This window comes from Leptospira mtsangambouensis (genome assembly GCF_004770475.1).
GTDB lineage: Bacteria > Spirochaetota > Leptospiria > Leptospirales > Leptospiraceae > Leptospira_A > Leptospira_A mtsangambouensis.
The window spans coordinates 210,001-267,671 of the sequence record NZ_RQHK01000002.1 but is presented as its reverse complement, the minus strand read 5'-3'; the positions used below and the strand labels follow the sequence as shown (position 1 = coordinate 267,671).

At 37.5% G+C, this 57,671-nt stretch carries 52 protein-coding genes (2 of these 52 only partly in view); 29 read left to right on the top strand and 23 right to left on the bottom strand.

Annotated features, from left to right (window positions below; genetic code table 11):
* The 7 genes from rsmA to EHR01_RS01120 all read left to right on the top strand — a co-directional run.
* Positions 1-237: the final stretch of a 16S rRNA (adenine(1518)-N(6)/adenine(1519)-N(6))-dimethyltransferase RsmA gene (rsmA, locus tag EHR01_RS01150; protein WP_135692771.1), read on the top strand. The gene continues 639 nt to the left of window position 1, outside the view; only the last 237 of its 876 coding nucleotides appear in the window; the start codon falls outside the window, past its left edge; its stop codon occupies positions 235-237.
* Positions 238-256: 19 nt separating this feature from the next.
* Entirely contained in the window at positions 257-1,498 is a 1,242-nt protein-coding gene (locus EHR01_RS01145; protein WP_135692769.1) for a sterol desaturase family protein, read from the top strand.
* Between the two features lie 253 nt (positions 1,499-1,751).
* The gene (locus EHR01_RS01140; RefSeq protein ID WP_135692768.1) at positions 1,752-2,537 is read left to right on the top strand and encodes a M23 family metallopeptidase; all 786 of its coding nucleotides are present in this window, start codon (positions 1,752-1,754) and stop codon (positions 2,535-2,537) included.
* 6 nt (positions 2,538-2,543) lie between these two features.
* Positions 2,544-3,371, top strand: coding sequence for an HAD family hydrolase (locus EHR01_RS01135; RefSeq protein ID WP_135692766.1), 828 nt, complete (start codon positions 2,544-2,546; stop codon positions 3,369-3,371).
* Complete coding sequence (gene rsmI / locus EHR01_RS01130; protein ID WP_135692763.1) at positions 3,368-4,054, top strand: 16S rRNA (cytidine(1402)-2'-O)-methyltransferase; 687 nt, start codon at positions 3,368-3,370, stop codon at positions 4,052-4,054. The genes EHR01_RS01135 and rsmI overlap by 4 nt, the downstream gene beginning before the upstream one ends.
* Before the next feature lie 39 nt (positions 4,055-4,093).
* On the top strand, positions 4,094-4,717 hold the full coding sequence (locus EHR01_RS01125; protein WP_035983954.1) for a helix-turn-helix domain-containing protein: 624 nt from the start codon (positions 4,094-4,096) through the stop codon (positions 4,715-4,717).
* 2 nt (positions 4,718-4,719) lie between these two features.
* Positions 4,720-5,646: a 50S ribosomal protein L11 methyltransferase gene (locus EHR01_RS01120; RefSeq protein WP_135692762.1), complete on the top strand. Its 927-nt coding sequence runs from the start codon at positions 4,720-4,722 to the stop codon at positions 5,644-5,646.
* Here EHR01_RS01120 and EHR01_RS01115 read toward each other — a convergent pair.
* Positions 5,643-7,757 carry a 7TM diverse intracellular signaling domain-containing protein gene (locus tag EHR01_RS01115; protein ID WP_135692760.1) on the bottom strand — a complete coding sequence of 705 codons (2,115 nt, stop codon included), beginning with the start codon at positions 7,755-7,757 and terminating at the stop codon, positions 5,643-5,645. The genes EHR01_RS01120 and EHR01_RS01115 overlap by 4 nt on opposite strands.
* 105 nt (positions 7,758-7,862) lie before the next feature.
* Here EHR01_RS01115 and EHR01_RS01110 point away from each other — a divergent pair, with 105 nt between their 5' ends.
* Positions 7,863-9,239: a flavin monoamine oxidase family protein gene (locus EHR01_RS01110; protein ID WP_135692758.1), complete on the top strand. Its 1,377-nt coding sequence runs from the start codon at positions 7,863-7,865 to the stop codon at positions 9,237-9,239.
* 3 nt (positions 9,240-9,242) lie between these two features.
* Here EHR01_RS01110 and EHR01_RS01105 read toward each other — a convergent pair whose 3' ends face one another.
* Complete coding sequence (locus EHR01_RS01105) at positions 9,243-10,355, bottom strand: acyltransferase family protein (RefSeq protein WP_135692756.1); 1,113 nt, start codon at positions 10,353-10,355, stop codon at positions 9,243-9,245.
* A gap of 49 nt (positions 10,356-10,404) precedes the next feature.
* On the opposite strand from EHR01_RS01105, the gene EHR01_RS01100 reads away from it, so the two are divergent.
* Both EHR01_RS01100 and EHR01_RS01095 read left to right on the top strand, forming a co-directional pair.
* Complete coding sequence (locus tag EHR01_RS01100) at positions 10,405-10,698, top strand: HNH endonuclease (protein ID WP_135692754.1); 294 nt, start codon at positions 10,405-10,407, stop codon at positions 10,696-10,698.
* Positions 10,698-11,063: a DUF1292 domain-containing protein gene (locus EHR01_RS01095; RefSeq protein WP_135692752.1), complete on the top strand. Its 366-nt coding sequence runs from the start codon at positions 10,698-10,700 to the stop codon at positions 11,061-11,063. The genes EHR01_RS01100 and EHR01_RS01095 overlap by 1 nt, the downstream gene beginning before the upstream one ends.
* On the opposite strand, the gene EHR01_RS01090 is transcribed toward EHR01_RS01095, so the two are convergent.
* Genes EHR01_RS01090 through EHR01_RS01075 form a run of 4 tightly spaced genes read right to left on the bottom strand, consistent with a single transcriptional unit; the run spans position 11,047 to position 16,194 of the window.
* Complete coding sequence (locus tag EHR01_RS01090; protein WP_100721624.1) at positions 11,047-11,469, bottom strand: MaoC family dehydratase; 423 nt, start codon at positions 11,467-11,469, stop codon at positions 11,047-11,049. The two genes, EHR01_RS01095 and EHR01_RS01090, sit on opposite strands and share 17 nt — an antisense overlap.
* On the bottom strand, positions 11,453-12,718 hold the full coding sequence (locus EHR01_RS01085) for a sensor histidine kinase (RefSeq protein WP_135692750.1): 1,266 nt from the start codon (positions 12,716-12,718) through the stop codon (positions 11,453-11,455). The genes EHR01_RS01090 and EHR01_RS01085 overlap by 17 nt, the downstream gene beginning before the upstream one ends.
* Before the next feature lie 3 nt (positions 12,719-12,721).
* Positions 12,722-14,296, bottom strand: coding sequence for an acyl-CoA dehydrogenase family protein (locus EHR01_RS01080; RefSeq protein ID WP_135692748.1), 1,575 nt, complete (start codon positions 14,294-14,296; stop codon positions 12,722-12,724).
* The gene (locus EHR01_RS01075) at positions 14,293-16,194 is read right to left on the bottom strand and encodes an AMP-dependent synthetase/ligase (protein WP_135692746.1); all 1,902 of its coding nucleotides are present in this window, start codon (positions 16,192-16,194) and stop codon (positions 14,293-14,295) included. The genes EHR01_RS01080 and EHR01_RS01075 overlap by 4 nt, the downstream gene beginning before the upstream one ends.
* A gap of 118 nt (positions 16,195-16,312) precedes the next feature.
* On the opposite strand from EHR01_RS01075, the gene EHR01_RS01070 reads away from it, so the two are divergent.
* From EHR01_RS01070 to EHR01_RS01045, 6 genes are all read left to right on the top strand, one after another.
* On the top strand, positions 16,313-16,912 hold the full coding sequence (locus EHR01_RS01070) for a CBS domain-containing protein (RefSeq protein WP_135692744.1): 600 nt from the start codon (positions 16,313-16,315) through the stop codon (positions 16,910-16,912).
* Positions 16,913-16,921: 9 nt separating this feature from the next.
* A complete protein-coding gene (locus EHR01_RS01065) occupies positions 16,922-18,355 on the top strand; it encodes a sodium:solute symporter (RefSeq protein WP_135692742.1) in 1,434 nt (477 codons plus the stop codon).
* A 191-nt stretch (positions 18,356-18,546) separates the two neighbouring features.
* The gene (gene leuA2 / locus EHR01_RS01060; RefSeq protein WP_135692741.1) at positions 18,547-19,731 is read left to right on the top strand and encodes a 2-isopropylmalate synthase LeuA2; all 1,185 of its coding nucleotides are present in this window, start codon (positions 18,547-18,549) and stop codon (positions 19,729-19,731) included.
* A 105-nt stretch (positions 19,732-19,836) separates the two neighbouring features.
* Positions 19,837-21,585, top strand: a complete 1,749-nt coding sequence (locus EHR01_RS01055; protein WP_135692739.1) for an N-acyl-D-amino-acid deacylase family protein — start codon at positions 19,837-19,839, stop codon at positions 21,583-21,585.
* A gap of 47 nt (positions 21,586-21,632) precedes the next feature.
* Complete coding sequence (locus EHR01_RS01050) at positions 21,633-22,433, top strand: DUF4349 domain-containing protein (protein WP_135692737.1); 801 nt, start codon at positions 21,633-21,635, stop codon at positions 22,431-22,433.
* On the top strand, positions 22,430-24,187 hold the full coding sequence (locus tag EHR01_RS01045) for a TPM domain-containing protein (RefSeq protein WP_135692735.1): 1,758 nt from the start codon (positions 22,430-22,432) through the stop codon (positions 24,185-24,187). The genes EHR01_RS01050 and EHR01_RS01045 overlap by 4 nt, the downstream gene beginning before the upstream one ends.
* A gap of 3 nt (positions 24,188-24,190) precedes the next feature.
* Here the strand turns inward: EHR01_RS01045 and EHR01_RS01040 are convergent, their stop codons facing one another.
* From EHR01_RS01040 to EHR01_RS01005, 8 genes are all read right to left on the bottom strand, one after another.
* The gene (locus EHR01_RS01040) at positions 24,191-24,757 is read right to left on the bottom strand and encodes a TetR/AcrR family transcriptional regulator (RefSeq protein WP_135692733.1); all 567 of its coding nucleotides are present in this window, start codon (positions 24,755-24,757) and stop codon (positions 24,191-24,193) included.
* A gap of 33 nt (positions 24,758-24,790) precedes the next feature.
* Entirely contained in the window at positions 24,791-25,852 is a 1,062-nt protein-coding gene (locus tag EHR01_RS01035) for an alkaline phosphatase D family protein (RefSeq protein WP_135692731.1), read from the bottom strand.
* A 73-nt stretch (positions 25,853-25,925) separates the two neighbouring features.
* Entirely contained in the window at positions 25,926-26,438 is a 513-nt protein-coding gene (locus EHR01_RS01030; protein ID WP_135692729.1) for a hypothetical protein, read from the bottom strand.
* Between the two features lie 118 nt (positions 26,439-26,556).
* Positions 26,557-27,090: a hypothetical protein gene (locus EHR01_RS01025; protein ID WP_135692727.1), complete on the bottom strand. Its 534-nt coding sequence runs from the start codon at positions 27,088-27,090 to the stop codon at positions 26,557-26,559.
* Between the two features lie 107 nt (positions 27,091-27,197).
* The gene (locus EHR01_RS01020; RefSeq protein WP_135692724.1) at positions 27,198-28,067 is read right to left on the bottom strand and encodes a putative Ig domain-containing protein; all 870 of its coding nucleotides are present in this window, start codon (positions 28,065-28,067) and stop codon (positions 27,198-27,200) included.
* 71 nt (positions 28,068-28,138) lie between these two features.
* Positions 28,139-29,179: a DUF6242 domain-containing protein gene (locus EHR01_RS01015; RefSeq protein ID WP_135692722.1), complete on the bottom strand. Its 1,041-nt coding sequence runs from the start codon at positions 29,177-29,179 to the stop codon at positions 28,139-28,141.
* A 228-nt stretch (positions 29,180-29,407) separates the two neighbouring features.
* A complete protein-coding gene (locus EHR01_RS01010) occupies positions 29,408-30,520 on the bottom strand; it encodes an MBL fold metallo-hydrolase (protein ID WP_135692720.1) in 1,113 nt (370 codons plus the stop codon).
* Positions 30,521-30,590: 70 nt separating this feature from the next.
* Positions 30,591-31,346 (bottom strand): hypothetical protein, encoded by a 756-nt coding sequence (locus tag EHR01_RS01005; protein WP_135692718.1) that lies wholly within the window; start codon positions 31,344-31,346, stop codon positions 30,591-30,593.
* 209 nt (positions 31,347-31,555) lie between these two features.
* On the opposite strand from EHR01_RS01005, the gene EHR01_RS01000 reads away from it, so the two are divergent.
* From EHR01_RS01000 to EHR01_RS00980, 5 genes are all read left to right on the top strand, one after another.
* Complete coding sequence (locus EHR01_RS01000; protein ID WP_135692717.1) at positions 31,556-32,047, top strand: hypothetical protein; 492 nt, start codon at positions 31,556-31,558, stop codon at positions 32,045-32,047.
* A 194-nt stretch (positions 32,048-32,241) separates the two neighbouring features.
* A complete protein-coding gene (locus EHR01_RS00995) occupies positions 32,242-33,195 on the top strand; it encodes an efflux RND transporter periplasmic adaptor subunit (RefSeq protein ID WP_135692714.1) in 954 nt (317 codons plus the stop codon).
* Positions 33,195-36,314: an efflux RND transporter permease subunit gene (locus tag EHR01_RS00990; protein ID WP_135692712.1), complete on the top strand. Its 3,120-nt coding sequence runs from the start codon at positions 33,195-33,197 to the stop codon at positions 36,312-36,314. The genes EHR01_RS00995 and EHR01_RS00990 overlap by 1 nt, the downstream gene beginning before the upstream one ends.
* Positions 36,301-37,587, top strand: coding sequence for a TolC family protein (locus tag EHR01_RS00985; RefSeq protein ID WP_135692710.1), 1,287 nt, complete (start codon positions 36,301-36,303; stop codon positions 37,585-37,587). The genes EHR01_RS00990 and EHR01_RS00985 overlap by 14 nt, the downstream gene beginning before the upstream one ends.
* 174 nt (positions 37,588-37,761) lie before the next feature.
* On the top strand, positions 37,762-38,445 hold the full coding sequence (locus EHR01_RS00980) for an SH3 domain-containing protein (RefSeq protein WP_135692708.1): 684 nt from the start codon (positions 37,762-37,764) through the stop codon (positions 38,443-38,445).
* A gap of 47 nt (positions 38,446-38,492) precedes the next feature.
* Here EHR01_RS00980 and EHR01_RS00975 read toward each other — a convergent pair whose 3' ends face one another.
* The 7 genes from EHR01_RS00975 to EHR01_RS00945 form a co-directional block, all read right to left on the bottom strand.
* Positions 38,493-40,082 carry a hypothetical protein gene (locus EHR01_RS00975; RefSeq protein WP_135692706.1) on the bottom strand — a complete coding sequence of 530 codons (1,590 nt, stop codon included), beginning with the start codon at positions 40,080-40,082 and terminating at the stop codon, positions 38,493-38,495.
* 116 nt (positions 40,083-40,198) lie between these two features.
* Positions 40,199-40,759 (bottom strand): ClpP family protease, encoded by a 561-nt coding sequence (locus tag EHR01_RS00970; RefSeq protein WP_135692704.1) that lies wholly within the window; start codon positions 40,757-40,759, stop codon positions 40,199-40,201.
* A 10-nt stretch (positions 40,760-40,769) separates the two neighbouring features.
* Complete coding sequence (locus EHR01_RS00965) at positions 40,770-41,348, bottom strand: RNA polymerase sigma factor (RefSeq protein ID WP_135692701.1); 579 nt, start codon at positions 41,346-41,348, stop codon at positions 40,770-40,772.
* A 110-nt stretch (positions 41,349-41,458) separates the two neighbouring features.
* Positions 41,459-42,682: an RNA polymerase sigma factor gene (locus EHR01_RS00960; RefSeq protein ID WP_135692699.1), complete on the bottom strand. Its 1,224-nt coding sequence runs from the start codon at positions 42,680-42,682 to the stop codon at positions 41,459-41,461.
* Positions 42,683-42,706: 24 nt separating this feature from the next.
* Positions 42,707-43,063, bottom strand: coding sequence for a YciI family protein (locus EHR01_RS00955; protein WP_135692697.1), 357 nt, complete (start codon positions 43,061-43,063; stop codon positions 42,707-42,709).
* Between the two features lie 13 nt (positions 43,064-43,076).
* Positions 43,077-44,069, bottom strand: a complete 993-nt coding sequence (locus EHR01_RS00950) for an alpha/beta hydrolase (protein WP_244309937.1) — start codon at positions 44,067-44,069, stop codon at positions 43,077-43,079.
* Positions 44,070-44,380: 311 nt separating this feature from the next.
* The gene (locus tag EHR01_RS00945; RefSeq protein ID WP_135692695.1) at positions 44,381-44,887 is read right to left on the bottom strand and encodes a DUF2569 domain-containing protein; all 507 of its coding nucleotides are present in this window, start codon (positions 44,885-44,887) and stop codon (positions 44,381-44,383) included.
* Positions 44,888-45,092: 205 nt separating this feature from the next.
* Between EHR01_RS00945 and EHR01_RS00940 the strand changes: the two genes are divergently transcribed.
* From EHR01_RS00940 to EHR01_RS00920, 5 genes are read left to right on the top strand one after another with little or no spacing between them, the layout of a single operon-like run.
* Positions 45,093-47,879, top strand: coding sequence for a M16 family metallopeptidase (locus EHR01_RS00940; RefSeq protein WP_244309936.1), 2,787 nt, complete (start codon positions 45,093-45,095; stop codon positions 47,877-47,879).
* A gap of 9 nt (positions 47,880-47,888) precedes the next feature.
* Complete coding sequence (locus EHR01_RS00935) at positions 47,889-49,265, top strand: tetratricopeptide repeat protein (protein WP_135692691.1); 1,377 nt, start codon at positions 47,889-47,891, stop codon at positions 49,263-49,265.
* Positions 49,265-49,633, top strand: a complete 369-nt coding sequence (locus EHR01_RS00930; protein ID WP_135692689.1) for a hypothetical protein — start codon at positions 49,265-49,267, stop codon at positions 49,631-49,633. Before EHR01_RS00935 ends, EHR01_RS00930 begins: the two co-directional genes overlap by 1 nt.
* Complete coding sequence (locus tag EHR01_RS00925) at positions 49,630-50,532, top strand: DUF4436 family protein (RefSeq protein ID WP_135692686.1); 903 nt, start codon at positions 49,630-49,632, stop codon at positions 50,530-50,532. The genes EHR01_RS00930 and EHR01_RS00925 overlap by 4 nt, the downstream gene beginning before the upstream one ends.
* 8 nt (positions 50,533-50,540) lie before the next feature.
* Complete coding sequence (locus tag EHR01_RS00920) at positions 50,541-51,932, top strand: ankyrin repeat domain-containing protein (RefSeq protein WP_244309935.1); 1,392 nt, start codon at positions 50,541-50,543, stop codon at positions 51,930-51,932.
* 63 nt (positions 51,933-51,995) lie between these two features.
* On the opposite strand, the gene EHR01_RS00915 is transcribed toward EHR01_RS00920, so the two are convergent.
* Together EHR01_RS00915 and EHR01_RS00910 are read right to left on the bottom strand one after the other, a co-directional pair.
* Positions 51,996-53,972, bottom strand: a complete 1,977-nt coding sequence (locus EHR01_RS00915; RefSeq protein ID WP_135692682.1) for an AMP-dependent synthetase/ligase — start codon at positions 53,970-53,972, stop codon at positions 51,996-51,998.
* Between the two features lie 61 nt (positions 53,973-54,033).
* Entirely contained in the window at positions 54,034-54,792 is a 759-nt protein-coding gene (locus tag EHR01_RS00910; RefSeq protein WP_135692680.1) for a helix-turn-helix domain-containing protein, read from the bottom strand.
* Positions 54,793-55,176: 384 nt separating this feature from the next.
* Here EHR01_RS00910 and EHR01_RS00905 point away from each other — a divergent pair, with 384 nt between their 5' ends.
* The 3 genes from EHR01_RS00905 to EHR01_RS00895 all read left to right on the top strand — a co-directional run.
* Positions 55,177-56,091: an FG-GAP repeat protein gene (locus tag EHR01_RS00905; RefSeq protein ID WP_244309934.1), complete on the top strand. Its 915-nt coding sequence runs from the start codon at positions 55,177-55,179 to the stop codon at positions 56,089-56,091.
* A 31-nt stretch (positions 56,092-56,122) separates the two neighbouring features.
* Positions 56,123-56,587, top strand: a complete 465-nt coding sequence (locus EHR01_RS00900; protein ID WP_135692676.1) for an AgmX/PglI C-terminal domain-containing protein — start codon at positions 56,123-56,125, stop codon at positions 56,585-56,587.
* A 66-nt stretch (positions 56,588-56,653) separates the two neighbouring features.
* Positions 56,654-57,671, top strand: the 5' portion of a protein-coding gene (locus tag EHR01_RS00895; protein ID WP_135692674.1) for a hypothetical protein. The gene runs 161 nt beyond the window's last position; the window shows 1,018 of its 1,179 coding nt (coding positions 1-1,018); the start codon lies at positions 56,654-56,656; the stop codon falls past the right edge of the window.

Below are 57,671 nucleotides of genomic sequence, written 5' to 3'. Positions count from 1 at the left end.
TCGGAACGAGAAGTAGAACTCTGGTCCCAGATGTTACGCACTTTGTTTTGGGGGAAACGAAAACAAATTCAGGTAAGCCTCCGGGAATCCCCTTTTTCAGAAGACCCCGGCTTTCGAGAGGCTTTGGGAAAGGCCATCCAATCGGCAGAAATTCCACCCACCGCAAGGCCTGAAGAATTGAACCGAGAACAATTTCTGACCCTGGGTCAACATTTGCTTGACCATTTGTCAAAATGATGGCAAAATCATCACCGCCATGTTCGAGAATTTCACACCTCCGCCCATCGTTACCTATGCCATCCCCGTTTTCTTCCTTCTGATTGGAATTGAAGTCTACATTGGATACCGCAAAAACAAAGCCCTCTACCGGCTAAACGATTCCATCGCCGACTTAAGCACGGGAATCATCTCCCAAATCTGGGGCCTTTTCCAAAAAGGGATCGGACTCTTTGCTTATTTCTATATCTACGAACACTTCCGTTTTTTCGAATTTGCCATGACCAACCCCTGGGCTTGGATCCTTTGTATTGTCGGCCAAGACTTTTGTTACTACTGGTCCCACCGTTTGGCCCATGAGGTCAATATCCTTTGGGCAGGACATGTCATCCACCACCACAGCGAAGAATACAACTTAGTTGTGGCCCTCCGCCAAACAGGACTCGGTGGTATTGTCTCTTGGATTTTCTATGTTCCTTTGGCTCTGATTGGATTTCACCCTTGGATGTATCTTGCCAGCGGACAAATCAATCTCATCTACCAATTCTGGGTGCATACAAAAGCTGTGGATAAAATTGGAAAGGTTGGCGAATTCCTACTCTCCACTCCTTCTCACCACAGGGTACACCACGCCATCAATCCAATCTACATTGATAAAAACCATGGTGGGATCTTCATCATCTTTGATCGAATGTTTGGAACCTTTCAAGAAGAAACAGAACCTTGTGTGTATGGAACTGTGAAACCCCTTCGGAGTTTCAATCCGGTTTATGCAAACGTTCATTACTACTGGGAACTGATCAAACAAGCCGCAAGTGCTCCTTATTTCTTAGATAAAATTAAGGTCTTTTTCAAACCACCAGGTTGGTATCCAAGAGAAAGTTCAAAACCAGCTGGATTTTTACCGATTCCGGAAGTAAGTCCTGCGACTTTCCATAAGTATGATCCGAAACCACAATCGGAAGTGAGAACTTACACAACCACTTGGTTTGTTCTCGTCCTCCTTTTGTCCTTTGCTTTCCTTTTGTTTGTAGCTAAATTCTCCCTCATCTCACAAATCCTTGTGACTGTTTGGGTGACTCTTTCCTTACTTTCCATCAATGCCCTGATTGAAGGAAAATCTTGGGCTGGGGCCATGGAAATCACAAGGCTACTTTTTGGATTTCTTGTCCTTGGTTACTTTGGGGTGGGTTGGGCATACTATGCCATTGGGATTGTATGCCTTCTTGCCGCAGGAATCTATCTCTATCGCACAAGTGGACAAAAAGCCCAAGCAGCTTAGGTCCATTTTTTAAAAAAGGAACGAACAGTATCCAATCCTACCAGACTCTTTCTGGTGGGATTGGGAACGAATGCACTCTGAACACTGCTCTCTAATCTTTTTTCCCTCTGAAAAACGGATGACCTGAAAACCACTCTCAGTGTTATGTCACATAAATGCCATGAATAGGGCGGAATCCCCCGATCGTTCCCCTTGACCGGACGGGGCCCCGTGAGAATTTGGCATTGCACCAGAGTTTTTGAGGCGAAATGAGATGAAGCGAAACCGAAGTTACTATATCATTCTAGTCCTAATCCTGTTTGTAGTGACCTACTCCGCCTATGCGGCCTACCAGAAGCAAAAAAATGGTCCTGTTTTTTTGGACAACCATGTCTTCCAACGTTATAATGAGCAGTGGGGCCTTTGGGTAGACCTAAATGCCGAGAAAAAAAGCCTTCTCGAAAAGGCTTCTGAGTTTGGGATCCTGGCCCAAGAGGTAATGGAGATCAACAATTTAAAGGAATCAGACCTCAGCCGATTGAAACGATCCATTTTCTTTCCTTATTCCGCAGAATACATGCGGGGACTCCAAGAAAAAGAACTCTTCCGAGAAACTGTTGAATCTCCCATTGACCAATTCATTTGGCCAGTTCTCCCCAATCATAAATCCCGAATTTCTTCCCGGATTGGAAGGCGCTGGAACACCTGGCACACTGGCCTCGACATCGCCATTCCTAAAAATTCCGTGGTCCTTGCTGCCGCTGATGGTGTGGTAGAAGAAGCGGGTCGCAGTGGTGATTATGGTCTAGCTGTCAAAATTTACCACCATGACATGAACCATTTCCATACGGTGTATGGCCACAACCAAGAGTTACTCGTAAAACCTGGAGATGTGGTTCGCAAAGGACAGATCATTGCTTTTTCTGGAAATACAGGAAAGTCGACTGGTCCTCATGTCCATTTTGAAGTTCGATTTCACAATGTGTATCTCAATCCTGAAAACTTTCTCACTCCCTATGAAGAAGGAGTTGCCACAAGCATCGTTGGATTTGCAGACTAAGTATTAGTGACTAACCTGACAAAGAACAGTTGGACGGACGAAATTTTCGACCGTCTGACAACCATCATACCCCAAACACCAGGCATTGCCTGTTTTGATTTCGATAACACACTCATTCGCAACGATTTCGGTGAAAAGATCATGGATGAACTCCTCCATGGCGGACTTACATTTGTACCAAAAGATTTATCAGAATTTTTTCGAGACAAAGAACTTTGGCGTGACCATACAAAACTGAGTCATCCGGAAAAGGAACGATTGGTTTGGGAAGAATACACCTACCAATTAAAAGAATACGGAATCGAAAGAGGATACCGCTGGACTAGTTTTATTTTCCAAGGAATGGATAAAACAGAATACTACGAAGTGTCCAGAAGAGCCTGGGAGAGAGTCAATCACTACGACAAAGATTCTGGTGTGTTTCCCCAAGTGGAAATGAAAGACCTGATTGCTTATTTAAACCACCACAATTGGACAGTGTACATTGTGACCGCATCTCCTGAACCCGGAATTGCTGCCATCGCCCACCTATTCCCCGTGGAAGAATCCAAAGTCATTGGCATGAGACAAGAATTAGGTGAAAATGGAAAATTTTCTCACAAACTCATTGAACCTTATACATATGGAGAGGGAAAAGTAAAAGCAATAGAAGAAAGAATCGGTGTGTATCCCGACCTAGCTTTTGGAGATTCCTTTAACGACTATCCTATGCTTTGCCGTGCCAAACAAATGGCCGTGGGTATCAATCGTGACAACCCAGAGTTTGCCAAGGCTTGTGCGGCCCAAGGAATTTACATCCAACCTTACTTTACCTTTCCTCCAGTGCTGACATGAACCGACTTTATTTAGTATCCAATTCCATCGGAAATGATGAGGACCTTCCTCCCCGCACCAAAACCTTGTTAGAGGAAGCTGACTGGATCATTGGGGAAGAACAAAGGACCACTTCCACGTTTTTAAAGAAGTTGGGAGTATCCAAACCCTTTGACCTACTGAACGAACATACTTCCAGGCAGGAGATGGATGAGATCGCAATGAAACTTGCGACCACCAAAAGGACCTGCCTCATTTCTGATTCAGGAAGTCCCGGACTCGAAGACCCTGGAAAGTGGATTGTCCCTCTGGCTTGGGAGATGGGTGTGGAAGTTCGTTCGGCTCCCGGACCAACTGCCCTCATTGCCGCCCTAACCAGTTCTGGGTTTGCCACCTCCCCCTTTCTCTTTTTGGGATTTTTGCCTAGAGAGGAAAAGGAAAGAGAAAGAACCTTAAAACAATACTTGGGGCTTGGCATCACCCTTGCCTTTTATGAAACACCCTACCGGGCCAAACATTGTCTGGAAACCCTAGCAAAAATCCTACCTGGGGATCGGCAGATTTTCCTTGCCCTCGGAATCTCTATGGCCAACGAAACTAGCTTTCGAGGAACAGCCAAAGAGATTCATAAAAAGTTTCCACAAGGTCTGAAGCTCCCCCCAGTCTTTGTGGTGGAAGAGAAAAAAGAAAGGATCAAACGTTAGTTTCTTGACAGTACCTCTGTTATATTGAACGCTTGGACAATGGTAAGTAAAGTAGAGCAACCGAGTGACGGAATAGACCAATTGATTTCAGAGTCTGGCGATTATATAACAGATGTCGTCAAAGAAAATCTGAAACTCATCCGCCATACAAAAGGTTTTTCTTTGGATAAACTCGCAAATCGTTGTGGAGTGAGCCGTGCGATGTTATCGCAGATCGAACAAGGGAAATCGGTTCCTACGATTTCTGTGTTATGGAAAATTGCAAACGGACTCAATGTTCCTTTTTCTGAACTCCTCAAAGAAAAAAACCAAGACGGAATCCACATCCTCAAAGCGGAAAATTCCAAGGTTTTATATTCCAATTCCAAAGTCTTTGCTAGCCGTGCGCTTTTCCCATTTCTTGGAAATCGCAAAACAGAATTTTATGAACTCATTTTAAAACCCGGCGGGCATGAAGTTGCCGAACCACATAAAACAGGAACCACTGAAAACTTGGTTGTTGTTTCCGGCAAACTGCGGTTACGCGTTGGCGAAAAAGTTGTGGAACTAGAACCAAAAGATTCTGTATTTTTTAAAGCCGATGTTTCGCATGAGTATTCCAATCCAACAGACCAAGAAACTCTCATGTATCTTGTAATGGATTATACGGACGAAATAGGTTAAGATTGGAATACAGAGAACTCAAAGTCAATCTACCCAAAGAATTATCTGACAGTTTTTATGAACTGTTGGATACATTACAATGTGCTGGTTACTATGAAATATTATTTGATGGAGAGGCTCCCAAGGAAAAAGACCAGGGCCTGATCCGAGACAATACCAACATTCGGATTTATTTGCAAACGGATGAAATTGATAAAGAACTAAAGATTCTTATCTTTTTAAAAATCAACGCACCAGACAATTCAAATGCAGAATCACGAAACATCGAAACTCGTGATTACGAAGAAGCTTATAAAGAATATTACAAACCTTTCTCGATTGGAAAAAAACTTTGGGTCATTCCCACTTGGGAAAAAAACGAACCTGAGACTGTCAAACTTTGGAAACCAAGTGGTGGGATTCCACTCTTCATCAACCCTGGCGTTGCATTTGGAACTGGCCACCATGAAACCACCAAACTCATATTAGAGTATTTAGATGAATTGTATGACAAAGGTGAATTCCAATTTCAATCCGCATGTGATGTGGGAACAGGTTCTGGAATTTTATCCATAGGCCTTGCGAAATTCGGAGTTTCCAAAATTTTTGCCTTGGACATTGATCCCAATGCTGTCAAAGCAGCATGGTCTAACTGGACAGAAAATGAATACCCAAAAGGATTTCAATTCAGTGTGGAAGAATCAGGGATTGACAATCCGAAATTATCCAATACCAAATATGATTTAGCCATTGCGAACATTACTTTTGCTGTTCTTTCACAGAACATCCGGCATCTGGCAAAGATTGAAGCACCTAGGATTATTTTTTCAGGTATCATTACAGAAAAAAAAGATCAGTTTTTAAGTTTATTACAAAGCCATCTTCCAGGCAAACTACTCTACTCCAAAGAATGGAATGAGTGGTGGGTTTTGGATTGGGTTCGAAACTAATCTTTATTTAAATACTTAATCAAACTGACTTGGTTTCCCCGATCGTTATATTCAATCCGATCAAAAACAGATTTTGTCATTAGAATTCCACGTCCATGTTGCACATGTGCTTCGTTCATTTCTTCTAAAGATTTTTCCATATGTTTTTTATGATCAAAACCACGACCTTCATCTGTGATTCGATAGGCAACATATTCTCTATTAAAAGAATATTCGATTTTAATTCGTTTTTGACGATACCTTGGATCTTCTTGTCTTTTTTGTAAAAACTCCAAGTAATTGCCTTCCATAAGAGCCTTGGATTTTTCTTCAAAACTGATATTTAAATTTCCATGTTCCACAGCATTGATGATGATTTCACGAACCGATGATCTCACTTCTGTTTGTTCCACAGTAGTGAGATACTTTGCTAGTTGAGAAGTAATCTTTTGAGATACGATCTCCGCATTACGCAGATAATTGTTCATGGAGAGTTCAATTTTTTCCGAGTCAACGAGTTGGATAATAGTATCCTCAAATTGAGATGACATGGTTGCCAAAACTTCTCTTGTTTCGTCGAAGTCAATGTATTGCAATCTACAGTACATTTCCTTTGGTTCCTTTACATATTTTTGATCAAATTCTGTTTTAAAATTAATAATTGAACCTGTCATTTTTAAATCAGTTAATTTATCCGTGACATACATTACGTTGTAATCAGACTTTTGATCTTTGCCAGTATAAACTATGTCTGTAATCTTTTTACCACGTAAGTCATCCAACCGAAAACCCATATGTTTTGATAATGCTCTGTTTGCATTGATCACTTCGAAATTTTCATTCATCATAATGATAACTTCATCTGAACCTTGGAAAATTTCACGAAATCGTTTTTCAGATTCTTCAATTTTTAACTTTGCATGCGAAAGATCCTTAATATGATCCCTGAGACTTCTTGTTAAAAAATTGATTCGATCGGCTAGTCCAAGTGACAACAGAATGGTTTGTAAGGCTGTTCCAATTTGAATGGTCCATCTTGTGATCTGATTGTCTGGCAAAAACCCCAAACTCTTTAAAGAATACAAAAGGACACCCAAAAGAAAAAACGTCCACGATATCAAAAAATAACGGGCTGCCCTTACATTGGATAGATAAGTAGATGTTCCACTAAAAACCATTACAAGAGCAGTTGGTACGGTGAGTAGAATGGCCGTAACCATAGCAATTCGGTAACTCAAAAAAAATGTAAAACCTGAGAACAAAAAAAGAATCCCCGCCCATAACCTCATCAATTTGGAAATTTTAGGAAGGTGTTTTTTTAAATTTAAATAATTATCTGAAAAGATAAGCCCTGTGATACAAGAAACACAAATAAAAAACGGTAGAGAATAATTGGCCCAAAAAATCCAATTAGGCCATAGGTATTGAAAAGCAAATCCATTATTAATAAAATGAAAGAAAAAAATAGAACTAACAAAAAACATATAAAAAAGATAACTTTTTTCATAAGTGAAAATATAAATAAAAAAGTTATACGCAATCATCACGAATAAGATTCCGTAAAATAATCCGAAAATCATTTGTTCTTTGTTTAATTGATCATAAAACTCACGTTCGGTCCATATACTCATTGTTAGCGGAATAGTGGACTCTGAAATAATTTTTAAATAATAAACAGAAGATACTCCTGATTTAGTTTCCAGAGGAAAAACTGGATTTCGATAATCCAAATTTCTTTCTGAAAAAGGATGTACATCCCCCAAGGTTCGAACAAAAGACTTAGGAAACTCATTTCCAAAAATTTGAATTTCATCCAAAAGTGGGAAATCAAATACTAAATTCCAACGGATTGTATCTTCGGTTGGGTTTTTTACTAAAACTCGAATCCAGAAAGTAGATTTCGAAAAACCTAAATTAGGGGAACTTATTTTTTGAAATTTGGAATCCAAAGATCCATTGGTTATGGTTTCTTCCGAAATGGATTGGTCTTTGTCTTCCAAAACAAGAACATCCGACCAGATGGATTTGCCGGTAATTTCTGGTGAAAGGAGAACCGCGGGTTCCGATAACAAAATTCCAGGTAAAAACACCAGAAGACTTAAGGAAAAAAAATTTATATTCTGGAAAGACAAAGGCTCTAATCTCCCAATTCGCTTAAAAAGACAAAGTTACTAGATTGTATTTTTCTAATTTTTCTAGCCTTTTTTGTTTCCAATGTTAAAATAGGGGAAAGTTCTATGAATCGAAAAAGTTTCCTACAAAAGATGAGCGCTGTCACTTTAGGGGCAGGCTTCCTACTTCCCAAAAAATCATTCGGACAAACCACAACGATCACAACGGCCGAAACCAAACCGAAGTCTAGCAGTGGAAAAAAAGCAATTGTTCTGGGTGGAGGACTCTCGGGTCTTTATGCGGCTTACCTCTTAAAACAAACCGGCTATGATGTTACCGTCATTGAAAGAGGAGAAAAATTGGGTGGGAGGATTGCCACATATGAAAATCCAGAACTAGGAATCTTACAAGATTTAGGTGGTGAGTGGATTGGAGAAGGCCAAACAGACATTAAAAGTTTGGTAAAACAACTGAACTTAGATTTGGTTCCTGCGAGTATAACTGAACGATTTTCATTCCAAAAAACAAATTCGGATTTCTTAAAAATTTCTTCTGCATCAATCGAAACTTTAGAGAAAGTCATTGATCTGCATAAATCTTTGGGTACTACACAAAAACAAGGATTAGACAAAATTAATTTTTCTTCTTATGCTAGATACCAAGGATTAACAGAAGAGGAAATTCGTTCGATGAATGATCTTTATCGAGTGATCCTAGGTGCGGACCTCAACCAAATTTCCAGCGAATCCGTGCTAGATGATCTTTCTGCTTTACAATCAGCGCTCAAACCAAAGTTCCAAGTGAGAGGTGGTGCCGAACGTATCATCAAAGAACTTACTAACTCATTACGAAATCAGGAATTGATTTTAGGAGAAACTGTAACCAAAGTCTCACAACAAAAAAATCAAGTCACAGTAGAATTGTCTTCTGGTAGATCCGTAAAAGGAAGTTTAGTCATTTGCGCTTTACCGGCTGCTGCAGTTCTCGATATCAAATGGACCCCAGGACTACCAAAAGATTTAATTTACTCTGCATTGAGAATGCAAACTGGAAAAATTTCCAAAAACTTGAGTTTGGTTAAATCCAAAGAATCAATATCAAAGCTCTTTTTATCCACAAATACAGCTGCCGAAACTTTGTACGTATCGGAAGCTGCCATCGGAACCAATATAACAGCCGTTACTTCAATTTCAACGGGAGACAGAGCCGCTTTATTTGAAAAAGGGAGTGATCGCCAAAAAAAGAATCTGATGACTTCCTCATTGGAAGAAATTGAGAACTTAGAGTTAATTCTTGAATCTCCATTTATTTTCCATAGTTTTCAAAAAACAACAGGACGCCCAGGATTTGTATCTTTGTTTCCTCCAGGAAGTTTCGGAATCAAAGATGTTTGGGCCGAACCTTTTGAACGTGTTTATTTTGCCGGAGAACATTTGGCTTTCCATACAGGAAGTATGGATTCTGCCGTTGCCTCAGCAATCCAAGCCATAAGCAAAACATAAATTCTACTTAGTCTTTAATCCGAAAACAAAACGAAGGGGTTTTATTTTTCGGATTAAAACTTCGTATAAGAAAAAACTAACAAGTAAAACAAAAAGGATATGGGAAATAAATTTCACCCATATCCCCCATTCAATCTCTCTTACCCAATAAGCAAAAAATAAAGAAATTGGATGGTGGACTAAATAGATGGGAAGACTTGCCTCAATCAAATAAGATCCTAATTTTCCGTCTTTGTTACCAAAGGATTGAAACACAGAAACAAGAAAGTTTGTCCAAAGAAATGGAGAAAGAACCCATAAAAAAATATGGATAGGTCTCAACCAAACGTTTGCATAATGAAAATAAATCCAAAGTGGATCTTCAATCTCCAAATCTCGAAATACTAAAAATATGACAATCGCCCAAATGAAAACGGAGAGTGTTTTTAATCGAGAAACGGTTTTAGGTATCAAAATACTTTTCCAATGATAACAAAAAACTCCGGAAAGAAAAAACGAAAACTGAAAGATAAATGTAAGTTTGAAGATTCCGTAATATGATTCCCCTTTGGAAATTTGTATATGACTTAAAAACACGACAGAAAAACAAAAACCAATTAGAATCAAATACCTAAAATTTCCATGTGGAATTTGATCCCAAAGTTTTGATTTAAATATGGATTTTGGAATCAAACTATAAAGAATACTAAAACAAAACAAATCAACAAGGAACCAAATATGCGAATGCTGAAAATTTTCTTTTGTAAAAAAGAATTTTAGGAACGATAAAATTTCTATATTTGGATTTTTTATTTTTTCGGTTAAATAGTATTGGATGGGTGCAATCAAAATAAGTCCAAAAATTGTTGGAACTAATACACGTTTAAATCTTGCCTCTAAATAAAAACTCCTACCTTTTTTTTCCCAAACCATTGCTGAAAAAAAACCTGAAATCATATAGAACATTGGCATTCGATAACTATGAATCCAATAACAAAAATAAGAGAGAACATCACTCCGATCCTCAACTTGGATGGCATATTTGATCTCTGAAGCATACACGATAGCTGCATGAAACACAATTCCAAGTAAAAGTGCAAAGGACCTCAAATTATCTAGGTAAACCAATCTTCCCATTCCTCCATCTTTTTCTTGACGAAGAGAAAAAAACAGATTTTTTTAAACTATGACGGATACACCTTCCGATTCTTTTTTTTCCGACGTGAGCGATGAAGAAATTGCAAGGGAACGAAAGAAGGCAAAAGAACTAAAAACAACTGCATGGTGGAAGAACAAACGATCTTCCGGAGTTTGCCATTATTGTGGGAAAAAGTTCAAAGTGGAAGAGCTGACAATGGACCACCTAATCCCTCTTATCCGAGGTGGAAAATCGGTCAAAGCCAATTTAGTCCCCTCATGCAAAGAATGTAACTTCAAAAAAAAACATAGTCTTCCCTTTGAGAAGGAGTTTTTCTCCTAATGGATATGAAAGATTTTGGATTTCAAGGTGATGACTTTCTTCCGAGCAGAGTCACAGAAGAAATAGATCTTGTAGATGAAAAGGGAAACAGCTACCAATGGGAAGTCTTTTATTCTTTTTCGCAAATGGGAAATGATTATCTAGTTTTTCTACCAAGTACAGAACAAGAATTTCAATTTGTGAATGTGGAAATGGATGATCCTGATTCCGACGTGCCAGGATACATCGTCATGCGCATTGGGCAAGACGAATCAGGAGAGGAAATTTTAGAAGAAATTTTAGATGAAGACGAATTGGAAGAAATTCGAGAATATGTCGAAGATGAAATTGGACTCGTTGGACAATTCCTCAACCGGGAGGAATGACAAGAGTTTCTCCCTTACTCACCACTTCTGATTTTTGGTTGGTCCAAACAATTTTCATCTTCACCGCTTTTAGTCTTTCCACTTTTTCAACAACCTCCACAAAACATGTGATAGTGTCTCCAAAATACACAGGTTTTCTGAATTTGGTTGTCGTTTCCAATGCAACCGTTCCAAGACCTGGCAACTTCATTCCAAGCACAGGGGCAAGCAGTGAAGCAGCAAGTCCCCCATGAGCAATCCTTGTTCCGAAACTAGTTGATTTGGCGTATTCTTCATCAACATGGAGTGGATTAAAATCCCCACTGATTCCTGCAAAAAGATATACATCCGTTTCCGTAATTGTTTTGGTAAAGGAAGCAGAATCGCCAATTTGAATTTCTAAAAAACTTTTACCCTTTTGATACATTTACATTTTCCTCTGGAATTACCTTTTTTGGTGAAAAGGCAAAATGATAAAACACACCTTCGTTTGGTGCAGACGAACATTCCAATTCGCGACCGTTCATCTGACTGCATAACGAAAAAATCACAGACAATCCAATGGATTCTGCTTTTTTATAATTAAGACCGGGAGGGAAACCAATTCCATTGTCTCGATATTTTAATTCATAATTGAACTGATCCATCACAACAAAATCAATTTTAATCCAAGCATCCGATTGTCCCCCAACGAATGCATGTCGAAAACTATTGGTCAACATTTCCGTAATCATTAGTCCCATAGGGATAGCATCGACAATATTAAATTCTAATTTCTGGATATCGAGTTCGATGCGAATGTCCGTTCTCATATACATAAGTTTTATATTTTCCACAAGACTTGTAATATAATCAACCGAACTTAGACCTGATAAGTTTTTGCTACTATAAAGTTTTTCATGGACAAGTGCTATGGCTTTGATTCGAACAATACTTTGTTCCAAAATATCAGCAGTCTCTGGAGGAGAGGAATATACTTGAAGTTGTAAAAAAGAAATGATAACTGCTAAATTGTTTTTCACTCTATGATGAACTTCTGTCAGCAAAGTTTCATTTTCTCTCAGAGAACGTTCCAATTTGGATTGGTTTTCCATATAACTAGTCATATCTGAAATGACAGCTACTGCTTTATTTGCACTTCCATCTTTCGTTGGGATAAAAAGTCGATGTTCCAACGCCCATCTAATTTTTCCATCTAACATACAAATTCGATACAATAACCCTGTATGATTTTCTCGTAATTGATTCATCCAAATATTTGTCATCCGTGCTCGATCGCCTTCGTGAACACGTTCGATTAAAAGTTCAGGATGAATGAGAATTTCTTTTTTTGGGATATCAAATAAACGAGAAACCTGTTCACTTAAAAAATCTATTTTCCAAGTATCCAAATTGAAAACAATCACTGCATCTTCAATCCTTTCTACAATCACTTGGAAAAGTTGGTCAGATTCTACTTTTTCTAATAAAACATGTTTTTGTCTCCTCAACTCTCGAACCAAAAGTATATAAATGATGACTGCAGACACAGTCACAAATCCCCAACCTTTCAGACTTTGGACTTCCCTTAGTTCTTCAGGAGATTTGAATATAAGAGAAATCGCATAGTCTGAAAAATAAATCCAGACGTAGCCGAATAACAAATAAAAAAATGCAATTCGGCTAGCTGCTTTCATGGGTTACAAAAGTTCCTGAAGGGAGTGGAAACGCTCATGAACCGTTTCCTCAATTGATTTCCCCAGTTGAGAATAAGAATCCCAAAGTTGGGTCAATTTTTCGGGAACATAATGAGAAAGTCGAGTGAATGACATAAGATACTTGCCCACAAGATAATACGAAAGTAACTTTCGATCCATCAATTTTTCATCACGAGAATAGTATTCTGTCGATTTATGAGTGTCTATTTCCGAAAGAGAAAGGATCACAAAAATGGACAAAACGTCTGCAAATGCAAATTCGACTGATTGTTGTTTTTTTCGATTTGGTTCTGCATCCATAGAAAGTATGATTTCAAAAAGTACATTTTGAATTTTGTCTGCTAGACTAGACTCTACTTCTAATTTAGAAAAATCTTTTAAAAACTTTTCTTTTCCTGGATATAAAGATGAAATAATGGAACGTTGGATTTCACTGGTTCCACCGCCAATAGTGCCCAATTTTACATCTCTGTAAAATCGTTCTACTGAGTATTCCTTCATATAACCATAACCACCAAACAACTGCACAGAATCTTTTGCTACATCCTCTGCAATTTCCGAAGATATGAGTTTTCCCAAACTACTTTCTAATGGAGAGGCAACACCTCTATCCTTTCGTTCCGCCACCCAATATATCAATCTACGTGCAGCTTGGATATATACCCAGTTCCGAACTAGAATATCACGCATTCCATAAAAACTTGAAATTGGTTTTCCGAATTGTACCCTTTCGTTCGCATAACGAAGTCCTTTACGAAAACAAAACTCCATGGCACCTGAGAGTCCTGCCACAAAAACAGTCCTTTCCCATTCCAAAGTTTCTTTCCCGATCCGCATAAAACCTGTATTGATTGGGCCGAGTAAGTTTTCCTTTGGAATGATCATATCCTCAAACACAAGTTCAGCGGTCATAGAAGTATGATGACCTAACTTTTTTAAAACTTTACTGACCTTAAATCCAGGAGTATGACTTTCTACGATAAAAGCAGAAATCCCCATTGGTCCTCTACCTTTTTCAGAAGTTCGGGCCATCACAACAAATACTTGCCCAACGGGACCATTGGTGATGTACATTTTTGTGCCATTCAATTTCCAACCACCATCCACTTCTTCCGCTTTTGTTAAAAGAGAAGCTGCATCGGATCCGGAGGCTGGTTCAGTGAGAGCAAATCCTGCCATCCATTCTCCGGAAGCGAGTTTAGGAAGGTATTTAGATTTTTGTTCGTTTGTGCCTTGGAAAATAATCGGCATTGTTCCAATTACTAAGTGAGCAACCCAGGAAAGCCCCATTCCTCCATCTAACGAACCTGATGCGAATGCATCGGTTGCAATGGAACACTGTAAACAACTTGCGCCCTCCCCACCAAATTCCGATGGGATGGTAAGTCCTGTTAAACCTGCTTTACTAAATTCCTTCCATAAATCATCCGACCAGATTTCTTTTTCATCTCTTTCTTCTGCAGAGGGGAAAACTTTATCTTCCGAAAATTGGAAAACCGTATTGTAAAAACTTCTTTCCTCCTCATTTAGATAGGGATTCAGTTTTGGGTGTATCATTGGTAAATTCCTTCAATTTGTTTTGAGAATACATCCGAAATGACATTTCTCTTCATTTTTAAAGTACGTGTCATTTCGACATCGGGATCAAAGGGTCGAGGAACCACATAAAAATTGTTAGCTGGTATCATCTCGAATCCTTTGAATCCGTTTTCGCGAGAAATAATGCGTGAAATTTCTGATCGGTATAATTCCCGAACCTTAGGATTGGTATTCCATTCTCCTGCTTTTTCTTTAGAAATGCCGGGAATCTTTGTTTCTACTGCTTCAAAGTTAGGAACAATGAGGGCACCAAGAGTTTTTTTGTCATGACCTACAACCATTACTTGGTCGATGAAGGAAGAAGTTAATAATTTGTCTTCGATTGGGATGGGTTCTACGTTTTCTCCACCAATCAGAGCAATGGTATCTTTCGAACGACCAGCAAAAACCAATTCATTTCGATGAGAGATCATCATTAGGTCTCCAGTATCAAAAAAACCTTCTGCATCAAAAACTACTTGGTTGAGTTCTGGACGTTTATAGTAACCTTTTAAAATTTGTTTTGATTTGATCCAAAGAGTTCCTTTTGAACCAACATCTGATAGTATTTTGCCTGTATCATCCTTTAGTCGAATTTGATAACCGGCAATGGGAATCCCTACAGTGCCTTTGGTTGGTTTAGTATTGGACCGAATCGAAACGACAGCTGAAGTTTCTGTCATCCCATATCCTTCCAGAACCTTTAGCCCTATTGCAGATAAAAATCCGTCAACTACACTTGGTAGAGCAGAACCAGCAGATATACAGATCCGAATCCTTCCTCCCAAAGCTTTATGAATGGCAGAAAAAATTTTAATGCTAATGAGTTTTAAAGGAGAAAGAAAAATTAAAATCAAAAAAGCATAAGTTCTTTTTATGAACGACACAATGATGTTTGGTTTTTTAATTTCAAATTCGAAACCAAAACACATTGCATAATAATGCGCCCAAGTAGAACCAAACCTCAAAAAGAAATGAAATAACTTTTCTTTAAATCCACCTTCTTTTGCTACTTTGGCAATGATTCCGTTGTATACAGATTCCCAAATTCTTGGTACAGAAGGGAAAATTGTAGGACGAAAATCACGAAGATCATCTTTTAACGATGACATATTCGAAACTAAAAAGTCGATCCCAAGAAAGATACCTGCATATTCAATGGCTCTTTCAAATGCATGCCATGGAGGAAGTAAACTGACAGCATTGTCGTTGGAATTCATATCCAATCGAGAAATTGTATTTTGAATCGCAGTGATCCATCCTTTTTGTGATAACATCACACCCTTAGGATTCCCTGTGGTTCCAGAAGTATAAATCAAAGTGGCGAGTGCATCTGGATCAGTCTGATGAATCCTATTCTCTAACGTTTGTTTGCCGTTCCTTCCCCAGATCTCCTTTCCTTTTTCAGCGATCGATAGGATTGAATTTTCACCTTCATACAAATCACCTTGCTCAGTTTCCAAAATAAAAATTTGTTTTAGATGTGGAAGTTCACCTAACAAATCATCAATTCGTTTTTTATCCTTTGGTTTTTGAACCACTAGGAATTTTGCTTCCGAATGATTGAGAATATATAGAATCTCTTCTCTGACAATGTCTGTTCCCCTCGGCACAACTACTGCCCCAGAAGTTAAAATGGCAAAGTCTGTCCGAAGCCAATTGACAGTGGCATCACAGAAAAATCCAATTCGGTCTCCAACTTCCACTCCTAGTTCGATGAAACCCAAACTCAAGTGATCGACAAACTGTTTCAGATCTCTGAAGCTGATTCCTGGGAATTCCTTGGCCGATTTTCGTTTCCGAAAGGAAACTTTATTTGGCAGAGTTTCAGCGACGTGGGCAAGGGCTTGGTAGAGGTTGTCGTAGTTTTGGGTCATGGATTTTACCTTTTCGTATGGAACTTTTCGGAAATGTAGGATGCATAAAAAACCACTGTTCGTTTTTTGCAAGTTTTTTCTTATTTTTGACAAACTTTTCAGATAGGTAGGCACAATTATGTTCTTTTGGATTCACGATGGACGCATTTTACCCAATCCACCGGCTACTTACGCCGATCGGGTCCACAAAATCCATCCTGGAGGGAAGTCTTCCCCCGTTTCGGGAAAGGAAGAAGACAGCTCTCCTCCTCCCACCACTTCATTTTTGCATCGTTCCCCAGGAGATGTGTACAAGGAATCAGCGGGCCAAACGGAAAAACCTGTTTATTTCCTACATGAGATCATGTCAAAACCTGCCTACAGCCTTCCCTCTTCCGAAACCATCTCCAATTGTTTGGACTTTATGTTAGAAAAAGGAATCCGGCACCTCCCCATCACTGACGATTTGGGTGCACTAGTTGGTTTTGTTTCCGATCGGGACATTTTAGAAAAAAGTAAGTCTTACGAGAGGGATTGGCCCATTTCGGATATTATGGCCAAACGAGTATTAGTTGGTTTACCTGGATCAGAAATTAGAGAGGTAACCAAAGTGCTTTTAGAAGAAAGAATTGGATGTATTCCTGTGGTAGATGACGATAATCATCCTATTGGTATGATCACACGTTCGGATTTACTTCGATTGTTATTGAAATATCCAAATTTAAATATCATTGCTTAAAGGAATTCTATGATTTGGGATTTATTCGTTCTTGTTTTTTATTTTATCATCGTTTTTTATTTTGGATTTCATTTTGCAAAAAACAACCAAAAAGAAGAGGATTTTTATTTAGCTAAAAAAGAAATCCATTGGATTTTTCTTCTACTTTCTCTTGTTGCAACAGAAACTTCAAGTTTAACATTTTTAAGTATTCCTTCATTATCATTTAAAGGTGATTACCGGTTCCTAGAAATTGCCTTTGGTTATTTGATTGGAAGAACCATCGTTGCCTTATATCTTTTACCATCATATTTTTCAGGTAATACCATTTCTGTTTATGAGTATGTAGGAAATCGATTTGGCAAATCTCCGCAAAAAACCATATCCCTTGTGTTTACCGTTTCTCGACTTTTGGGAGACGGAATCAGATTGTATGTCAGTTCCTTACCAATCGCTTTTTTATTGGAAAGAATGGGTTTAAATTTTTCACCAGAACTTCTGGGGATTTTCGCCCTCACCATTCTTAGCATTGTTACCATCATTTACTCTGTAGTAGGCGGATTTCGTGCTATTGTGTTTACCGATGTTTTGCAATGGTTTATCTATATCCTCGGTGGAATTTTTGCTTTAGGGCTTCTTGTTTCCAAACTGGACATAAAGTTGGGAGAAAGTGTCAGCCAATTACAAAATTTAGGAAAGTTGAACTTTTTGGTTCTGGATTACTTCCCTTCAGGAGACAATAGTTATTTTATCATATTTGCATTGATAGGTGGTGCTTTTATATCAATTGGATCTCATGGAACAGACCTAATGCTTGTTCAACGAGTGATTGCCACAAAAAATTTGGTCTCAGGGCAAAAGATTTTAATTGGAAGTGCAATCGTTGTCATCTTACAATTTGTTCTTTTTCTTTTGATCGGATCTTTTTTATATTTATTTTATCTTGGCCAGAACATGGCTCCAGATAAAGTATTTAGCCAATTCATTATCAATGAAGTTCCTTCTCCTTTCCTTGGAATCCTTGTTGCTGCCATCCTTGCCAGTGCCATGTCCACATTAAGTTCCACGATCAACTCCCTTTCTTTGACTTGGGCTAGGGATTGGGAAATGGACCGGTGGTTTAGTCCAAAAGCCCTTTCGCTTTTTTTTGGAATCACCCTTTTTGGTTCCAGCCTCATTCCTTACTTTCTCATCCAGACTTGGGAGAAAGGTATATTAGAAATGGGACTTACCATCTTTTCCTACACACTGGGGCCTTCCATTGCGGTATTCTTTTTAGCACGTGGGAAAGCAAATTTACCCGTTTCTGGATTTGTATTTTCGGCTTTTTTTCTCCTAAGCATTCTTTCCACAGTAGCCATTGGCCTTGGATTTCAAATTTCGTTTACCCTTCTTGTCCCCATTGGATTTGGAACTTTGTTAGTTCTTGTTCAAATTTCTCATTTCTTTCGTAAAAAAAATTGACAGGAAATTGATACGTGTTCGTCTAAAACTTAAGTATGAAATTATCTGCTAACATTCAGTCACTCCTCCTCCTCGAACTTTTATAGATCGAGGGAGAACGTGCTGTGTGACAAAGCCCACTCCCAACCGGGAAGTGGGCTTTTTTTATTTTTGGTCCTCCCGGTGGTAGTGGAAGCGGATGTGGAGGAACCATGAAACCAAATCAAATCAAAATCCAAGACGTTACCTTGCGGGACGGAAACCAAGCCTTAAGAAAACCGTGGACCTTAGATGAAAAAATCGAAGTCTTCGACTTACTTGTCGAATTGAATGTAGATGGAATTGAAGTAGGATTCCCCTCTTCTAATGAAACAGAATTTGTAGCAAGTAAAACCTTAGCCAAACGAGCGCCAGTTGGAAAACCGATTGCTGGATTATCGAGAGCAAACGAATCAGAAATCGCAAAAACCTGGGATGCCATACAATATGCAAACAAACCGAGAATGCATATTGTTTATCCTGTAAGCGATTTTTCCATTCGTAATGTTTTAAAAATTTCTGAAAAAGAAGTCATCCAAAAGATTCAAAAATCTGTTTCCTTTGCAAGGTCCCTAGTCGGGCCAGAAGTTGAGATCCAATTCTCGGGTGAACATTTTGGTGATGCGATTGAAAATTTTGCGTTCACGAAAGAAGCTTTTTTTTCTGCAATTGAAGCAGGTGCCAATATCATCAACTTGCCCAATACCGTGGAAAGATATCGACCAATGGTATTTGTAAATATGGTTAAAGAAATGAAGGAGTTTATCGGGAATAGTGCCAAAGTTTCAGTTCACACACACAATGATTTAGGGATGGCCACTGCCACGTCAGTTGAATGTGTTTATGTGGGTGCAGAACAAATTGAGGTGGCATTGAATGGACTCGGAGAACGAGCAGGTAATACAAATTTGTATGAAACTTGTATCGCCTTACATCAAAATGGTGAAACTTTAGGAATTAACTTCCAAAGAATTTATCCTACTGCCAGACGAATTGCTGAAATGACAGGCATCCCTATTGGAGAAAAAACACCCATTATAGGAGACGATATTTTTTCCCATCGATCGGGGATCCACCAAGACGGTGTAGCAAAGACCATCAAACAATCAAAAGGTGCTTATAGAACTTTTTCTCCTGAATTTGTAGGTAGAAATGATGCAGAAACCATCTCGTTTACCAACCAATCAGGTCATAGGGCCATCCAGTTTTTATTGGAAAACCGGGGGATTATTGTGCCCCAATCAAAAGTGCATGAGTTATTTGAAACAGCCAAATCTATTTCTTCAAAAGAAAACAACAGAGAAATCACCGAAGCAGAGTTAGTGGATTTGGCGACAGGTTTGGTGGCTTCCCTCTGAACAAAGAGAGATTTCGTCCAGAGAATCTTTTGAGTGATTCTTAACGAATCATTGACAAATCTTTGTCAATCTGCCATAATTTCGATTGGTTTTTCCGGAGGTATCATGGCAGACACTCTCATCAAACAGGCGAGAATTTTCGACGGTAGCACAAATCCATCCTTTGTTGCTGACCTGCGTATCAAAGATGGGGTTGTTGAATCCATCTCAAAAACAGAACTGAGCCCAAAGCCTGGTGAAACAGTCGTCGATGCGAAAGGTCTTTGGCTGACACCAGGATTCATTGACTTTCATACACATTACGATGCAGAAATAGAAATGTCTCCAGACCTTTCGGAATCTGTTCGCCATGGAATCACCACTATCTCACTCGGAAGTTGTTCTTTAAGTTTAGCGGTTGGTGATCCAACTGATTTAGCTGACATGTTTAGTCGTGTGGAAGCAATCCCCAGAAAGAATGTTTTATCCATCCTCGAAAGTAAAAAAAATTGGAACTCTGCTTTAGAATATAAAAAACATTTAAACAATATGCCCCTTGGGCCCAACGTTACTTCCTTTGCTGGTCACTCTGCCATTCGCGCTCATGTTATGGGACTCGAACGATCTTTGACAAAAGGAGAAGTTCCCACAAAACAAGAGTTACAAAGAATGAACCAAATTCTTGAAGAAGCACTTGATGCTGGTTTTATGGGTCTCTCTATCAACACTCTGATCTGGGATAAGATGGATGGATCTCGATTTCGATCAAGACCTCTCCCTTCCACTTATGCAAATTGGAGCGAATACCAATACTTAAACAAAACACTAAGAAAAAGAGGAAAGGTCTTCCAAGGTGTTCCGAATGTTTCAACCAAAATCAATGTTTTAATGTTTTTAAAAGAAGCTTTTGGATTATTCCGCAAACCTCTAAAAACAACAATCATCTCCCTTATGGATGTTAAGTTTGACCCAGGTTTGTACAAACTTCTTGGACTCATCGGTAGGATCACAAATACCATATTTAAATCTGACTTTAAGTTCCAAGCACTTCCAGAACCTTTCGATTTATATGCAGACGGAATGGATGTGGTTGTCTTTGAAGAATTTGCTGCAGGCGCCAAAGCAAATCACATTGAAGACGAATTAGAAAGAAAACAACTGATGAAAGATCCAAGTTATAGGGATTGGTTTAAACGCCAATGGACCAATTGGTTTTTACCAAGAGTATTCCATCGTAATTTCAAAGAAACTAAGATCGTGGATGCACCAGACAAATCCCTCATTGGAAAATCAATTGATGATGTTGCCAAAGAGAAAGGTGTTCATTCCGTTACAGCATTTCTTGATCTTGTTGCTGAACATGGAAATAAAGTACGTTGGTATACCGTGATGGCCAACCATAGAAAAGAACCATTACAAAAAATTGTATCCTATCCTGACATTTTGATCGGTTTTTCTGATGCAGGTGCTCACTTACGAGGAATGGCACACTACAATTTTCCACTTCGAATGTTAAAACTAGTGAGAGATGCAGAACTCGAAAAAAAACCTTTTATGACAATGGAAAAAGCAGTCCATCGACTAACAGGAGAAATTGGAGACTGGTTTGGAATTGATGCAGGATACATCAAAGAAGGAAAACGAGCCGACCTTGTTTTAATCGATCCAAATAAATTGGACGATTCTCTTGCTAAAGATGTCGAGGCACCGATGCCATTTATGGAAGACTTCAAACGTTGGGTTCGTCGTAACGACGATACTGTCAAAAAAGTGTATATCAACGGGAAACTGGCGATTGACCAAGGAAAACCAGTCACTGCACTTGGAAAAGAAAAAGGTTATGGTAGCTTTTTAGAATCCACTATCGGAACATAAAAAAGATTTGCGATTGGATACTGAGAGGAATAAAATCAGTATCCACCATGGGAATCTTTAAAAAACTTTTTTCCTTCGTATTTTTCCTCAGCGTTTCATTTCTTTTTGTAGCCTGTTCTTCTTCAAAAGAGATGGAACGTGAAAATAAATCACTCAGTCGTTCTTATAATGACGGTGTAGACTATATTTCCGCTGCTCCCATCGCCACTCCCTCAGGAGAGGCAAACCAAAATTCTCCCAAAGTCCACAAACGGATGATGGTGTATTCGGTGAATGTTAATTTGCAGTCAAAAGAAATTGAAGCAAAAGTAACGGAGGTCATCAAACTTGCAGAATCTTATGGAGGTTATGCGCTGCAATATAGTTCCAACGGTAGTGTTCAGCTAAAAATCCCAGCAGAAAAACTAAAACAGTTTTTATCTACCTTACGAAACCAATCACAAAACTATTCCGAAGAAGTATCCGCACAGGATGTAACTGAGGATTACACTGATACAGAAATTCGAATGGAGAATTCTCTTAAAATGAGAGTCCGACTTTTGGAAATATTAAAATCGGCAAAAACTTTGGAAGAAACATTAAAAGTCGAAGCAGAATTAAATAAGGTTTCCGAGTCCATTGAAAGGTGGGAGGGAAAATTAAAATATCTTTCTAGTGCCGTACAATTATCTTCTGTTCATGTACAGGTGCGTCAAAAATGGGAGCCAGATGTTCAAAAAGAATACAAACCAGGGCCACTAGGTTATCCTTTTTATTATCTTTATCTTGGACTTGGAAAAGTAAAAGACGGAATCATTTGGATGTTTGTACAAGAAATTCCAAAAGAAAAAACAGAAATCCCTGAATGAAATTTTTGTCATTCATCTCAGTAATCTTATACTGTAGTTTTTGTAATTTTATTAAGGATCCATACCCCGAACTTACTAGTCCGGTGGTTGATCCTTCCAGCTACTTACCAAAAGAAGTAAAAGCAGAGTTAGAAAGGCGAATATTAGAGGAAGAAAAGAAAACAACAAACCAACTTGTTATTTATATAACGGATTCGTTAGAAAAACAAACGATAGAGGAAGAGGCAATTGCCGTGTTTGAAAAATGGAAACTAGGATCCGAAGATAAGGACAATGGCGTATTGTTTTTATTAGCTCCAAACGATAGAAAAGTTCGTATTGAAGTTGGTTATGGACTAGAGGACACGCTTACAGATATTCTGTCAAAGCGAATCATTAATGAAATCATCATTCCCAACATGAAATCAGGTAACTCATCAGAAGCTGTTCTTTTAGGTACAAAAGCAATACTTGACCAATTGAACTCGGGCTCAGCATCTTTTTTAGAATCGAATTGTCCAGAAAACTTTAATGACGTAGAAAAAGAATTACATGAAGACACAATTCCACTTTTAAAGAAGGAGATTAAAACTCTTTCAAATTTTCACTTCCAATTTTGTGTAATACCATCCGATACTATTTGGGGATTAGAAGCCAAAGCAATAAAATTACTATTAAATAACAAAAACAACAAAGATAAAAAAAACAAAGTTGTATTTGTTGTTTCATCAAAAAATGGCTTTATGGGAACCATTGTTACTTCCCCTGAACTTGGTTGGTCACTAAGTCACAATAAAATTAATACGATCTTCAACAGAAGGCATGAAGAGAAACAACAAATGGATTTTACTAACTTTAGTTACTTGTCTTTTTTAGATATGCTAAACTATCTAAACCATAAAAACAAACAAGTTATTACAAAAGGCACAGGAGTTTACGACCCTCATGATGCGTTAGAAACATTTTCATATGAGCGGGCAAAAAACACATTAACCGAAATCGAGTCAAAATACAAAATAAAAACACAAATCCTCTTTCTGGACACATATAAAGATTTGGCACTAGACGCAAAAAATTTCCACCACTTGGCTTTTAAAAATTCACCAGCGATCACAATTTTATTTTCACTGAATAGGAAAGAGCTTTATGTTTATACAGACAATAATACATTTCTTCCTTTTGCTTCAAGTGATCCAGAAAATGATCAAAAACTATTAAATTCAAAAATTAGGTATGAAATAGAATCTGATTTAAAAACGGGGGATATTGATTGGACCTGTATCCGAGCTGCAGAAGCAACATACTATTTTCTTTACGATTTAACTAGATTAAGTCCTTCGGAAATTAAAGAATCAAAAAGCGAACCAAAAAACCCAATGATGGAACCATTTTTTTTATGGCAGTGGTATTTTGGTCTTTCCTTTTTGATTGGTTTTTTGGGGTTTATTGGAGGAGAAGGTTTTCTATTTTTCAATGCATTGTTTTTTATTCTTTGGCAAAAAATAAGACTTCATACTTCTTTTTTATTAGATTCACCTAACATATACCAAACCATTTCATTTTTCAGTTCTATTTTAATGGCATTAGCTCTTGTGATGATCTTTCGGAAACTTGGATGGGCGACAAAGGTTCACAACTCAATCACAAACTTTGTGACTTATCCGTCAAGTAGTGGATCTAGTTCTAGTTATGGGTCTAGTTCCCGCTCATCAAGTACCTCCTACTCCGGTGGTGGTGGACGGTCTGGGGGTGGTGGCGCTAGTGGAAGTTGGTGACCCTTAACTTTTAACAACACGCTCTGCGGATGCAATCATTTGTGATTTCATTCTCTCAATCACCTTACGATCTTTTGTTAACGCATAAAGCCTGAGACCACCAAGATAACTCATATAAAGTTCATAACTCAATGCCTTAACAAGCTCAGGTCTTAAATTTGGAGAAAAGTTAAGAATACAAGTTTCCACTGTTTCTAAAACATGATGAACTGCTTTATTTCGATAGGCATCAAACTGACTTAAATGAGAAATTTCACCAGAAAAAAGAGCAATGGGGCAATCCTTTCGAGAAGTATTTCTTTGATTTCTGACAATAAAGTTAACCCATTTTTCAATGAAGTCCGACATATTATTTGCTTTTGCCAGAACTTTTAACATAACAACTCTTTGTTGCTCGGAAAGATAATTTAGGTATTCAAACCCAATATCATCTTTGGATTTGAAATGATCATATAAGGTTTTTTTGTAAGCTCCAGCCTTATCCAAAATTTCTGCAATTCCAGTGGCCTGAAAACCTTTTTCACGAAACAATGCAAAGGAACTTTCTAAGATTTTTTGTTTGGGTTTCAAAACGAGGATCCTCCGATTGTTTATAAAAAACGTTTATTCTTTAGAATCATTGTTAGGATAGGAAAGAACTACATTTCCAGTTTTGTCTTTGATCTGAGAACGCCAAATCAATTTTCCTTCCTTAAATTGAATCTGCAAGGATCCATAGTTCTCTTCCCTAAAAGCCTGCCCAAGTTTATATTCTGAATCATATTCCAATGGCAAAAATGGAAGTGGTAAATTGAGAGAACTGGAAGTGATTTCGATTAACTTTCGAGTCTCTGATAATGGAAATTCATATATTTCTGCAATATGCCTATCTCCTGAAAGAATGACTAGATCCTTGGCTTTTGTTTCCCTTAAAAGCTGAAATAGTCTTTCCCTATCATTTGGAAAGTTTCCCCATTTTTCAAATGGCTGTTCTGTTGGAATCACTTGAATTCCCGAAACTAAAACATGTAAATCGGAAGGTTTATTGAATTCTTCAACTAACCATGCCCATTGCTCTTCTCCTAATAGTGTGGCATCCGGTGAATCATTAGGACGATAACGAGCTTTGCCTGTAAAATAAGAAAAAAATGTCCGCTTTAAAGGTGAACGAAAGTATCTTGAGTCAGGGATGATGATGTGAATTTTTTTCTTTTTAAATTCTAAAAAATAAGAATGAAAAATTCCTTTTCCCTCTTTGGTTCCAAAACTTCGACCTTTTGGCATAATAGATCCCACGAAAGAAATAAATACCTCGCGACTTTTTACTTTGTCGGTATATTCTCCCCCACTATCATTGATCCCATAATCATGGTCATCCCAAGTTGCCAGAATTTTTGATTGTGCCCTGATCGTTTTCCACTCAGGTCGGAGAAATTGTTTTTTGTACGCTGGGATTTTTTCTTCAGCAACCAAACTGTCTGCGTAAATATTATCACCTAACAGAAGAATCAGATCAAATGATTCTTTTTCCCATCGCCCAAGGATGGGACTTTCTTTGTCTTGGTGAAGGCAGGAACCAAATCCAATATGTAAACTTTCACGATCCTTTCCCAATACAGAAGACTGAAAAAAAAGGAAACAAATGCTTGATAGAAAAAACAAAAAGAAAGTAGAAAACTGCTTCATATTGGGTTCACCAAAATTATAACGTTATCTAAATTTTTTTAGATTTTTTCTCGATTCGTCAATCGGAAATCTATTAACGTCCTCCTGTATAAAAAGGAGTAATCCGATATGGGTATACAGGATTGTATCGCATCACTTCAGTCCCATATATATCACGCCTGTAATACCAAGGTGAAAACCGATAAAACCCTCTTCTTTGTGAATAACTTGAAAAGAAAACAATACTTTGATAGTATTCATTTGTGACATGTAAGTCATATCCATAACCTGCAAAGGACCATTCGATCGGAAAAAAATCACCCGCCACTATCACCTCAGATTCCTGATACATATCTCTTACTGATCGCCTATCGCCAATGGCACAAGGTTCCATGCGACTGGGGACAGGTCCTTCCATTAAAACTAAACATTCTGAATTGTATCCATGTTTCTCTGCATAAGCCAGTTGTCCATGTGGCCGTTTGTCCAAGGTATGATAAAAACCCTTAAAATATGATTTTTTATCCACAGGGGTACATTGAAACAAAGAACCAAATGTAACAAATAGAAGAAGGAATGGCAACCTAACCCAAACCAAAAGTTTCATGTTGCCATTCTAAACAAAAACTAACAGAGATGCGATGGGAGGTTCCCGCAATTGCGGATACTACCTAAAACCTTTGGGAACCTTTTGAAATCGTTACAGAAACCCTACTCCCAATTTATTAAAGTTTTCTTAAATTGATTCTGTATGGAGTGATACTAGAAGAAACGGGCCGACCTTGGCATTGGTAACCGGAAGGATCCACTAACCCAGTGGACTGAATGGAATATGATTTTCCAACTTCAAGGGAAAGAGTTAGGGTTTGACCCGAACCTGTTGAATACAGATCTGTGTTTCCATCCTTTAGAAAAACATGATAATCGAATCTTGTGGAATTACAATTGGAAGAACTCAAAGTTTGCCGCCCTGAGCTACCAGAAACTTCATATGTGCCAGACTTTTGCACTTGGACAGTTCCATTCACAAGTTGGTTGCTACAAATCGAAGTTTGCCCTTCTCCTAAAAGGATAGGAGTATTCGCATTTGCTGTTGTTAAGAAGAAACATGGTGGGTTTGTTAACACCGCAAGGACAAGTGCATCGGCAACCGGATCACCAGTGAGTTTTGTACCTGGAATTAAATTGTTTTCTTCATTGGAAGAACAGCTGAAACAACATACAAATAGAATGGGAAACACAATCAACAGCTTACGCATAGAATACCTACTTATTATTTTCTAAATAGGTCAAAAATCCTTATACTTGGTTCCCCATTCTGGAATTTTTTTTAATTTTTAACTACTTGGTCCAAAAGGATTATGTTTCAAAATCCGCATTTTGAATCAACGATACATACAAATTGACTCGTATAACAGACAGATGCATTGGCGCAAGTATGCGGAGCAGGACCTCGGCAAGTGGAAGTAACTGCCAAAGGTTTACAAGTGCGGTTGTTTTTTTCGATTTCCGATACCACAAGGACATTGGCAGTTGTTTGGAGTTTTACTGATGGATCTGTTTTCAGTTGGGCTGTGATTGTATAGGAACGAAACTCATTTTCCGTGGTTTCCAATGGTGTTCCATAAATTTCCCCGGTCTCTGGTAAAATTTGGATTCCTTCAGGTAAGGAAGGTTTGGTGACAAATTCGATTTCTCCTAAATTCCGAAGGGTTTGAAAGGAATTAGTTGCAAACAAAGAAATTGTGGGGCTGATTGGCAATCCCTGTTCCCATTTGAAAGGTCGAAGTACGAATGTTTTGGAACCAAAACAAGGTAAGGTAATTCGGTTTTCGCTCTGGGAGGAGGAAGGAAATACAAAAGATTCTTCAGGACAGAGAATTACGGAAACTGTGATCTTTGCGTCAGAAACTTCAGTGAATTTTAGGAATTTGGAATACCCTTCACCAAATAACTGTTCTTCGCTTAGTTCTTTTAAATTTTCACCTTCTATGGAAAAAATCGAATTTTCCATCGCGATGTTCGGAGACACGGAGTTTACTTTGAACGAATTTTCTGATCCAAAACTATTTTCATTTTTTTGATCCCCTGAAACAGGCGATACCAAACTAAGAAGATTTAAGAGCCATGGTTCGCCAAATTGAGAACCTTTTTCGGAACAACTAAGAGCCAATAAAAAGAAGGTCACCAAAGAACAAACCTTCAGTGTCAAAAAAAGAATTATTTTTTTTGTCATCGAAACCACCTCTACTAGAGGGGTGGTTTCGATATGATTTGGTTGGTTAAAAAAAATTTAGTCTGAAAGGATTATTCGCAGGAAGCGGTCATTACTTTAGAACCTTGATTATAAGCCACTGCCACAAAACGATTATCTGCATAAACAAGAGATTTCAAACCAATTTGCTCTGGTGCGACTTGTGATTTCCAGTTGATTCCATCTTGCGAAATCATAATCCGATTGGTTCCAGTTAATGAAAGTGCTACATATATACCTTTTGCATAGGTAACGGCTCTCCAATCGTTTGCTTCTGCAGCTGCGCGTGCAGTCCAAGTGCTCCCGTCAGGCGAAGTCATCACCCGATTGGTTCCTGTTCCAGTTGCAGATACAGCAACATATAGACCGTTTCCATAAGCCACGGAAACCCATGCATTTGTGTCTGTTGCAGCATGAGCCGTCCAATTGATTCCATCAGGAGAAGTCATGACCCGTTTGGTTCCTGTCTGAGCAGTTGCAATGAACTGTCCTTTATGAAAAGATACATGTAGAAACTCATTTGCTTCAGGAGGAGTGCGACTTGTCCAAGTAATTCCATCTGGGGAAGTCATGACCGGTGTAGCAGTGTTTGCCGCCACCGCCACAAAAAGACCATTTCCATAGGCGACTGATTGCCAGGAAGCAATTGCCGCTGCCGCACGATCTGTCCAAGTAATGCCGTCCGGAGAAGTGACTACTTGGTTCCCGCCCATAGCATTCGCAGCAACTCCAACAAAGAGTCCGTTTCCATAAGTAACGGATTGAAACGGATTTGCCACGGTGAGATTACGACTTGTCCAAGTGATTCCATCGGGGGAGGTCATCACGCGATTGGTTCCGTCGGCCGATATAGCAACAAAGAGTCCATTCCCATAAGTAATCGAAGTCCACTGGTTTGTTGCCGCTGGAGTGCGGATCGTCCAATTCAGTGTTTTATTTTGGCAACTTAAGTCTTCGGAGGAACTGTTTGCTGAGGCCGCTGCCCCAAGCAAAAGTAATGCTAGGGAATCATTATTGTCTGACTTCGGAGTACAACCGATTGCAGAAAGAATTAACAAACTTGATACAAGAACAGATAGGGAAAATTTTCTCATTTTAGAGCACCAAAAATAAAATTTAACACTCATCATTCGAATTAACGAATGGAGTGTCAAATCGCATTTTTCATTTAACAATTATTAGTAAAACAAGGATTGAATTTTTTTCCCATCTGGAATCTAACTATGATTTGTATTGATTTTCGCTACAAAGGGTCCAAGGAACCTTTCGACCACCCTTGGACCTCCACATAACCAAAACTTCAGATCCCAATTCGATTAGAATCATTCCGATTGGATGAATTTTTTCCACCAACGCTCCATTAGGTTGGGTTCACGAATTTTCACAATTTGCCCAAATTTGGGTGTTAGGAGATCAATTTTATAAACCTCTGCCTGTTTTTCTAATGATTCAGCCGGTTCATACCAACTGTGCAAAGACAAATTGAACATCCCCCAATGGACTGGCACAAGTCGTTTCCCTCTTAAATCCAAATGTGCTTTGGCTGTTTGTTCCGGCAATACATGGACCGCTTCCCACATTGGATTGTATTGTCCATTTTCGATGAATGTTAAATCAAATGGTCCAAATTTATCTCCAATGTCTTTGAAATGTACATCATATCCGGAGTCACCGCTGAAATAGAATCTTTCTTTTTCACCAATCACAGTCCATGAAGACCATAAAGTTTTATTTCCATTCATTCCTCGCCTTCCCGAAAAATGTTGGGCAGGTGTACAAACAATTTTTAGTTTTCCCAGATCCAAGGTCTGCCACCAGTCTAACTCCGTTAGGCGATCTTCGGAAACACCCCACTCTTTTATATGCGAAGTAACACCAAGTGGTGTGATGAACTTTGTTTTTGTTGATTTAAAAAATTCTATGGTTTGCATATCCAAATGGTCGTAATGATCATGAGAAATGATGATGTAATCAATTGGTGGGAGTTCTTCCAACTTTACCACTGCATCTTGGAATCGTTTCACCATAAAACTAAAAGGGGCGGCAGACTCCGAAAACACAGGATCAAAAAACAAAAGTTTCCCTTCTATATTCACAAGAAAGGTGGAATGCCCAAACCAAATGAATTTTATATTTTCATCCGGTTTTAAAAACTCAGCAAAGTCTGGTTTTTCTTCCGGTAACTTCACATCCGGTTTTTGGTGTTTGTCGCCACCGAAGATAAATTTAAAAAAAAGAGAAAAGAAATTTTGTTTCTCTCTCATTTTCTCTAATACATCGGGTCTACGATTTACAAATTGTTCACGACTCTCGTCATAATGAGTGGATGTTTTTATTTTCTCAAGGTGGGAACCTTCTGGGTCCTTGCCGAAAGCTTTGCATTGGGTAAGGGAAAAAACAAAAAATAAAAATAGATAAAATGGTAAATATCGCAAATACTTCTCTCCACTAAATGAATCGCAGTTTAGACTCATTCAATGGAACAAAAAGTAACTTTGTCGCCCTTCATTTTTCCAGCGTTTTTAATTTTTCTTTGGCTTTGTTGTACCAAAACCCGGTTTTTTGCATTTCCATGATGGATTGTAAAAATTTTATTTCTGCCGACTTCTGATTTTTTCCAGATTTCAAATCAAAAATCCATTTTTCTTGGTCTGGATCCATTCTCCTTTGGTAAAACTCTGAGTTGTCTTGCACTTGGTTGAACTCAATTGTAAAACTTGATTTGTTTGAGAATAAGGAAGTAGATTCAGGAATCACTTTTGTTTTGATTGTAAAAATTCCTAAAAAAACGATTTCCCCTGGTTTTCCATTTATTTTTAAAGTTTTATAACTCTTGTAAGGGTTTAAACGAGATTGCATGTTCACTCGACATTTGTCACCGCAACTTCTTGTCCACTTGAGTTCTCGTATCAAATACTCTTTATCTCCGTTTAAAATATTCGGATTAAAGGAGGAGTTTTTTGCGGAGTTGGAATAAGAGACGTACGACTTTTCTTCTTCTTCAAAATAATAAAAAGGATTTTTGGTAGAATTTCCTTTAAAAGATTCCCTGGTTTCGTCTATCTCTTCAACTTCAAATATTTCGATGTTTTCCCCACGCAAAGATTGTAGTGAAACAAAACTACTAGCGATTAATATATCTGTTCTTTCTGTTTCATCAAATAAAATAAAACCTACCAATGTTTTTCCGCTTTCGTCTTTTTTGTCTCTTGGATCAAACAAACGTTCCGTGGTGGACTTACAGGAAAAACTTAGAATCATAAAAAAAATCAGAAAAACTCGGAAAACGATCATTTGAATAGAAAACATTCTGTTATGTGAGGAGAATTTATAAACACTGTCAACAAAATTTAACTTGCAATTAGGTGGTATTTTCCAAAAATTTGCTGATGCAACGTAAATTTAGAATTTCCTTTTATTTCATTATATTAATATTTCTAACAACAAACTGTATATCTTTTGCAAACAAAATGCCTGAAGTTGATGAAGTCTTTATGAAGGGTATGAAAGATAATCCAACTTCAAAATCAATCACCATTTATCCACCTTCTTTCATCAACCACCCAGAAATCGTCGTTACAGATGCAAAAAGAATCAAACTTGCCTTTGAAGAATCTGGATATTTTAAATCAGTGAATTTAGGCGATAAAGAAGATGAAATTTATGCTTTAGTGTTTTATTCAAGAAAAGCAGACACGGGAAATGGGCCACTTATCGCCGGATTAACCTTTGGAATTATACCAGGAATCGGTAATGATAAAATCTCAACAGAGATTACTTTTAGAAATAATGAAACGGGAAAAGCAAAAGCTTATACTCGCGAATCAGAAATTAAAATTTATATGGGTTGGATTTTTCTTCCTCTCTGGCCTTTTTTTCCTGAAACACCAGAATTGAAAAAAATTGTGCAACAGCAGGTAAATTCAATTTTAAAAGAAGCAAAGGTAGATGGAGTGATCTAAACAAACTCAAACGAGAAAACTATGTCAATCTTGGATTCATTTTCAAATTCCAAGATTGGGAGCTCTAACCCTCTACTTTCATTTAAGGCTTGCGAAAAAAATTACTCAGACCAAATCCTAGATTTTAGATTCAAAACCCTCTTTTTCCAGTTGCATTCACCTACTTACCCAATACAGTAAGGAAAGGTCTCGGTATGCCTCAGTATCTCGCTCTTTTATTTTTGTTCTTTTTTTCCCTTTTCTGCCACTCAAAACCTGAAGAGAATCGTCCTCGTATAGCAAGTTTCCATGCAATTCAAGATGGAGAGATTATCAAAAAATCAGAAGGTGACCTTCCATCAACTATTTCTTTGTCCAACGCAGAATACCGTAACCTCGGCGCAGGGCTTTCAATTCCCGTAAGAATTGCAGTGGTTTGCGTCTCATCCAAAGAGGCAAGTTACTCCTATCACTTTGAAACAGAAGAACAGTCCATCATCTATTCCGAATACTTAAAAAGCAAAGCAGCACTTTACGGAGCAAAAAAATCTTATTCTCGTTTGAAATACCTAGTGGAAAACCAAGCGGCTGCTGGCAAAGAATTGAACGATGCCAATGTTCAGTTACAACAAATGAGTGCATCGATGGAAGAAAATTTAAATCGTCTTCGTATGCAAGGGATACCGATCGATAAATTAACAAAACTCAAACCAGGAAATATTTTGATCGTCGGAGACATCCCTGAAACAAAATTAAATCGAGTTAAAATTCAATCTAGATTATATATTAAGTTTTCTGCCTTTCCTGGTGAAAGATTTGAAACACGAATTGATTCCATATCCGATGTGATTGATCCAGTGAGTCGAACAGTCAAAGTTTTAATCGTTACAAAAAATACCGGTAACCAATTCAAACCAGGAATGTTTGGCACTGGACAAGTTGAACTAGAAAATATTGAAGCACTCTCAGTCCCAAATGAATCTATAATTTTAATCGGTGATAACAGCTATATTTTCAAACAGGTAGATTCTAGTAGCTTTCAGCGAATCCAAGTTGAAACGGGAATCGAAACAGAGGAATATACACAGATTTTATCAGGACTTAAAATTAACGATAGAGTTGTATCTCATGGATCAACATTATTAAAAGGACTAAGTTTCGGTTACTAATGGGATTTATTCGTTTTTCTCTTAAAAATTCACCAATCGTATTATTTTGTTTTTTAATGATATCTGCTTTTGGGATTTATTCAGTAACACATTTAAAAATTGATGCTTATCCAGATGTATCCGATACAGAAGTTATTGTAATTACAAAGTTTGATGGCCGCGCCTCTTCCGAAGTTGAGAAATTAGTATCTATCCCCTTGGAACGCGCGTTAACTGGTATTCCTGGATTAACAACTACTAGGTCACAAAGTATTTTTGGATTGTCTGTGATTCGTTTGACATTTAAAGACCACACCGATGAATATTTTGCAAGAAACCAAGTCAATGAACGATTAAAATCCATTCAATTGCCAGAGGGAACGGAAGTTCCTGAACTTGGACCATTAACTTCTCCTGTCGGGGAAATTCTCAGGTATGCTGTTGAAGGTGACGGAATGCCCACGATGGAGTTACGAAGCATTCAAGATTGGGAGCTGGCACCTCGGCTCCAACAAATCCAAGGTGTGGCTGATGTCATTACCTTCGGTGGTGATATCAAAGAATATCAAATTGAAATCAATCCAATCAATCAGGACAAATACAATGTCTTCCTAAGGGACTTGGTCTTAGCTATTGAAGAAAACAATGCAAATACAGGAGGTAACATTTTTAAACATGGAAACCAAGCGATACCTGTTAGGGCACTAGGTGCAATAGAAAACGAAAAAGATATTGAAAACATCATTGTTACAGAGAAAAAAGACATTCCAATTTATGTAAAAGATATCGGGAAGGTACGAGTCATTCCGCATCCTCCCAAAGGGATTTTAGGGTATCGATTAAAATCAGGCAAAGAAATCAATTCAGGTGTACAAGGCATCATCATGATGCGGAAAGGGGAAAATCCAACAGAGGTATTACGATTAGTAAAAGATAGAATTAAAAACCTGGAAGGTTTTTTAAAAAATAAAGGTGTGCGTCTTCGAATTTTATATGATAGAGAAGAACTCGTATCGAATACTTTAAAAACAGTAGTGAGAACTATGATGGAAGGAATCACAATCGTGATGATTGTTTTGATTTTTCTACTAGGTAATTATCGCGTAGCCCTAGCAGTTGCAGTCACCATTCCATTTTCTTTATTATTCTCATTTTGTTTAATGCATTTGATTGAGATTCCTGCAAATCTTCTCTCTCTAGGTGCCATCGACTTTGGTATTATTGTAGATAGTTCTATTGTGATTATAGAAGGAATCATAACAACCATTGCCATTTCTTCGTTATCAAAAAAGAAATTATCACTGGACGAAATAATCCTACGTTCTTCTGACCATACAGAAAAAGAGGTTTTTTTTTCTATCGCGGTCATCCTTTGTGCTTATCTTCCGATATTTCTTTTTGAACGAGTGGAAGGAAAACTATTTAAACCAATGGCCTTTGGTTTGGCATTCACACTCATTGGTGCTTTGTTATTTTCTCTAACGGTATTACCGGTTATTTTTTCTCGTTTTTTTAATGAAGAACATCGCCGCCAAACAAAAGAACTATTTATTCTTACGCAAGCAAGAGCTTACTTTCTTCAGTTTCTTCATTTTTTTCTAGACCACTCAAAAAAAATAAGTATTCGTATTTATATCGTTGTCGCAACACTTCTGTTTTTTGTTTTCATAGGACTTGGAACAGAGTTTTTACCAGAATTAGATGAAGGTGCAATCAATTTTCGATGCAAATTACCCACCGGAATTCATTTAGATAGGACTGCAAACGTAGCCAACTTGTTGAGAGAGACAGTTGGAGAATTTCCAGAGGCCAAGGTAATCATTACTCAATCAGGAAGGAACGATGATGGAACCGATCCATTTGGTCCCAATAGAATTGAGGGTTTGATAACCTTAGAAGATTATTCAAAATGGAAAACAGTTGGTTCAAAATCTGAAATGATCGAACGAATCAAAGAGAAGTTTGAACGTATTGTTCCCGGTGCTAAGTTTAGTTTTTCTCAACCCATTCTTGACAACGTCGCGGAAGCTGTGACAGGATCAGCGGCAGACCTATCGATCCAACTTTCAGGTAGGGACGTTTCTGTCCTTTGGCAAAAAGCAACGGAAATTGAGTCTGCTTTGGAAAAGATTCATGGTGTCTCTGCCATTGGGATCGAACAAGAGGGACCAAATACGGAACTAGTGATTTCAATTGATAGAGAAGCTGCCGCAAGGGCAGGAATCAATTTTTCTGACATCCAAGATATAACGGAAATTGCTGTTGGTGGCAAAGAGATTAGTAAACTTTACCTAGATAATCATATTTATAATATCACAGTTCGATATCCAGAAGAGTATAGAACGTCTGTGAATTCAATCGGGAATATTAATATCAAAAGTAAATATGAAAGTAAATATCCATTATCTTCTGTAGCCAAATTAGAACTGAAAGAAATGCCTGCAAAAATTGCTCGGAAAAACGGAAATCGGATGGTATCTGTTTGGATCAACATCGAAGGAAGAGACCAAGGTGGATTTGTAAACGAAGCAAAAAAAATCGTGGCAAATCAAATCAAACTACCTGCCGATGTTGAGATAGAGTGGGGAGGGCAATTCGAAAACCTAACAAGAGCAAGTAAACGTTTGATGGTTGCTGTTCCTCTTACATTTGCGATTATTTTGTTTATACTATACTTAATGTTCCACAATATTTCCGATAGTCTTTTGGTGATGTCGAGTATACCCGTTGCTGCACTTGGAGGACTTTCTTTTCTTTTGATTAGAGGAATGCACTTTAACGTATCTTCAGGTGTTGGGCTTATTTCTCTTTTCGGGATATCCATTATGGGAGGGGTTCTCTTTGTTTCTAATTTTAATCACGAAAAAGAAAATTCCCCAATTAAAACAGAAGAAGACCTTAAAAAATTAATTTCCCATGTTTCAGAGATCCAGTTCCGTCCAAGGTTTTTAACACTCACTACCGCGATCATTGGCTTACTCCCTGCCATGTTAACTAACGAAATTGGCTCCGACATACAAAGACCAATGGCGACTGTGATTGTAGGTGGTTTGTTATTTACTCTCATCATAGGAAATTTCACCATTCCCCTACTCTGTTACCTAAGTGAACAAAGAAAATTACGCCATGCGCAAATCTAATTGTAATTTATTTTATTCAATTGTTTGTATTTTTTTAACTTGTTGTTTTGTTTGTTTACCAATTCTAGCGAAAGAAAAATCGAAAAAAGAATTCACATTCGATGAAGCCATCCGTTTTGCACTTCAAAACAACAAACAAGTGGCAATAGCAAAATACGAAATTGAATACAGCAAAGCAGATAGAATTACCGCGGGGCTTCGCCCTAATCCTTTTTTGAATATTGTTGCAGATGTTTTACCTTACAACCCTACCTCAAAAGAATTTGACCCTAATAGAAATCAATATGGTGTAAGTTTTGGCTTTATTTATGAAACAGAAAACAAACGAGAGGAAAGGATCAATGTTGCAAACAAACGATTAAAAATGGAGGAACTCATTTATTTAGAATCGCTCCGCAAAATATCTTTGGGTACAGGAAATTTGTTTATCGCTACTCTTGCAGCTAGAGAAAGATATCTACTGGCAGAAGAAAATCATAAAAACCTCGTCAATATTGTAGAAATTAACAAAATAAGATTTAAAAAAGAGGACATATCTAAATTAGAATTACTAAGATCGGAAGTAGCCCAAGATCAATATGCAGTTGCAAAAGTATCTGCCCAAGTTGATTATTTAAAACTAAAAAATGAACTCATTGTTGTTTTAGGTTTAAATCCAAGTGAGATGGATATTATCCTATCTGGAAATTTAGATTCTTTAAAACAATTACCTACAATTGATTCAGATCGATTATTAAAACTAGCTACAGAAGGAAGACCTGACTATTTAGCCCTTGCAAATGCTGAAGATGTTGCTTTAGCGAATTTCAAACTACAGAAAGCAATTGCAGTCCCCAATGTCAGTATACTATTTGATTCGCTCGTCCAACAAGATCAATTTATGTATGGAATGTCCGCTAATTTAGAATTGCCTGTCTTTTCCAGAAACCAAGGTGAAATTGCCAAAAGCCAATCTGCCAGAAAACAAGCTGCGTTGTTCCGCGAAGAATTATATTTGAACTTAGCCAAAGAAATGGCAATTACCGAAGAGGAATTAAAAGTTAGGTTTGATGCTCTTGAACAAATGCGTCAGATATCTTTACTAAAGTCACAACAAGCTGTCAAAATTGTAGAACTAGCATATAAAGGTGGTGGATCCACCTTACTTGAGTTTTTAGATACGACAAGATCCTATAACGAAACGAGATTAAAATACATTGATGCTTTAGTAGAATATGAAAGAGCATTATTAAATTTAAAGTACATTGCCGGTTTTGATTACGCACCGAATTGAAAAATCAAGTTAAATGAATAACCTAAGGTTCTTAATCCGAGTTTGATTCATCCTCCACCGGGTCAAAACCAGGAATCTGAATTACTTATTACTCAGTATAGAAAATTTGGTTGCTATTTGCTCAAGTCATATGGCATTATGGGCAATCAAAAAACTTGGACATCAGGAACTAAAATGAAAATTCAAATTTCCATTCTATCCATCATCCTCACCTCGACTTTTTCTCAAATTTTACCTTGCGAACCTTTTGATCCGGTTTTTCTAAAACCAACGGATACATCGAGAGAAGATAAAGATTTTTTTTCCTTCAAACAAAAGTTAGAAAAAGCAATCCAAGACAAAGATATAAAGTTTATAGAATCCATTGTGGACCCACAAATTTCTTTTGATTTTTCTGAAGATGGAATGGGAAAAACAAAATTTTTTAAGTATTGGAATTTGGATAAAAATCCAAAAAAATCCGATTTTTGGAACGTTTTTTCGCAAACCGTCAATCTTGGTTTTGCTTATAAAGATAATATTTGGTCAGCTCCATTTTTGTTTACTCAAACTCCAGAATCTGTTGATTCATATAGTTTTTCGCTCATCACAGGAAACACTGTCAATATTCGGAACAAACCATCCAAAAAGGGTGCAGTCCTAACACAGCTTAGCTGGGAGTTTGTTAAAAACGAATATGATGAAACACTAAAACCTGATCCGAACGAACCCTGCAATTGGAATAAGGTTTGCATTTCCGACGGACAAGTTGGATATGTTTGTGAACAATACGTAAGAAGCCCCATGGACCATCGTGTTGGTTTTTCAAAGAAAAACAAAAACTGGAAAATGATTTTTTTTATCCAAGGTGGAGACTAAAACATTTGAACCACTTCCTTACTTTTAAGGAAGTGGATGTTTCCAATTCACTTTGATTTCCCTTGTTCTTTCACAAGGATACCATAAAACCCTTCTTTTCTGCCTTGCCAATAAACACGATTTAGGTTGTCTTCTTTTTTCATTCGTTTTTGAAAAGTTTCTGAATAAAAATCCCATTCCGTTTCACCTTGGTAATCATAAGGCCAAACTTTTCTTCTTTGGTAAGGATGGTTGTCTTTGGGGAATTTTAACTGGTGATACGCCCATTCTAAAACATGAAACAATTCATGATAGATAAAGATGGGATGATTGGCATGATTACCACTTGCAATTTTTTTATTTGAATCCGAGAGAATAGTCAAACGAACCTCCGGATCTGTCTCAGTTCCATAATTCCATTCTGTCCCACCTCCATTGGTGATGAGCACTCCATCCGGTTGGCGAGTGCCTGGCCAAACTACGATGACACCATCTGCTGCCTTTATGGTTTTCAGTTGGTCCTCGGAAAGTTGGGGAACAATGGAACCAATGGAAGGTTGCATCACAAAACGAAAACGATCATCAATACAATTTGTATTTTGAATTTCTGAGTTGGTTTGCAAAACTTCATGATCCCAATGGATTCCTTCGGAAAGGTCTTCAAATGAGTCTCTAAAATATTCAAAACTCAAAAGGAGATCAGAAACATCTTTGGGATTCAAATCAGAATCTAAATTTTGAAATTTTGCTACTTGGGATGGCAAATCTCCTTTCAATCGTGTTTTTGGAATTACTAAAAACACCATCTTCAAAGTTTTTCGTGGAGGTATCTTAAGCCTTTTGGTTTTAAATTTAAGACCAAGATACTTGATGTACAGTTGGTCTCTTAAAAATTTCCAATGACCAAGCAGTTGTGTATCCATCTCGGGATATAAAAGGGAAACTACTTCAAAAGCGTCTTGATATTTTTTTTTCGAAACATAAAGATCCGTTAGTAAAGAAGTATTCCATGCGATGGAAGGAAGCAGCGGATGATCCTTTTTATCTTTAGAAAGATATTCGGAAAAAAGTTTATGCCAACTTTCTCTTTCCTCCAAAGACATTGTTTCATCTCGAAAAAGATCCCCTAAATTGTATCCTGTATGTAAAGCAGCCGGTGTCCCACTCAAATCTCTAAGGCCTTGCATCAAGATAGAACGAGCATTTTTCTGGTCATTTAACCGATCGTAGGCGACTGCTAAAATATTTATAAGAAGTGCATAATTTCCGTCCCCAACTTTGGCCCTTGCATACGGAATGACTTTTGCAATCAATTCCACCATTTTAGAATATTGATTTTCAGGATTCAAACACCAGATTGCGGTTGTTAAGCTAGAAACTTCTTCTGGTTTATGAATCTCTGCATATTTCAAAGCAGAAGAAACACATTCCTTCGGCCACTTACCTTTGGTATCTGCCAATTGGGAGGATGAATTCAATCGCAATTGCCATCCAAAAACATCTTCCGGTTCTTTTTCGATGATGGATTCGGAGAGTTTAAAAGCAGCCTTAAAATCCTTTCGTTTCATCAAAGAATCTGCTTGCGTCCAAATGTCTTTATCCACAGCAAAAACTGGGCAAAAACAAAAAATCAGACAAACCAAAAAAAGATGTTTCATAGGGAATCTGATTTTATAGGAACTCTTTGAAAAAAGATTCCAAAAAATATGGATTTTCCTAATTTTTTAGAGTTTGGTTCTTTCCGATTTTGAATCTAAAAAAACTGAGAATCAAATCAGGCTCCTATGATTTTATCGATGATACCGTATTCGATGGCTTCTTTTGCGGAAAACCAAGTGTCTCTTTCCGTATCTTCCATCATCTTCTCTAATGGTTGGCCTGTTGCCTTTGCCATGATTTCGTTTAACAAATCTTTTTCTCTCCGGACAGACTCGGCAAAAATTCGAATGTCTTCTGCGGGTCCTTTGAACTCTCCCATCACATGCGGTTGGTGGATGAGCACTTTACTATGCGGATAAGCATAACGGTATCCTTTCGTTCCCGAAAGAAGCAAAACGGCACCAAAGGACATTGCCATACCTAAACAAGTGGTGTAAACTGGATTATGGAGGTTTTTCATTACATCCAATATCGCCAAACCTGCATAAGTTGATCCTCCAGGAGAATGGATATATAAGGTAATTGGCCTTGTTGGATCCAATGCTTCTAAATATAAAAAACGATCAATTAAATATCTGGCAGAGTTATCGTTGACCTCGCCCCAGAGAAATACTTTCCTTTGTTCCAGATACACATTTTCAATTTGCCCATTTGAATATACTTGAGTTGTTTCCAAATGATTCCTCCTATGCTACCATCAACAATTGAGAGTGTGCCTCTGGTCGGAACGTTTCACCAATTCCGTTGCGGAGAACTTTTTTGAGGTATAAATGTCTTTTTTTGATGAAAGATAAAGTTTTTCCTTCCGATCTTGAGATTTCAACTAACGAATAGTTTTTATAGTAATAGAGTTCGATTAACTTTTGATCATCGGGATCTAGTTTTTTTACATTTTGAAAAATCGTTTCATAACATTCTTTTTCAAAATAGGTGGAATGTAATTCTTCTGAGTTTTGGTCCATTTGATTCGGATCGACAAAAACTAAATTCTGATTTTCCTTCTTTCTCAAAATGCGGTCACTATGTTTGATGATTGCTCTTTTCAAATGAGAAGGAAATGCTACCGGGCTTGTCATTTTTTCCAAATTTTGATACAAATCCCAAAATGATTCCTGAGCAATATCCTGCGAAAGATCCTCATCACCGATAATCTTTGACGCAAATTTGACCGCAAAACGAGAGAACCGGTTTTGTAACACTGCCCAAGCACGAAGATCACCAGACTTTGCTTGGTTTAAAAGTTCAATATAGGATTTGTCATTCATACAATTAAAAGTCCCAGCCCATTTCAATTTGGTTCAAAAAAAAAGATAGGAATCCTTTATTTTTTTTAAATCGGTTTCCCACCTGGATTTTTTCTCATCAAACCGAAACCTCAAATTAGGTCCAATTTCCTCTGAATCGCCGACTTATCTGCTTCCGTCTTCGCAAAAGAAAATGCCTCCCGGAAGTAATCCTTTGCTTTTTTTGGCTCTATCCCCAAATACAATTCGCCCAAAAGATAAAAATAATAGGGATTTGATTTTAAATCCAATCCATCCATTTCCTTAAGAGCGGCCTCTCTCCCTTTGGCACGAAACAGAGCATAGGCGCGATTCAATAAAATGATTTGCGATGGTTCTAACTCCAAAAGGCCAGTATAAAGTTGAAAAATTGTCTCCCATTTTTTCTCACTTCCATCGGGAAGAGTATGCCAATAAGCTATATTGGCTTCCAAATGGTATTTGGAAAATTTTGGATCTTGGTTTGCTTGATGGAGGAAATACTCTCCTTTTTTGATAAAGTCTTCATTCCAAAGAGATCTATCTTGATCACCATAAAGAACAATTTCCCCTTCCGAATCCAGTCTTGCATCAAATCTAGAAATATGGAAACAAAGAAGAGCAAGCAAAGCATTCACTTCGGAGGTATTGGTTTCTTTATATTCTAGGAGTAAAGAAGAAAGATGGATTGCTTCTAAACATAAATCTTTTCTTAAAATTCTATCCTGGCTTTGTGAGGAATAACCTTCATTAAACAAAAGGTAAATGGTCCGAAGGACAGATGTTAGTCTTTCTTCCCACTCATTTGGCGGAGGGAAATCCAGTGTAATATTATTTTCTCTTAACTTTTCTTTTGCCCGAAAGAGTCGTTTGCTTATCGTTTCTCGGTTCGAAAGAAAGGCCCTCGCAATTTCTTCAATTCCAAATCCACATAAAATTCTGAGGGATAAACCAATTTGCGATTCCAAAGGAATTGTTGGATGGGAAAGTGCAAAGATCATACGCAGTTGGCTATCCATGATATTTTCATCTGAAAGATCCAATTCGACTTCGAATGCTTTTTGGTCTCGCTGATAAGTTGGTAGAATCTTTTTCTGAAATATTGAATCTCTATGGATTAGATTCTTTGCTTTATTTTTGGCAACTGCATACAACCAGGCTATAGGGTTTTCTGGGATTCCATTTAGACCCCATACCTGCGATGCAACCAAAAAAGTTTCACTTGTTATATCCTCAGCAATTTCAATCTGATTGAATCCATACTGTTTACAAAGTACAGAAATGATTTTTGAATATTCAGTTCGAAAGAGGTGAGGTAAAACATCTGATTGATTCATAAGAATTTAAGAATATTCTATTTGTTATTCTTGTTTATGAATTCCCATCACTTTCCTGACTTCTACACTATTGCCCTCACCCATTAGAATGGGGCAATCCTTTGCAATTTGAACGGCATCATCGAAGTTATCTGCCGAAATAATGATAAAACCAGCAAGAGATTCTTTTGTTTCGACAAATGGTCCATCTGTCATGATCTGATTGGACTTGATCACTCTCCCTTCCGTAGACAAAGCAGTTCCTGATTTGAATTTTTTTTGGGAAAGAATCCCATTCACCCATTCCTGATATTGTTTCATATAGATTTGCAATTGTTCCGGTGAAGGTTGTGCTTCTTTTGTGAGTAGATCTAAACGCATTAAAATTAAGTAATCTTCCATTTTTATCTCCGTTTCATTGTTTAATATTTCTTTGAATCAATTTTCTTACCTTCGATTCATATTCAGATTGATTTGTATCCCAAATCAAACCATGAGAACCAAAATCAGGAATCCAAACTTCACTTGGACCTGAATAAAGTTTTGCAAGAGACTCCGAATGTTGATAGGGTACAATAGAATCTTTTCTACTATGAATGAACAATAGCGGCACATCTTTGGCAAAAGGCAAAGAATTTTCCGGACTTGCCAAAGAATCAAATTTGCCCCGACTCAATACAAGACCAACCAATGTTTTTACCATCCAATTTGGTAAACCACTAGATTCGGGAGAATCCAAAATCAATCTTTCAAAACTTAAACCCGGGTTTTCGAGAACCACCGCTTTGACACCTTTTAATAACGGAAGGACTATCAATATCGAAGAAGCTCCAACCGAAGACCCAACCATTAGAATATTATTATATTTTTGATTAAAATACAAATAGGCAGATAAAACATCTCGAGATTCTCGACTTCCAAAACTTAAACCTGGGAAACGACAAGGTGCCTCACCATGACACGAAAGATCGAAACTAAAAACATCGAAGCCCTGATGAAGATAAAAAGGAATGAATCTTGAAAACTCCCTCCGATCAGATCCTCCTCCATGTATAAAAAGAACCACTCCCTTATGCAAAGATATCCCATTCTTTCGAGTTGGGACAAACCATCCTGGTAAGTCATACCCATTTAAAGACGGAATCGAAATCTCTTGGAACCACAAACTTTTCGTTAGTCGAATGTTTCCACAAGATTTCCCCCAAACCGTTTCACCATCCAAACTACATTCCCGAAAGTCTTTAGTGATCCCCTTCCATTTGGGAAACAAAATCTGATCGCTTGCCGACCAAACCCCAATAATGAATACAACCGGAACCACCAAAAATAAAAGGACAGAAAACCATTTCAATCCCCAAAGAATTCTCTGTATCCCCCGCCGTTCCGATTCTGTTTGTTTTTTGTTCATTCCCATCTCCTTTCCTCTCTAGATCAAATGAAGATGAAAAAAAGGGACAACCGTGGTGCAAAAAGGTGAAAAGATTAAGAATAAAATTTAGAATTTGAGGAAGGGTCTTGCGAGAAATGAGGGATTGTGTTAGGAGGGGGAGCGCACCTTCCCACGAACCACTCCCCTCCACCCTAACTCGGGTGGGGGTTTGACAACCCACCCGAAAGATTATGTCTCATTGCCTCCCCCATCTACAAAAAAAGAAAAACCATCAAACCCTTGTTAAAATCAGTTCAGGCAAGTTTTGGCATGGAGCTTTTAGGTATAAACTACAGTTCTGTTTTTGCGGCCTCTGGTCTTTCTTCTACAAAAGTGGCCTTTACCCTTTTTGAAAAAAACATGTAGGGGATCCAAATGACAGCACCAATGATAGACCTAACAATTTCTTTTGAAGTATCTAAGTCGAACATCGGTTCATCCTTTATAACAAGAGAACCAAGCCAGGCATCAGTTGGCAGTAAAATCACAGGAAGAATCGTAAAAACAATATAAGCTTTAGGAAATTGATAATGTTTTTTAAAAAACAGATAAGTAAGAAAAAAAGAAAACAGGATCATCAACGAATTGAAAGTTCCTTCAAAAATTAATAGAGGTTTCCATAATGGATGATAGGATTCTGTGCCAGGAGTGGTAAGGTATTCATAACTTCCATCAGTCAGCAAATTATAAAATAAAGGCCCCATAACAAAGGCAAGTCTTACGGGATAAACGATGAGACCCAACCCAACGAGGAAGAGCCACCCCTTTAGCCCTTTCAAATTTTCTTCTATACTCATAAACCACCCCCTAACTTTCTATAAAAAACTGATTTGCGTTATATGACCAAAGAACACTTTTTTCTTGATTTAAAATACTAAAATATTTAATTTTCCAATCCTAATGTTTCTTTTTCACCGCAAATATAAATACTTAGTTTTTTTTATCGCCTTATTGCAACTTCGCTGCAACACCTTGCTCCAACTTTTTTCAGAGCCATTTTATGTGCATGAGTATCATTTAGAAAATGGCCTATCCGTTTACCTCAGTGTCAATTCAAATGAACCAGTTGTCAAAACTTCCATTTTAGTCAATGCCGGTTCTGCCAATGATCCGAACGATGCCACTGGCCTTGCCCATTATTTAGAACATTTGATGTTTAAAGGTACGAGTCAAATTGGTACGACCGATTATTTACGTGAAAAACCTCTTTTGGACCAAATTGAAAATTTATACGAAGATTATCGCCAAACAACAAACGAAACTCAGCGCAAACATATTTATTCTAACATTGATAAACTTTCTCTTGAAGCTGCAAAGTTTGTGATTCCAAATGAGTTTTCTAGAATACAAAGCCTCATGGGAATATTCCATTCTAATGCATTCACATCTAATGATAGAACTTACTATGTAGCAACAGTCCCTGCCAATCAGATTAAAAACTTCTTACGTTTAGAATGGGAAAGATTCAAAGACCCGGTATTTCGTACATTCCATACCGAACTAGAATCAGTTTTCGAAGAAAGGAATTTAAGAGTCACAAACGTTCAGTCAAATTTATTCAAACAGTATTTTAAGATTATGTTTCCCTCCCATCCTTATGGAGAAAAAATCCCCATTGGAACGGATGAACATTTAAAAAACCCATCCTTAAAAAAAATTCAGACATTCTACAAAGAACACTACATTCCATCCAAAATGGCAATTTGTATGTCTGGGGATATCAATCCAAAGGAAGTTCTAGAGGAAATCAAAAAGACATTTGGCACCATACCATCAAAAATGGAACCGATTCAATTAAAAATCCCCGAACACAAACCACAAGAATCTACAAATCAAATTGTATTAAACTCTAAAAAAAAGATATATCTCTTTGGGATCAAAATCCCCAAACAATCTCCCAAAATTTTTGCAGAGGCAAATACCATCGCATTACTACTGGGAAATGGTTATAACGGGTTATTAGACGAAAGTTTGTTTTACTCACAAAAAGCAAATTCCGTATCGGTATCAACAACAGAATGGAAGGATTATTTTTTAATCAATATATGGGTAGAGCCAAGCAAAGGGGTATCTTTAAAAGAAACAAAAGAATACATTCTGTCCGCATTTCAGAAAATTGAAAGTTCCGATATTACAGAGGAAATGTTTCAATCCGTTAAAAATAACCAAAGGTTATACTTAATTAAAAAGAAAGATGATAATGAATTTCGTTTAAACGAAATCTCTGAAGCATTTTTAGCAAACTGGGGTTATGGAAAATTACAACAAAAGTTTCTATCGATCAACGAAACAAAACTTGAAGACTTAAGCGAGTTTGTAAAAAATTTCGTAAATCAAAACATTGTATCAATAGAAACCATTCCTGGACCTTCAAACTTTGTATACATAACAAAACCGCCTATATCCAAATTGGAATTCAGCAAAGAAGAAGAATCAAAATTCAAAAAAGATTTTTCAACAGAACCAGATCATTCTATTACGCCCGAGTTTGCAAATTTCGATTTAATCGAATCAAAGGTATACCCAAACGGGAACCAAATCATTTACCAAAAAAACAAAGAAAACTCTTTGTTTAAATTCAAAATGATCATTGAAAAAGGTGCCTGGATTAGCCCTTATTTGGGTATCGCAATCGATTACTGGAAACATTTGGGCACCGATTTATACACAGCAAGTGCTCTTTCGACAAAGTTTTATCTTTTGGGTAGTTCTGTTTCTATTGAGTCAAATGGAGAAGCACTAGAGATTGTTATGGAAGGTGAAGACGAACAATTCATTTCTTCATTTCGATTATTAGAGCATTCAATCAAATCGGTGGCTTCTTCCAAAGAAGTATGGGACCAACTTCTAAACAATCATCTTCAATATTCTGAACTCAAAAAGGAAGAAGAAAGCGAAATCGATTCAGCACTTCACAACTACTCTCTATTTGGAAAAAATAGTTTAAGGTTTTTCCAGGCAAATCGCACTGAATTAGAAAAATTCAAATCCTCCGACGCAATTGATCTCTTAGGTGATCTTCTGAAGTATCGATCTAAAATTACTTATTATGGTAAATTAGATTTTGATACACTTGAAAATAACGTATTTCGCGAATACACGAATCTTCCGAAAACCATTGATCCAAGTCTTTTGTCAAAAAAACAATATAGAACCAACCCTGAGACAACATTCTACGTTCTTCCAAGAAAAAGACCTCATGTAGAACTCACTTATTTTTCTACCGTATTTTTACCCTCTTCAGTCAATTTAGCCCATTTTTCAATCTATAACTCATTGTATGCGGGGTTATCTTCTCCATTTTTTACTACAATGAGAGAACAGACTGGAAATGCTTATGCTGCTGATGTATTCATCAGTATGCCTGAATTTGAAAAAGAACCCGTTTTATGGCTTGCAAACCTTTCCTGCCAAGCAGACAAACTAACAAATTGTTTGTATGATGCAAAGAATAGCATTGAGTCTCCCAATATAACAGAACGCAGGTTTGCCGAGGCAAAGATCTCCGCCTTCCACTCCGCAAGTACGATTCGAAAATCACATAGTTATTTGATCGATGAGTTTATCCGATCTTCTCGTTTGGGATTGACTGAGGATCTAGACAAACGGATGTATGAATCCTTAAACGAAATCCAATGGAAAGATTTTATCGGCTTTACAAAAAGTATCACAGGGGCAAGCTCCTTCCAAATCTCTCTCATTGGAGATCCTAAAAAATTTAATCGCCAAAGTTTAAAACCACTCGGAAGAGTGGAGGAACTGAATGAATCGGCAATCATTGGTAGATAGGAGATAGATATGATAACCCAACTCAAAATGATTAGTAAAGAATATAAGCACATTCGAATCCTCTTTTTAGAGGCAGTAGTGGCATTCCAGTTGGTTTTTTTCAACATAGGAAACTTAGATTTAGACCATTCATTTGGAATTTTCGACAAAATTGGTTGGGCGAAAGATTATGGATTATACATCCAAAAAAAATCTTATGAATCAAAACTCCTCAAACAAATTGAATCTACTCCAAGTTTGGTGAGAGAAAACTGGGAACTTGGTCTTTTTTATTTAGACTTAGAAAAAAACCCGGAATTAGCCATCCAATATTTCACAAAAGGATTTGAGAATGATGTAACAGGAAACTTCCCTTTCCAAAACAAAATTTTTGAATCTCATATTCGTATGGGTCTGGAACTTTTTAAATTAGAAGAAATGGTCTTCAAATATTGGGAATATGACTACAATCTCTATTCAAAAATATGGAACGAAAAGTACGACAAAGCATTAAGTTATTATAATATTGCAACTGGAATGGAAGGTTCTTCCTTCTACAACGACCCTCGAACCGCTGAATTTTTTAATTTTGAAGGCAACTTACGTTTTTATGCCAACGATTATGTTAATGCAGAAGAATCTTACAAAACATGCATTTCATTGCAAAATGACCGCGAAGAATGTTTCGTCGGTTTAGCGCTCGTTAAATTAAGGAATTCACTAAATTTCCCAGAATCAAAATATGCATTAGATAGTGAAGCATATTCTCTTCTTCAAAGAAGTTACGAAGCCCATGAAAAAGAAGAAAAACTATTATCAAAACATGGACTTTTCGAATATTGGGTTCACTCCCCTGCCTACAGAAGAGACCATATACAACGAATTGAACCTTTGGCCCTAGAGATGACACAAAAGAAAAATGATATCGGTTTGTATCACTACGTACTAGGCTTAAGTTATTATGACAACTGGAAAGAAAATCTAACACCGAAAATGCTAAAAAGTTTTGAATTAGCAGCAGAAATGGAACCTGATAGTTTAGATTACTGCATCGAATATGGATACAATTATGCCTATTACGAAGATTCGGTAAAAGGAATCAAACTTCTGGAAAGTTGCAAAGAAAAATTCACTCCTAGTTATCGTTTGCTTTCTCATTTAGGTGATAGTTATCTCCTAGCTGGGAACTATGAAAAAGCTAGAGAATATCATTTAGAAGCAGAAAACAGCGAAACTTATGCCGGCCAAAGAGACAATGTAGTTTCTCACCAAAATTCCTATTCGATCGGAAGAGCAAATTTACTTTTAGGAAACAGAAGTGAAGGAATCAAATATTTAGGTTTAGCGTGCAACGGAGGACAAGGACTCTTGCAAGCATGTACACGACTCATGAAGGAAAAAGAATAATGGAACAACAGCAATTAGAAATTAGCAAAAACAGAATCTTAAACAAACTCTCCTCTCGAATCAGTTTATTCGGAAAAATACTTATTGTTTTAGGAGTTTTATACTTAATCGGTGGATTAGTCACGATCAAAGATAATTACGGAAACATTTTCGAAGGAATCCTTCAAATTATTTTAGGATATTTGACAACTAGGGTATCAATTCTTTTTAAAAAAGCTTCTACTCTTGAGAATCCAACAATAGAAGACTTACTTGCTGCCTTTGAAGCCACAACCAATTTGTACACGATGCAGTTGTACTTTTATGGTTTTATTTTCTTCCTTGCTTTATTCACTTTATTATCACTTGCCTGGACAAATCTTTCATGACTCCCATCAAGAATTTAGTTTCGTCAAATCGATTTCAGTTGATATTTTTTCTTCTTGTTTTGATTGCAGGAAGTTATTTGGCAAGTGTTCGCTACTTTATCAAAGACAAATTAGATTTTGCTTCATTTACCGACGTAGATATTGATCATATTAAAACATCAGTGATCACTGCCGATGTCCGTTCCATCGAAATTGATAAACGAGAAGCAAAAGTAGAATTAAGAATTTTTCTTGCTGAAGAGTTAACTCTAAACCGTAAATCCGACACACCTAACGAAGAACTTAGATTGATTTCATACAGTAGTAATGAAGAGTTTGTATTCAAAGCAAAACAGCCAATCCGCAAAATACTAATTACCTTACCTTTGGTTGGAACAATCACAGATTATCCTTTTGATACCTTTCAATCCACTCTCAGTTTAGGTTTTTTCAAAAAAATCTCGGATCTGGAAACTGTTGGCATTCCAATTGTGTTAAATATGCAATCGCCAATTGCCAGTTATAAACTCGAGTTCTTTGAAAAGCCAGTAGAAGACTATTGGAGCGATCGAACCAGCGGAAATGTGGATCGTTTGATTCAGGTTGTAAGAACCAAAAGCAATCAATTTGTTTCCGTATTTATGATGGTGATGATGTTTTTTATCGGGCTTACAACAATCCTTATTACAACAAGAATCCTACTTTATCAAAAGGCAATCCAAGTCTATGAATTGCTGTTCCTGTCAATTTTGGTGCTTGTTTTACCTGCTCTCAGAAATGCACAACCAGGAATTCCTGGATTTGGAGTCCTCTCGGACTATCTTTCCTTTTTCTGGGCCCTTGGTTTAACAACCGTTTCACTGCTGATCCTGCTGATTTACTGGCACATTTTTAAGGAAACAACAGATCTAAAACAATGAATGGTCCAATGAGAAAAACCCTACCCTACTGCCTAAGAATGAATGGTAGGACTGTATTCTGCAAACTAACAGAAATAATCCTATTATCGATTTTTTTAAATTGTGCTTCAGCTCCTAAGCCAACTCTTGCCAAGGATAATTTAACACAAATCGTAAAAGCAGGTGATTGGTATTCCACTCAAGAATACCTTGTAAAAAATCCAGGAAGCGTTGATTCTATCAATGATCGTGGAGGCACTGCATTACACGAAGCTGTTTTGCTTGGCGATGCGAAACAAACAAAAACACTAATTCAGTTCAAAGCCAACTTAAATGTAAAAAACAATGTAGGGATGACACCTCTACATATTGCGAGTTTACATGGTTATACTGATTGCGCAAAGGTTTTGTTAGATGCTGGTGCTTCGCCAAACGAAAGAGATAAAAAGTTTAAGTTACCAATTCACTACGCCGCATCGAATAATACAGGTAATATCAATGTATTAAAACTCCTAATTAAACATGGATCTTTACTTGATCCGAAGGATTACAAAGGAACTGCACCATTAGTTAATGCAATCAGAAAGAAAAATTTTCAATTTGCTAAATACCTTATAACAAATGGAGCCTCTATCGAAGTATTGGACGAAGATGGATTTAGTTTATTACATTTATTAGCACTGAATGGTAATTTGGAATTAATGAAAACCATAGTTGAATTAGGTGGAAACCCAAACAAATTAATAGAAAATGGTAACGTTTCTCCACTTCACTTTGCTGCTATGAACGGACATTCCGAATCCCTCCAATACCTCCTAAGTAAAGGAGCAAATCCAGATATTCAAGATGATACTGGTTATACAGCACTACACTATGCTACCAAAGAAGGAGACCTGGAGATAGTCACCGCGCTTTTACGTAAAAAAGCAAATCCGAATCTCAGAACTCGTGATGGTTATAGTCCACTCTTCATAGCAGCACAGGAAGGTTACGCAAACATAGCAAGAAAACTATTAGAAAATCATGCGGAACCAAACTTGCAGGGTCACGACAAAAGAGCATCCATCCATAAAGCGTGTTACGAAGGTCACTTAGATGTCGTAAAAGTATTGTTAGAATTCAAGGCTGATTCAGAACTTCAATCTCGACATGGTTGGACTCCATTGATATCTGCAGCAAGCAGTGGTCACGCAAAAGTAGTTCAGTTCCTAATCGATCAAAAAGTAAACTTGAATGCGGTTACAGAGTATAAGACCACTGCCCTTTATGGAGCTGCATCAGATGGTTATACCGAAGTTGTGGAAACTTTATTAAACGCAGGTGCCCTAACAGATATACCGGGAACAATTTCACCAATAGATGTTGCAAAAGCCCACGGCCACCACCATATTGCTGACCTAATTAAAAACAGAAGTAAGTGAAATAACCACTTACTTTATTTGTATACTTTGGATACGGAAAGATCTCATTTTGTTTGGCTAAATCTACCGATTTACGAGTATCTGCATTTGGGATTTTCCATCATACATTGACTGAATGAGCGATTCGTATTTTTCTGCAACTACATGTCTTTTGACAGATAGTTTTGCAGACAACTCTTCACCTACTTCAAAAGTTTTAGGAAGGAGTCGCACCTCAACAATCTTTTCGAAACTTTTAAATCCATTCTCTGTGCGAATCAGATTTTTTACTTCCTGTTCGATCTTTTCTTTTACTATTCGATTCGTTGCCAATTGTTCATAAGTGGATCCGTATTCCGAAAACATTTCAAGTGCCGGTAAAATCAATGCACCTAAATACTTTTGATCCTGTCCCACAACCATTACTTGGTCTATCAAAGGTGATTGCATGAGTTTATTTTCAATGGGAACTGGTTCAATATTTTCACCATTGAGAAGTACAACCGTTTCTTTCGTTCTTCCAACAATTTTAAGTGTATTGTTAAACGTCATGATCCCAAGGTCTCCTGTGTTCAACCATCCATCATCTGATAAAACTTTTGCAGTTGCTTCAGGTCGTTTGTAGTACCCTTTCATAATTTGCGGTCCTCTTACATAAATCTCTCCTTTGATTCCTTGTTTCGGAGGATAAATGACATTACCGGTTTCAATATCTTTCAGTAAAATTTCTGTGTAAGGAAATATTTGCCCTACACTTCCCACAACGAGATGTTTTTCTGTACGAAATGCAAGTCCTGGAGATGTTTCAGTCAATCCATATCCTTCGAATACAGGAATCCTAATGGTATTAAAAAATTCATCAATATGAAAGGGTAAGGATCCACCGCCAGAGACTGAACCTCTTAGTTTCCCACCTGTAGCTAATCTAAGTTTGCTTAATACAATCAAATCAAGGATGAGATACGGTAAAAAAAGACCTGCTATCGAGACTAAGGAAACAATAGCGAGCGATATCGATTGAAAAACATTTCTTCCATGAAGATCCAAACGATTACCTTTTAAAAATTGAATTGATCTTTGGATCTTTAATGCACTTCCATACGCTAATTTGAATAAAACTTTTTTTATAACTGAACCTGTTTGGATCTTCGACTGTATCCCTTGGTAAATACTCTCCCAAAGTCTTGGTGCTGAAGCCATAAAAGTAGGTTTTACAATCATCAAGTCTTCTCTGATATTTCTTACATTTGTATAATATTGAGTGGCACCCATCGCAATTGTTCCCATTTGAAAAACTCTTTCAAAACTATGCCATACAGGCAAAATCGATAAAAATCGATCTTTCGGTCCAATCTTTATGGGTATGTTCCTTAACTGCGATATCATGTTCGCATGAGTTAACATTACCCCTTTCGGTTCTCCTGTAGTTCCAGAAGTATAGATGATCGTAAATAAGTCATCTGGTTGAATCGCATTCGCTCTTTCCTCTACTCTTCGATCACCTAACTTTCGCAACCGCCTACCTTTTTCGAGAAGATCATTCAAACTCAAGATCCTTGGATACAAAGGACTCCCTGGACCAGATTTTTCCGCACCATTACTATGGACTTGCGTATTCAATACATCGGGCTCGCCATCCATAACAATCATATGTGTTATATTTTGTAGTTTGGAAATATTCTTCTTAACTTTCCCTAGAGTTACTTCGTTTTCTACGAAGACCATCTTTGCATCCGAATGAGATAGGATGTATTGTATATCACCATCTGTAACATCCGTACCACGAGGAACATCCGCAGCACCGCAAAGTATAATTCCATAATTAGAAATAATCCATTCTTTTCGATTTTCAGATAGAACTGCTACATGTTCATGCGGTTTCAAACCGATATCTATTAAGCCGGTTGCAAGCGATACTCCAGTTTCATATAAATCTTGAAAGCTAATTGTAGTGAATTGTTTTTCTTTGTTTTTGGTTCCAAACGCTGGTAAATCTCCAAACTGCTTGGCACTATCGTAAAATAACTCCGCTAGATTTTTTGCTGTAATTTTAGAACCCATTTTTCTTTCCCCAATACTCGCAAGAGTATCAGAAATAAAAAAGTAGTCTTGAACGCAACGGCTACTTCGAAAAGAAAATGGCCTGAAAAGCTTCTTTCTTTTTTGTAAAATCGGAAGGAGCAACACCAAAAGAACGACGAAAAATACGAGTGAAGTGAGACTGATCAGCAAAACCACCCTCGTAAGCAGCATTTGATAAATGCGGATGATTTGCTAAATAGTCGACCGCCTTTTTTGTTTTTAGCCAAAGTTTATAAGCAGAAAAAGGAACACCTGTCTCCTGACGAAAAAGATGACGAAACCTTTCTACGGATAAAGAAGCCTCTTTTGCTAAATGAGAAAGTGAAAACCGATCAAGCTCTACATCTTTGATACTTTTTTGAATGCGTGGATCCAATTTGCGATTTGATTGTTTATCAAAATTTTTATTTATCATTTCGAGAATTTCTCTACGAACACCTCTATTCGATGTTTTTAATATTTCGCTTATCTGATGTTTCAGAGTTTCCGTAAACACGTCACCTACCTCAAATGCTGAATATTTTGAGGCCAAACTTCTTTCATGAAAAAGTTGATATCCGGTTGTTAGTGGATCCAAATAAAGAAGTGTAAGATTACCTTCCCCACCCCTCATTTCATGACTTACACCCGAAGGAATACAGACAACATTGTATGACTTCCATTCACCATCTAACGTTCGCAATTCAACAAAACCTGAATCTGGCAAACTAATTTGTATAAAAAAATGACTATGCCGATGGGTTGAAAATGCCTCACCTCGGTATGTAGCAAAATCTTCCCAAATCAAAAATTGTTTCATAAATTTATATTCAGAGACACAAAGAGATCAGTAAGGGAAATATAATATGTGGTAAACAAAAAAAAAGATGGTCATCAAAACATTTCCATTCCTAAAATGTAAATGAAACAGTTCCCACACGAATAAATTAGAAAAAATATTTTTCATACTATCAAAAAAACAAGAAAATACTTGCTAACTTTGATTGAATGAAAAAATTCTTTAACGAATGTTAGCAATTTTGCATCTGGATAACCAAACCTGCGGAATGGAATGAGGAAAGAAAATTTCATGCTTCGTTCGTTTTTGATGAGAAAAATCACAGGTATATTGCTCCTTCTTTTTTACGTTAGTTGCAATCCATTAACATTAAATAACCCCTGTGATCAAAAATCAAAGAGTTACATGGAGGCCTTGTTACTCTCTTCCTTATCGGAAACTCCTGTTGCCTTCTGCGGATTCCGTGTTGGTAATTCACCAAAACTCTGGGAAACACAGGCATATCTCAAAGCATCGAATGCAGAAGCAAATGATGGCTTCGGATATTCCGTAGCCATCTCTGGTGATACGATCGTGGTGGGAGCTGCAGGTGAGTCAAGTAACCAAACGACAATTACAAATGGACCCACAGCGAGTACAGACAACACTGCATCGTCTTCTGGTGCTGCCTATGTCTTCCAAAGAACCGGTTCGTCTTGGGCACAGGAAGCCTACCTTAAGGCACCTAACGCAGAAAGTGGTGATCAGTTTGGCAATGCGGTTGCGATCGATGGCGACACCATAGTAGTCGGTGCATTTTCCGAAGCAAGCAATCAGACCACTATTACAAACGGAACTATGGCCAGCTCCGACAACTCAGCTAGCATAGCAGGCGCCGCTTATGTGTTCCAAAGAACGGGTTCTACTTGGAGCCACCAAGCTTACCTAAAACCTCCCAATCTAGGAGCAGACGATCGTTTTGGTAACACAGTTGCTATCGAAGGGGATACAATCTTAGTTGGATCTATTTTTGAGGACAATAACCAAACAACGGTCACAAATGGTACGAACCCAAACGATGACAATAGCCTATCCAATTCAGGTGCGGTTTATGTATTCCAAAGGTCTGGTTCCACTTGTGCATTTCGTGCTTATCTCAAAGCTCCCAATGCCGATGTCGAAGACAGATTTGGCAATGCGATTTCTATTTCAGGAGACACTGCTGTCGTTGGGGTGAACCTAGAGGACAGCAATCAAAATACAATTACCAATGGACCTACTGCCAGTATAAACAATTCATCTTTATCGTCTGGTGCAGCCTTTGTGTTTTTTAGAAAGTAAAACGGATTTGAAACATAAATTACATTCATAAATGAAAAAACAGATTCCCTATCAAAAAGAAATCCTTCTTGTCACAATGACTACCCTTATCTTAAGCATTGTGTATTTTCTTTTCCTCCGTCCAAATGGAAATGGAAATCAATTCACAAAAACTTCAATGGAAGTAGATCAAAAAGGACTCTCAGCTTACCACAAACGAGAAGTGAATTTTACCATCACCAAACACAAACGTAATATCCAAATCTGCTATAATTTATACTTAGAAACAAATCCAAAAATCGAAGAAGGCAAAATCCAATTTGATTGGCAAATCGAACCTGATGGAGTTCCCATAAAAGTGGAACTCATCCAATCCGATTTTACATCAGATTTACTCATTCATTGCATCCAAAAAGAAATCAGTTCTTGGGAATTTCCTCCTCCACCAGAAAGATCACATAACACCTACGCAGAATATACATTTTTCTTTAAAAAAGAAGTGAATCTTCCAAAATAAGTTGAGTAATGCCAACGATTTTCAAAGAATTGCCCCATGTGGAAATATAGGTGGATTTTTTTATTTTTGATTCCCCAATTCTTATCTGCAGAAGGATTTCAAAAAGGCAATCTCATGTTATTTGGTTCTGGATCTTATGGTCTGGGAATGTCTTCGGGAAGTTTAGAACGTTATGCGGAAACATATAATTTCCCATCGTATTTAACGTTTCGCGATGGCCTTAGCCCTGAAGCAAGAGCCCTTTATTTTTATGGTCTTACCGAATACAATTCCGACCAAATCCAATTGAACAGCCATTTGGGTGAAGTGGGAGTGCAATATGCATTATTTAAATATATTTCAGTTGGACTAACGGGTGTTTATCAATCGATAGAAGCATCCAACTTACGACAGTTGGAACCTACTTTTGTGCTTTTAATGGGAAACCAATTACAACGCCAATATTCCTCAAATTCCATAAGTGATAGTCTCTTTTCAGCCGAATTAGTTTCATTTTTAATTCGAAAAGACCAAAGAATTTCTTCGATCACAACAGGGAATTTGGATTTTGGAATTCATTTTTTACCAAATTCTGTTTTCGATCCTTATCTCCGTTTTGGCGGAGGAATTGGAAACGAACGCCAGGCAGGTGGAAATGTGCAACGTTTGTTCGCTGGCATTGGTTTACGTTACCATTTTGTATCCTCGTATTTCCTTTTTTTAGAAGCTTTAACTACCAATACCTACATTGTAGATTATAAAGCCCAAGCTTATACATTCCGTAACCGAGGCAATTTTGAAGAAAGTTTTGTTAGTCTAGGATTTGGAAAACAATTTTCATTAGGTTCTAACACTGATGAATCAATTGTTGCTGCAGATGTCCAAACGATCGAAAAAACAGAACGAAAAGAATCTCCACCTCGAATCAAAACCTTTTCATTTCTCGCCAGTGAGATTTTTGAGCCAAAAACTACTCGAATTCATGTAGAAGGCCGAGCAAAATTAGATGCCCTTGCTCGTAGTTTTACGATTGAGTACCCTGAATATGAAATTTTGATCATCAACTTTGTGGCACCCTTTCCTGGTTCAGAAGAGGAAGATCCCT

Bases quoted from the DNA above. Each gene is read 5' to 3' on its own strand.
- EHR01_RS01145 (WP_135692769.1), top strand. From the start codon at position 257: ATGTTCGAGAATTTCACACCTCCGCCCATCGTTACCTATGCCATCCCC.
- EHR01_RS01140 (WP_135692768.1), top strand. From the start codon at position 1,752: ATGAAGCGAAACCGAAGTTACTATATCATTCTAGTCCTAATCCTGTTT.
- rsmI (WP_135692763.1), top strand. From the start codon at position 3,368: ATGAACCGACTTTATTTAGTATCCAATTCCATCGGAAATGATGAGGAC.
- EHR01_RS01125 (WP_035983954.1), top strand. From the start codon at position 4,094: ATGGTAAGTAAAGTAGAGCAACCGAGTGACGGAATAGACCAATTGATT.
- EHR01_RS01110 (WP_135692758.1), top strand. From the start codon at position 7,863: ATGAATCGAAAAAGTTTCCTACAAAAGATGAGCGCTGTCACTTTAGGG.
- EHR01_RS01105 (WP_135692756.1), bottom strand. From the start codon at position 10,355: ATGGGAAGATTGGTTTACCTAGATAATTTGAGGTCCTTTGCACTTTTA.
- EHR01_RS01100 (WP_135692754.1), top strand. From the start codon at position 10,405: ATGACGGATACACCTTCCGATTCTTTTTTTTCCGACGTGAGCGATGAA.
- EHR01_RS01095 (WP_135692752.1), top strand. From the start codon at position 10,698: ATGGATATGAAAGATTTTGGATTTCAAGGTGATGACTTTCTTCCGAGC.
- EHR01_RS01090 (WP_100721624.1), bottom strand. From the start codon at position 11,469: ATGTATCAAAAGGGTAAAAGTTTTTTAGAAATTCAAATTGGCGATTCT.
- EHR01_RS01085 (WP_135692750.1), bottom strand. From the start codon at position 12,718: ATGAAAGCAGCTAGCCGAATTGCATTTTTTTATTTGTTATTCGGCTAC.
- EHR01_RS01080 (WP_135692748.1), bottom strand. From the start codon at position 14,296: ATGATACACCCAAAACTGAATCCCTATCTAAATGAGGAGGAAAGAAGT.
- EHR01_RS01075 (WP_135692746.1), bottom strand. From the start codon at position 16,194: ATGACCCAAAACTACGACAACCTCTACCAAGCCCTTGCCCACGTCGCT.
- EHR01_RS01070 (WP_135692744.1), top strand. From the start codon at position 16,313: ATGTTCTTTTGGATTCACGATGGACGCATTTTACCCAATCCACCGGCT.
- EHR01_RS01065 (WP_135692742.1), top strand. From the start codon at position 16,922: ATGATTTGGGATTTATTCGTTCTTGTTTTTTATTTTATCATCGTTTTT.
- leuA2 (WP_135692741.1), top strand. From the start codon at position 18,547: ATGAAACCAAATCAAATCAAAATCCAAGACGTTACCTTGCGGGACGGA.
- EHR01_RS01055 (WP_135692739.1), top strand. From the start codon at position 19,837: ATGGCAGACACTCTCATCAAACAGGCGAGAATTTTCGACGGTAGCACA.
- EHR01_RS01050 (WP_135692737.1), top strand. From the start codon at position 21,633: ATGGGAATCTTTAAAAAACTTTTTTCCTTCGTATTTTTCCTCAGCGTT.
- EHR01_RS01045 (WP_135692735.1), top strand. From the start codon at position 22,430: ATGAAATTTTTGTCATTCATCTCAGTAATCTTATACTGTAGTTTTTGT.
- EHR01_RS01035 (WP_135692731.1), bottom strand. From the start codon at position 25,852: ATGAAGCAGTTTTCTACTTTCTTTTTGTTTTTTCTATCAAGCATTTGT.
- EHR01_RS01030 (WP_135692729.1), bottom strand. From the start codon at position 26,438: ATGAAACTTTTGGTTTGGGTTAGGTTGCCATTCCTTCTTCTATTTGTT.
- EHR01_RS01025 (WP_135692727.1), bottom strand. From the start codon at position 27,090: ATGCGTAAGCTGTTGATTGTGTTTCCCATTCTATTTGTATGTTGTTTC.
- EHR01_RS01020 (WP_135692724.1), bottom strand. From the start codon at position 28,067: ATGACAAAAAAAATAATTCTTTTTTTGACACTGAAGGTTTGTTCTTTG.
- EHR01_RS01015 (WP_135692722.1), bottom strand. From the start codon at position 29,179: ATGAGAAAATTTTCCCTATCTGTTCTTGTATCAAGTTTGTTAATTCTT.
- EHR01_RS01005 (WP_135692718.1), bottom strand. From the start codon at position 31,346: ATGATTCTAAGTTTTTCCTGTAAGTCCACCACGGAACGTTTGTTTGAT.
- EHR01_RS01000 (WP_135692717.1), top strand. From the start codon at position 31,556: ATGCCTGAAGTTGATGAAGTCTTTATGAAGGGTATGAAAGATAATCCA.
- EHR01_RS00995 (WP_135692714.1), top strand. From the start codon at position 32,242: ATGCCTCAGTATCTCGCTCTTTTATTTTTGTTCTTTTTTTCCCTTTTC.
- EHR01_RS00990 (WP_135692712.1), top strand. From the start codon at position 33,195: ATGGGATTTATTCGTTTTTCTCTTAAAAATTCACCAATCGTATTATTT.
- EHR01_RS00985 (WP_135692710.1), top strand. From the start codon at position 36,301: ATGCGCAAATCTAATTGTAATTTATTTTATTCAATTGTTTGTATTTTT.
- EHR01_RS00980 (WP_135692708.1), top strand. From the start codon at position 37,762: ATGAAAATTCAAATTTCCATTCTATCCATCATCCTCACCTCGACTTTT.
- EHR01_RS00975 (WP_135692706.1), bottom strand. From the start codon at position 40,082: ATGAAACATCTTTTTTTGGTTTGTCTGATTTTTTGTTTTTGCCCAGTT.
- EHR01_RS00965 (WP_135692701.1), bottom strand. From the start codon at position 41,348: ATGAATGACAAATCCTATATTGAACTTTTAAACCAAGCAAAGTCTGGT.
- EHR01_RS00960 (WP_135692699.1), bottom strand. From the start codon at position 42,682: ATGAATCAATCAGATGTTTTACCTCACCTCTTTCGAACTGAATATTCA.
- EHR01_RS00955 (WP_135692697.1), bottom strand. From the start codon at position 43,063: ATGGAAGATTACTTAATTTTAATGCGTTTAGATCTACTCACAAAAGAA.
- EHR01_RS00950 (WP_244309937.1), bottom strand. From the start codon at position 44,069: ATGAACAAAAAACAAACAGAATCGGAACGGCGGGGGATACAGAGAATT.
- EHR01_RS00945 (WP_135692695.1), bottom strand. From the start codon at position 44,887: ATGAGTATAGAAGAAAATTTGAAAGGGCTAAAGGGGTGGCTCTTCCTC.
- EHR01_RS00935 (WP_135692691.1), top strand. From the start codon at position 47,889: ATGATAACCCAACTCAAAATGATTAGTAAAGAATATAAGCACATTCGA.
- EHR01_RS00930 (WP_135692689.1), top strand. From the start codon at position 49,265: ATGGAACAACAGCAATTAGAAATTAGCAAAAACAGAATCTTAAACAAA.
- EHR01_RS00925 (WP_135692686.1), top strand. From the start codon at position 49,630: ATGACTCCCATCAAGAATTTAGTTTCGTCAAATCGATTTCAGTTGATA.
- EHR01_RS00920 (WP_244309935.1), top strand. From the start codon at position 50,541: ATGAGAAAAACCCTACCCTACTGCCTAAGAATGAATGGTAGGACTGTA.
- EHR01_RS00915 (WP_135692682.1), bottom strand. From the start codon at position 53,972: ATGGGTTCTAAAATTACAGCAAAAAATCTAGCGGAGTTATTTTACGAT.
- EHR01_RS00910 (WP_135692680.1), bottom strand. From the start codon at position 54,792: ATGAAACAATTTTTGATTTGGGAAGATTTTGCTACATACCGAGGTGAG.
- EHR01_RS00905 (WP_244309934.1), top strand. From the start codon at position 55,177: ATGGAGGCCTTGTTACTCTCTTCCTTATCGGAAACTCCTGTTGCCTTC.
- EHR01_RS00900 (WP_135692676.1), top strand. From the start codon at position 56,123: ATGAAAAAACAGATTCCCTATCAAAAAGAAATCCTTCTTGTCACAATG.